The organism is Pseudomonas sp. PGPR40 (assembly GCF_022014505.1).
Lineage (GTDB): Bacteria > Pseudomonadota > Gammaproteobacteria > Pseudomonadales > Pseudomonadaceae > Aquipseudomonas.
This window is the reverse complement of the sequence record NZ_JAKLSP010000004.1, coordinates 172,372-230,042: the sequence shown is the minus strand read 5'-3', so window position 1 is coordinate 230,042 and position 57,671 is coordinate 172,372. Positions and strand designations below refer to the sequence as shown.

Below are 57,671 nucleotides of genomic sequence, written 5' to 3'. Positions count from 1 at the left end.
GCGCGCACCAGGCTTTTTTCGATGGCTTCAAGGGTCGCGATCCAGCGCGGATCCTTGGCGCTGACGAAGCGCACCAGCGGCATCAGCAGCATCGAGCCGTCGAGGCCGGTGCCGCCGATGTGCTGGACGAAATGCCCGCGTTCTTCGTTCCAGAAGTTGCTCCAGATATCGGTGTAGATCGCTTGACGGGTCTGGTCCCAGCGGGCGAACGGGGCGGGTAGCGAGCGTTTGGAGGCCAGCCGGATGGCCCGGTCCACGGCCACCCAGCACATCAGTCGCGAGTGCAGGAAATGATACTGCTCGCCGCGCATTTCCCAGATGCCGACGTCTTTTTGCTGCCAGGTTTCGCAGATCTGATCGACCACTTCCACGGTGTGTTTCCAGCCTTCATGGGAAATCGCTTCACCGTGCTTGTTAACCAGGTACACCGCGTCCAACAGCTCGCCGAAAATGTCGAGCTGGATTTGATCCCAGGCCTGATTACCGATGCGTACCGGTGTCGCGCCGCCATGACCGGACAAGTGCGAGAGTTCGGTTTCCGGCAGTTCCTGACGGCCATCGATGGCGTAGAGGATGTTGAGTTTCATGGTCTTGCCGTGACAATCCCTGACCCGACCGCGCAACCAGCGCGTGTAGGCGTTGGCTTCTTCGACGAAGCCCAGGCGCATGAAGGCATAGACGGTGAACGAGGCATCGCGGATCCAGGTGTAGCGATAGTCCCAGTTGCGTTCGCCACCGGGAACCTCCGGCAGGCCAAAGGTAGCGGCGGCGAGGATGGCGCCGTGCTTGCGCGAGGTCAGCAGCTTCAGAGCCAGGGCCGAGCGATTGACCATTTCCCGCCAGCGACCGCGATAACTGGACTGGCCGATCCAGTCGCGCCAGAACTTCAGGGTGCGCTCCAGGCACAATGCGGCGGCGCCTTCCTTGAAGCGCGCATCGTCAACGCCGCCGAGGAGGAACTCGGCGCTCTGGTCCTGTTCGAGAATGAATTCGGCGACGGCCGCATGGCCCTCGACGCGCAAGGACTGATCCGAACACAGCTGCATGGCTGGCTGGCCGGTGGCCTCGAAATACACATTCCGATCGCGTGCCCGAGCCTTGATGGGAGCCCGGGCATAGTCATGACGCACGGCGCAGCGCATGCGGATCGTCGCTTGACCGCTGACCACTCGCACCCGACGCATCAACATAGGCAAATCATCCTCGCTGTCGCCGATGGGCAGCAGGTCGGTGACTTCGACCACCGCATGATCGCTGAGCCATCGGGTTTGCAGGACGTTGGTGTCGGGCAGGTAAATCTGTTCGCGGCGGGCATCGGGCAAGTCCGGAGCAAGCTGGAAGATGCCGGCTTCGGGGCCGTCCAGCAGTGAACAGAAAATCGATGGACTGTCGAATTCCGGCCAGCAGAAAAAGTCCACGCTGCCCTTGTCGTTGACCAGCGCTGCGCTGCGCATGTCGCCAATGATACCGTGGGCGTCGATGGCACTTTGTCGTTCGGAAGGATCAGCCATTGCCGCAGAGCTCCGGGATCTGAGGGCCTAACTAGCTGACCGGTTTGGGCCGCAGAGAGTTCATTTGCCAGCAAACCGCCGTTCACACTCAACCAACAATTCGACGCTTTCCCCGGGGCAGACGTTTGTGGCAAGTTGCAGGCCCTTGTTGAGGCCGGATCCCATGGCAAACCCCTACCGCGAGCTGTTTCACGCCCCAGGTGCACGCGCCTTTGTGCTGGCCGGCATGATCGCGCGCATGCCGATTTCCATGACCGGCATCGGCCTGATCACCATGCTCTCGCAATTGAAGGGCGGTTACGGCCTGGCCGGCTCCATCGCCGCGATCTTTGCCTTGGCCACGGCGTTTTGTGCGCCGCAGGTCTCAAGGCTGGTGGACCGTTTTGGGCAAAGCCGGATCTTGCCGGTATCGGCACTGGTCGGTGGCGGGGCGTTGTTGATGCTGTTGCTCTGTACCCGGTTGCAGGCGCCGCACTGGACGTTGTTTGCGTTTGCCGCGCTGGCCGGTTGCATGCCGAGTATGTCGGCGATGGTGCGGGCGCGTTGGACCGAGTTGTATCGCGGCCGCCCTGAGTTGCAAACCGCTTATGCGCTGGAATCGGTGCTGGACGAACTCTGCTTTATTGTCGGGCCGCCGCTGTCGGTGGGGTTGTGCGTGGTGGCGTTCCCGGAGGCGGGGCCATTGGCGGCGTTGCTGATGCTGGCGATCGGGGTCACGGCGTTTGTGTTGCAACGTGGGACCGAACCGCCGGTGCATCCTCATGAAGAGCATCATCAGGGCTCGATCATCCGTTCAAGCGAGATCCAGTTGCTGATGTTGTTGATGGTCGCCATGGGCACCATCGTCGGCGTGGTGGATGTGGTCAGCGTTGCGTTCGCCGAGCAACAGGGGCAACCGGCGGCGGCGAGCATTGTGCTGTCGGTATATGCCATTGGCTCGTGCCTGGCCGGATTGGCGTTCGGTGCATTGCGCTCGAAACTGCCGCTGCCTCTACTGTTCCTCTGCGGCGGGGTGGCGACGGCGGTGACCACGTTGCCGTTGCTGTTGGCGGCCAATATTTTCGGGCTGTCGCTGGCGGTGTTCGTCGCCGGGTTGTTCTTTGCACCGACCCTGATTGTGGCCATGGCGTTGGTGGAGCGCATCGTGCCGCCGGCCAGGCTCACCGAAGGCCTGACCTGGCTGGTCACCGGTTTGAGCATCGGCGTGGCGATCGGTGCGGCCAGTTCGGGCTGGCTGGTGGATGCGTTCGGTGCGCGCAGCGGGTTCTGGGTGGCGATTGCCGCCGGTGCCGTGGTGTTGGGTTCGGCGGTGCAGAGTTTTCGCCATTTAACCGTCGGGTTACCAGCCTCTTCCTGAGTCACCCAGAAATTCACCGAACGTGGTTTTGGTCCGAACTGGTTTTAATCTGAACAGGAACGAGCACCTATAGGGGAAATTTAACCGACGCTGACTAATTTGCGCCGCTTGCGGACCGTCCTCCCTTACAGACGACTTTTTGAGGTAAAACGTGGTGACCGAGCTGACCCTGCTGTGCCTGCCGTATTCTGGCGCCAGTGCCATGGTCTACAGCCGCTGGCGACGCAAGTTGCCGCAATGGCTGCAGTTGCAGCCGGTAGAGCTGCCGGGGCGGGGCGCACGGTTCGGCGAACCGCTGCACACCGACATGCGCGCACTGGCGATGCAATTGGCCAGGGAACTGCGTTCGACACTCAAGGCGCCCTATGCCTTGTTTGGTCATAGCCTGGGCGCCTTGCTGGCGTGCGAGATGGCCCACGCCTTTCGTGCGCTGGGCTGCCCGGCGCCGGTGGCCCTGTTTGCCTCGGGAACGGCGGCGCCAACGATGCGCGCCGACTACGACCGCGGCTTTGCCGAGCCGAAAACCGATGCGCAGTTGATCGAACAGCTACGAACGCTCAATGGCACCAGCGAAGAGGTGCTGGCCAATGAAGAGCTGATGAGCCTGACACTGCCGATCCTGCGCGCGGACTTTCTGTTGTGCGGACGCTTTCAGCCGGTGCAGCGGCCATTGCTCGAATGCCCGGTGCACGTGCTGGGGGGCGCGTCCGACAAGGCCACCACCGAGCAGTTGATCGGCTGGAGCAAGGAAACCCATGGCAGCTTTTCGGTGGACATGCTGGCCGGTGGGCACTTCTTCATCCATGAGCACGAAGCCAAGGTGCTACGGGTGATCAAGGATCAGCTGGATGTTCATCATCGGCGGCATGCCTTGGTTGCCACGGCCTGAATATCCACCCGGTTTCCCCCTGTGGGAGCGAGCCAGTGTGGCGAGGGGGCTTGCCTCAATACCTGTCAGTTAAGCGAAATTTCTGTAGGAGCGAGGCTTGCCCGCGAAGAATGCACCGCGGTTTTTCAAGTATTACGCGTCATCGTTCTTCGCGGGCAAGCCTCGCTCCTACAGATTCCGCCTTAACTGACAGGCATTAGGGCTTGCCCCCTCGCCACACTGGCTCGCTCCCACAAGGGTTATGGCCATCTGTATTTCCTCGCATTACCTCCCTTCCTGATACTTGTTCTCAAACGCTAATTTTTCCGGTCTGCATTCGTTTTATTGGGACGACGTGCCTTTGTGCTTCCTGCCTACTGATCCGGATGCTAAGAAATGAATGCTGAAGACTCCTTGAAACTTGCTCGCCGGTTTATCGGGTTGCCCCTGGAAAAGCGCCAGATGTTCCTTGCGGCCTTGCACAAGGAGGGCGTGGACTTCGCCCGTTTTCCGATTCCGCAAGGGGTCGAGGCCGAGGACCGGCAAGCGCTGTCCTATGCTCAGCAGCGCATGTGGTTTCTCTGGCAGCTGGACCCGCACAGCGGCGCCTACAACTTGCCGGGCGCGGTGCGCCTGACCGGGCGATTGAACCTGCCGGCCCTGGAGCAAGCGTTCGCCAGCCTGATGGCGCGTCATGAAACCCTGCGCACGGTGTTTAAGCGTCAGGCCGACGAGACCCTGCAACAAGTGCCAGCCAGTGCACCGTTGCTGATCGAGCAGGTCGATTTCAGCGGGTTGCCGGCCCTTGAGCGCGAGCAGGCCGTGGCCGAGGCCGCCCAACAGCAATCGCTGCTGCCGTTCGACCTCGCGGTCGGGCCGCTGCTGCGGGTCAAGCTGCTCAAGCTCGCCGAGCAGGAGCACGTGCTGTTGCTGACCCTGCACCACATCGTTTCTGATGGCTGGTCGATGAATGTGTTGATCGATGAGTTCATCCGCTGCTACGACGCCCACGATGCAGGCACGCAACCGCAGCTCGCACCGCTGCCGATTCAGTACAGCGACTATGCGTTGTGGCAACGCCGCTGGCTGGAAGCCGGCGAGCAGGCGCGGCAACTGGACTACTGGCAAGCCCAATTGGGCTTTGATCATCCGGTGCTGGAGCTGCCCACCGATCACCCACGCCCGGCAATGCCCAGCTATCGCGGCACGCGTTATGAATTCGGCGTCGATGGTCAACTGGCCGAGCAATTGCGTGCCACCGCGCAGAAACACAACATCACCTTGTTCATGCTGTTGCTCGGCGCTTTCAACGCGTTGCTGCACCGTTACACCGGGCAGACCGACATTCGCGTCGGCGTGCCAATCGCCAACCGCAACCGCGGTGAAATCGAAGGCCTGATCGGCTTCTTCGTCAACACCCAAGTGCTGCGCACCCGGCTCGACGGCCAGACCCGCGTGGCGGATTTGCTCAGTGACATCAGGGAAACCGCCCTCGGCGCCCAGGCCCATCAGGATTTGCCGTTCGAGCGGCTGGCGGAAGCGTTGAAGCTGGAGCGCAGCCTCAGTCACACGCCGTTGTTCCAGGTGATGTACAACCACCAGCCACAGGTCGCGGACATTTCCACGGTGACCACCGCGTCGGGCCTGGAGCTGGGCGTGATCGAATGGGAAGGGCGTACCACTCAGTTCGACCTGAGCCTGGACACCTATGAAAAGGCCGGCAAACTGCACGCCGCGCTGACCTACGCCAATGACCTGTTCGACGCCCCGACGATCGCCCGCATGGCACGGCACTGGACCCATCTGCTGCACGGCATGGTCAGCGACAGCCAGCAGCGCATCAGCGATTTGCCGTTGCTTGAAGCGGCGGAATACCAGCGCATCGTCCATGACTGGAACCGCGCTGACCAAGGTTTCGCCGACAGCCTGTGCATCCATGAGCTGATCGCCAGGCAAGTCGCGGCCATGCCGGACGCGCTGGCGGTGACCTTCGCCGCGAAACAGCTGACTTACGCCGAACTCGACGCTCAGGCCAACCGTCTGGCGCATAAATTGATCGGGTTGGGCGTGGGCCCGGAAGTGCGGGTCGGCGTAGCGATGCAGCGCTCGGACAGCCTGTTGGTCACGCTCCTTGCGGTGCTCAAGGCCGGTGGTGCCTACGTGCCGTTGGACCCGGATTACCCGGCCGATCGCGTGGCCTACATGCTCGAAGACAGTCGCGCACTGGTTTTGCTGACCGAGCAGGCTGTTGCTGCAACCTTGAACGTGACGGCGGGCACCCAAGTGCTGCTGATGGACGCCGCCGAGCCATGGCTGGCCGCTTATCCGAGCAGCGCGCCGGTATCCCGCGTCACACCGGATAATCTCGCGTACGTGATCTACACCTCCGGTTCTACCGGCAAACCCAAAGGCGTGGCCATCGCTCATCGCAATGTGCTGGCGCTGATCGACTGGTCGCAGTCGGTGTACAGCCGCGACGATATTCAGGGGGTATTGGCGTCGACGTCGGTGTGTTTCGACCTGTCGGTGTGGGAGCTGTTTGTCACCCTGGCCAACGGCGGTTCGGTGATCATCGCGCGCAATGCCCTGGAGTTGCCGTTGTTGCCGGCCCGGGATCAGGTGCGCCTGATCAATACCGTGCCGTCGGCGATCAATGCCTTGCAGCGCGACGGGCAGATCCCGCCGAGCGTGCGCATCATCAACCTGGCCGGTGAGCAGCTGAAGCAGAGTCTGGTGGAGGCGCTGTATCAGCAACCGACCGTGGAGCATGTCTACGATCTTTACGGTCCATCGGAAGACACCACCTATTCCACCTGGACTCGGCGCGAAGCCGGCGGCACCGCCAACATTGGTCGGCCACTCAAACACACCGCCAGCTATTTGCTGGACGCCGATCTGCAACCGGTACCTCAGGGCGTATCGGCCGAGCTGTACCTGGCCGGCGCCGGCATCGCCCGCGGTTATCTGGGCCGGCCGGGCATGACGGCCGAGAAGTACCTGCCGAACCCGTTCGCCGGCAACGGTGAGCTCCTGTATCGCACCGGTGACCTGACCCGTTATCAGGTCGATGGGGCACTGCAATACGTCGGTCGAATCGACCATCAGGTCAAGGTTCGTGGTTTTCGCATCGAACTCGGTGAGATCGAAGCGCGGCTGTTGCAGCAGGACGCGGTACGCGAACTGGCGGTGCTGGCTCAAGACGGCGCCAGTGGTCAGCAACTGGTCGCCTATATCGTGCCGACCGATGCCGCCGTGCTGGCGGACGATGCCGATGCTCACGCGAGCCTGCGTGAAACCCTGAAAGCCGTCCTGCGCCAACATTTGCCGGACTACATGGTGCCGGCTTATCTGTTATTCCTCGAACAATTGCCGTTGACGCCCAACGGCAAACTCGACCGCAAAGCCTTGCCTGCGGTCGACGGCACTCAGCAGCAACGCGAACACGTGGCGCCACGCACGGTGCTGGAAAAGTCGCTGGCAGCGATCTGGCAGGACGTTCTGGCCATCGACAACGTCGGCCTGGAAGACAACTTCTTCGAGCTGGGCGGTGACTCCATTGTGTCGATGCAAGTGGTCAGCCGCGCGCGTCAGGCGGGCATCGTGTTGAGCCCCAAAGACCTGTTCCAGCACCAGACCATCCGCAGCCTGGCGCAAGTGGCCCGCAGCGGCGAGCAGAACCTGATTGATCAAGGTCCAGCCGTTGGTTCGGTGGCCCTGGCGCCGGTGCAGCATTGGTTCTTCGAGCAAGCCATTGCGCAGCGTCAACACTGGAACCAGTCGCTGCTGCTGGTACCGCGCGAAACGCTGGATGCGGGGGCGCTGGATCAAGCATTGACGCAGTTGCTCACACATCACGACGGTTTGCGTCTGCGCTATGAAATGACTGGTGCCGGTTGGCAGCAAGCCTATGGCGCGGCGTCCAGCGAGTCGGTGTTGTGGCAACGCTCGGCGCAATCGGTCGAAGCGTTGAATGCCTTGTGCGACGAAGCCCAGCGCAGTCTTGATCTGAGTCACGGCCCATTGCTGCGAGCGCTGTTGGTGGACATGGCCGACGGCACGCAACGGCTGCTGTTGGCTATTCATCACCTGGTGGTTGACGGGGTTTCGTGGCGGGTGTTGCTGGAGGATCTTCAGCAGTTCTACAGTCAGGCACGCGACGGCTCGACGCTGACGGCGGCGGCGAAAACCAGTTCCTACCAACGTTGGGTGGCGCGTCTGCAAAGCCACCTGCCAACGTTCCAGAACACTGTCGATTATTGGCAGACGCAACTGCGCGATGCGCCGCAAAACGACTTGCCGTGCGACCGCCCTGACGGCGCACTGCAAAACCGTTTCGAGCAGAAAGTCGAACTGACCTTCGACGCCGAGCAAACCCGCAAACTGCTGCAACAGGCACCGGCGGCGTATCGCACGCAGGTTAACGATCTGCTGCTGACCGCGCTGACGCGGGCCGTGTGCCGCTGGACCGGGCAGGGCAGCACGCTGATCCAGCTCGAAGGGCATGGCCGCGAAGACCTGTTCGACGACATCGATTTGACCCGCACCGTCGGCTGGTTCACCAGTTTGTTCCCGGTCAACCTGATCCCGGCCGACGATCTCGGCGCCTCGATCAAAACCGTCAAGGAGCAGCTGCGCGCGGTGCCGGACAAAGGTCTGGGTTACGGTGTGCTGCGCTACCTGGCCGATCCGCAAACGAGCACGGTACTGGCGGCCCTGCCGCAACCGCGCATCACCTTCAATTACCTCGGGCAATTCGACCGCCAGTTCGACGAGGCAGCGCTATTTGTGCCGTCCAGCGAAGACAGCGGCGCCGCCCAGGATCCGTCGGCACCGTTGGCCAACTGGCTGACGGTCGAAGGTCAGGTGTACGGCGGTGAGCTGTCGATGTGCTGGTGCTTCAGCCGCGAGATGTTCGACACGGCGACCATCCAATCGCTGGTTGATCAATACGCTGTCGAACTCAACGCGTTGATCGAGCATTGCTGCACCCTTGAGGCCCCACAGGCCACGCCGTCGGACTTCCCGCTGGCGCGCATCACCCAGGCGCAACTCGATGCACTGCCGGTGGCCGCCGGACAACTCGACGACCTCTATCCGCTGTCGCCGATGCAGCAGGGGTTGTTGTTCCACACCCTTTACGAGCAGGCGGCGGGCGAGTACATCAACCAGCTGCGGGTCGATGTTCAAGGCATCGACCCCGAGCGTTTCCGCGCGGCCTGGCAGGCCACTGTCGACGCTCAGGGCATTCTGCGCACAGGCTTTGTCTGGCAGGGTGAACTGGAGCAACCGGTGCAGATCGTCCACAAACAGGTTGAGTTGCCGTTCACTGTGCTGGACTGGCGTGAGCGTGGCGATCAGGTTCAGGCCTTGCGTGAACGGGCCGATGCCGAACGCCAGCAAGGCTTCGACCTGAGCCAGGCGCCATTGCTGCGACTGGTGCTGGTGCAAACCGCGACCGATAGCTGGCATCTGATTTATACCCATCACCACATCCTGATGGACGGCTGGAGCAATTCGCAGTTGCTTGGCGAAGTCTTGCAGCGTTACAGCGGCCGGGCGCCGGCGTCCTCTGTCGGGTGCTATCGCGATTACATCGGTTGGCTGCAATGTCAGGATGGGCAATTGAGCCAGGACTTCTGGCGCGAGCCGTTGGCCGCTTTGCAAGAGCCGACCCGACTGGCCCTGGTGGTGTCCGGCAACGAAACCCTGAGCGGGCACGGCGATCACTTCCAGACCCTGGAAGTCAGTCATACCCAAGGTTTTGAAGCTTTTGCCCGGCAACAGAAAGTCACCCTCAACACTTTGGTGCAAGCTGCGTGGCTGCTGTTGTTGCAACGCTACACCGGTCACGAAGCGGTGGCCTTCGGCGCTACGGTAGCCGGGCGCCCGGCAGACTTGCCCGGTATCGAGCAGCAGGTCGGTCTGTTCATCAATACCTTGCCGGTAATCGGCGCGCCGCGTTCGGACCAGAGCGTCGGCAACTGGTTGCAAGCCGTACAGGCGCAAAACCTCAACTTGCGCGAGTTTGAACACACGCCGCTGGCGGATATTCAACGCTGGGCCGAGCAGGGTGGCGAAGCCCTGTTCGACAACATTCTGGTGTTCGAGAACTACCCGATTGCCCAGGCGCTGCAGCAGGGCGCGGAGCAAGGCGTGGTGTTCGGCAAAGTCGCCAACCTTGAGCAAACCCACTATCCGTTGAGCGTGGCCGTGACGCTGGGCCAGACGTTGGCGCTGCATTACAGCTTCGACCGGGCGCATTTTTCCACGTCGGCGATCGAGCGCATCAGTGCGCACCTGCTGCAACTGCTGGAGCAGTTCGCCGAGTCGGCGGAACGCAACCTCGGCGAAATCGCCCTGGCCAATGCCGCCGAGCTGGCGCAGCAACAGGCCAATAATCAGTCACAGCCGTATCCGGTGAGCATCGCCGTTCACCAGCGCATCGCCGAACTCGCCGCCCAGAGCCCGGAGCGCACGGCGGTGATCTTCGCCGGTCAGCGTTTCAGCTATGGCGATATCGATCAGCGCGCCAACCAGTTGGCCCACGCGTTGATCGCGCGGGGTGTCGGCCCGGAAAGCCGGGTCGGCGTGGCCTTGCCGCGCAGCGAAAGGGTGATCGTCGCATTGCTGGCGGTGCTCAAGGCCGGCGGTGCCTATGTGCCGCTGGACACCAGCTACCCTCGTGAGCGTCTGGCCTATCTGATTGAGGATTCGGGTCTGGCATTGTTGCTGACCGATTCTTGTGTTTCTGCGCAGTTGCCGGTGGAGGATTCGGTCCCGATGCTGGAGCTCGACCGCCTCGATCTGCGCAGCCAATCCCTCCATGCGCCCAAGGTGCAGCTCGATCCGCAGAACCTTGCTTACGTCATCTACACCTCCGGCTCCACCGGTAATCCCAAAGGCGTGAGCGTCGCCCATGGCCCGCTGGCGATGCACTGCCAGGCCATCGGCGAACGCTATGAAATGCGGGACAACGATTGCGAATTCCACTTCATGTCCTTCGCGTTCGATGGTGCCCACGAACGTTGGCTGACCAGCCTGACCCACGGTGCCTCATTGCTGATTCGCGACGACAGCCTCTGGACCCCGGAACAGACTTACAACGCCATGCGTGAACACGGCGTGACGGTGGTGGCGTTCCCGCCGGTTTATCTGCAACAACTGGCCGAACATGCCGAGCGTGAAGGCAACCCACCGAAGGTGCGGATCTACTGCTTTGGCGGCGATGCCGTGCCCAACGCCAGTTTCGAGCGGGTCAAGCGTGCGCTCGATCCGGACTACATCATCAACGGTTACGGTCCGACCGAAACCGTGGTCACGCCGCTGATCTGGAAGGCCGGGCGCGATGTGCAGTGCGGCGCGGCCTATGCGCCGATCGGCAGTCGCATCGGTGACCGCAGCGCTTACGTGCTGGACGCCGACCTGAACCTGCTGCCCCAAGGCATGGCCGGTGAGTTGTACCTGGGCGGCACCGGCCTGGCCCGGGGTTATCTGAACCGTCCCGGGCTGACGGCGGAACGGTTTGTCGCCGATCCGTTCAGCGCTGTCGGTGGCCTGCTGTACCGCACCGGCGATCTGGTGCGTCAGCGTGTCGACGGCACTTTCGATTACCTGGATCGCATCGACCATCAGGTGAAAATTCGCGGTTTCCGTATCGAGTTGGGGGAGATCGAAGCGCACCTGCAAAACCTCGAAGGTGTGCGCGAAGCCGTGGTGGTCGCCCAGGAAGGCACTGCCGGCAGCGGCAAGCGCCTAGTGGCTTATGTGGTCGCCGATGCGCTCAATGCCGATCGCGCCGATTTCGCCGAAAGCCTGCGCGAACAACTTAAAACCGCGCTGCCGACGCACATGGTCCCGGCTTATTTGCTGCTGCTTGAGCGCCTGCCGCTGACCCCCAACGGCAAACTCGACCGCAAGAATCTGCCAAAACCTGAGGTCAGTCAGTTGCAGCAAGCCTACGTGGCCCCGCAAAGCGCACTGGAGCAGCAACTGGCGACGATCTGGCAGGACGTGCTGAAACTCGATCAGGTCGGTTTGAGCGACAACTTCTTCGAGCTGGGCGGCGATTCGATCATCTCGATTCAAGTGGTCAGCCGCGCCCGTCAGGCCGGTATCCGCTTCACCCCCAAAGACCTGTTCCAGCACCAGACCATTCAGGCGCTGGCCACGGTGGCGCGTCTCGGTGAGCAGTCCCAGATCATTGATCAAGGGCCGGTGACGGGCGAACTGGCGTTGTTGCCGGTGCAACAGATGTTCTTCGAACAGGCCATCCCCGAGCGCCAGCACTGGAACCAGGCGGTGATGCTCAAACCGACGCAAACCCTGAATGCCAATGTGCTGGAGCAGGCGTTGAGCGCACTGGTTGCGCACCACGATGGCTTGCGTTTGAGCTTCGCCGAACAGGCCGAGGGCTGGCGGGCGCAGTACCGCGCGCTGGACAGCCAGACCGAGGCGATGGTCTGGGCGGTCGATGTCGTCGACGCCACGGCACTGGAAGCGGTGGCCAACGAAGCGCAACGCAGCCTGAACCTGCAACACGGGCCGCTGCTGCGCGCGGTGCTGGCTAACCTCGATGATGGCAGTCAGCGACTGTTGCTGGCGATCCACCATTTGGTGGTGGACGGCGTGTCATGGCGGATTCTGTTTGACGATCTGCAAACCGCCTACCGTCAACTGTTGACCGGCGAACCCCTGCAATTGCCAGCCAAAACTAGCGCAGCCAAGGTCTGGGCCAAGCACCTGCAAACCTACGCCCGCAGTGCTGATCTACGCGCCGAACTGGCCTGGTGGCAACAGCAGTTGCAAGGCGTCGAAGTGGCTTTGCCGACGGATAATCCTCAGGGCGGGCAACAAAACCGACACGCCCTGACGGTGCGCACGCAACTGAACAAGGAACTGACCTGCCAATTGCTGCAAGACGCCCCGGCGGCCTATCGCACCCAAGTCAACGACCTGCTGCTGACCGCACTGGCCCGCGTCATGGTGCGCTGGACCGGCGCCGACAGCGCGTTGATCCAGCTCGAAGGCCATGGCCGTGAAGAGCTGTTCGACGGTGTTGACCTGACCCGCACGGTCGGCTGGTTCACCAGTCTGTACCCGGCGAAACTGACGCCGGTCGCTGACCTGGGGGGCTCGCTGAAACAGATCAAGGAACAGCTGCGAGCGATCCCGAACAAGGGCATCGGTTTTGGTGCGCTGGCCCATCTGGGTGACGACGTTGCACGTAAAACTTTCAGCCAATTGCCGATCCCGTGCCTGACCTTCAACTACCTGGGCCAGTTCGACGGCAGCTTCACCGAAGCCGACGGCGCATTGTTCGTACCGTCCAGTGAAGCGGCCGGTGATGAACTGGACGCCCGTGCGCCATTGGCTAACCAACTGGCCCTCAACGGTCAGGTGTATGGCGGTGAACTGAACCTGGGCTGGACCTTCAGTCGCGAACGGTTCAATGAGGCGACCATCCAGGGTCTGGCCGACGATTACGCACTGGAACTGCAAGCACTGATCGCCCATTGCTGCCAGACCGGAAATCACGGCGTCACCCCGTCGGACTTCCCGCTGGCGCGCTTGAGCCAGGCACAACTGGACGGCTTGCCGCTGGCGTCGCAGTCGATCGAAGACCTGTATCCATTGTCGCCGATGCAACAGGGCATGTTGTTCCATGCAGTGTACGAAGAGACCACCGGCGATTACATCAACCAGATACGCCTGGACGTCGAAGGGCTCGACCCCGAGCGTTTCCATCAGGCCTGGCAAGCGGCCGTGGACGCCCACGACATTCTGCGTACGCGATTCGTCTGGCAGGGCGAACTGGAAAACCCGATACAAGTGGTCAGCAAACACGCGCAGATGCCTTATAGCCTGCATGATTTGCGCGTGCATCCGCAGCGCGATCAAGCCTTGCAGACGCTCGCCGACACTGAGCGCCAAAACCTGAACTTGAGCGCGTCGACCTTGTTGCGTTTGGTGATTGCGCGCATCGACGACAACCGTCATCACCTGATCTACACCAACCATCACATCCTGATGGATGGTTGGAGCAACTCACAGTTGCTCGGTGAAGTGCTGCAGCGTTACAGCGGTCAGTTCAACGCCATTCACAGCGGGCGTTATCGCGATTACATCGCCTGGCTGCAACGCCAGGACATGGCAGCCAGTGAAGCGTTCTGGACCCCGGCGCTGCACGCGCTGGACGAGCCGACGCGCCTTGCTCACACCGTCGCGCGCCCATCGGCGGCTGATAACGTTCTGGGCTACGGCGATCATTACCAAGTGCTGGATGTCGAACAGACCCGGCGTCTGGGCGAGTTTGCCCGGGCCTCGAAAGTCACCGTCAACACGCTGGTGCAGGCGGCCTGGTTACTGCTGCTGCAACGCTACACCGGTAAAAACACCGTGGCCTTCGGCGCGACGGTCGCCGGTCGTCCGGCGGACTTGCCGGGTGTCGAGCAACAGATCGGTCTGTTCATCAACACCTTGCCAGTGATCGCCAGCCCTCGGGCCGAGCAATCGCTCAACAGCTGGTTGCAAGCGGTGCAGGCGCAAAACCTGGCATTGCGCGAGTTCGAACACACCGCGCTGTTCGATATTCAACGCTGGGCCGGGCAGGGCGGTGACGCACTGTTCGACAACATTCTGGTGTTCGAGAACTACCCGATTGCCCAGGCTCTGGAGCAGGGCGCCCCGCAAGGGCTGCGCTTTGGTCCGGTGGCAAGTCATGAGCAGACCAACTATCCGTTGACCCTGCTGGTGAGCCTCGAAACGCAACTGTCGGTGCACTTCAGTTTTCAGCGCGGCAGTTTTGCGTCGGCGACTGTGGCGCAACTGGCGGCTCATTTGCAGCACCTGTTGAACCAGATGGTCGACGCCGATGAACGTTGTCTCGGTGAGTTGGCCCTGCTCGACGAAACCGAGCAACGGCAAGTGCTGGTCGACTGGAACCGTAGCGCCGCCGAATACCCGACCGACCGTTGCATCCATCAACTGATCGAAGCCCAGGCGCTGCGCACACCAGAGGCCACGGCACTGGTGTTCGCCGGGCAATCTCTGAGTTATGCCCAACTCAATCGCCAGGCCAACCAACTGGCGCATCGACTGATCGAGCTGGGCGTCGGCCCGGATCAATTGGTCGGTATCGCCATCGACCGCAGCCTGGAAATGCTGATCGGTCTGTTGGCGATTCTCAAGGCCGGCGGTGCCTACGTGCCGCTGGACCCGCAGTACCCTGAAGACCGTCTGGCGCACATGATCGAAGACAGCGGTCTGCAACTGCTGCTGACCCAGGCACATTTACTCGGGCAACTGCCGATTCCGGCTGGTGTGCAGACCCTGTTGCTCGACCCGCAAGGCGAGCATGCTCGCGGTTACAGCGAAGCCGATCCGCAGGTATCGATCAGCGCTGAACACCTGGCGTATGCGATCTACACCTCCGGTTCCACCGGCAAGCCCAAAGGGGTGATGGTGCGCCATCAGGCGCTGGTGAATTTCGTGGTGAGCATGGTCAAGGAACCGGGCATCGATGCCCGGGACCGCATGCTGTCATTGACCACGTTTTCGTTCGATATTTTCGGCCTGGAAATTTACGGGCCGCTGCTCAGCGGTGCCCGTGTGGTGCTGGTGGACAAGCAAACCGCCCAGGACCCGCAAGCGCTGCTGGAGATGATCCGGCAACAGGCAGTCACGGTGGTGCAAGCCACGCCGTCGACCTGGCGCATGTTGCTCGACCACGAACAGGCTTCCATCCTTCAGGGCTGTAAATTCCTCTGCGGCGGCGAAGCGCTGGCCGATGATCTGGCCCAGCGCATGCTGGGCCTGGCGGGGCAGGTCTGGAACCTTTATGGCCCGACTGAAACCACCATCTGGTCGGCGGCCTGGCAGCTGACCCGCGAACAGCGTCAGCCGTACCTCGGCAAACCGATTGCCAACACCACGCTGTACATCTTGGGCGATGATCTGGCGCCGAACCCGGCGGGCTCGATTGGCGAACTGCTGATCGGTGGCGACGGCCTGGCCCGGGGTTATCACGACCGGGCGGCGATGACGGCGGAGCGCTTCCTGCCCGACCCGTTCGGCAACGGCGCGAGGCTGTACCGCACCGGTGACCTGGCGCGCCATCGTCACGACGGCGTGCTCGAATACATCGGGCGCATCGACCATCAAGTGAAGATCCGCGGTTTCCGCATCGAACTGGGTGAAATCGAAGCGCGGTTGCTGGAGCAACCGGCAGTCCGCGAAGTCGAGGTGCTGGCGCAGGAAGCCCTGGGCAGCCAGCAACTGGTGGCCTACGTCGTTGCACCGCAACTGAACCTTGATGCCGCCGACGATCAACTGCGCTTGCGCGATGAACTCAAGGCGCGGCTCAAGGAATGCCTGCCGGAGTTCATGGTCCCGGTGCACCTGCTATTCCTCGCCAGCCTGCCACTGACGCCCAATGGCAAGCTCGACCGCAAGGCGTTGCCGACGGTGGAGACCAGCCAGTTGCAGGCGCGTTATCTCGCCCCGCAGAGCGAGCGGGAGCAGCAGGTCGCGGCGATCTGGCAGCACGTACTGCAAATCGAGCGGGTTGGCTTGCTGGATAACTTTTTCGAACTGGGCGGCCACTCGTTGTTGGCCGTCAATGTGGTTTCACGCCTGCAACTGGAACTGGGCCTGAAACTGACCCCGCAACTGATTTTTCAACACCCCGTACTCTCGGATTTCGTCAGCAGTCTGGCAACCGCAGGTGAGCAGGTCGATACGTTGAAACTGAGCAAGCTGGACGCCCTGCTTGACGAAATGGAGGAAGCTTGATGGATACCAATGTCGCTTTGAAGATCGCCCGGCGCTTCATTACTTTGCCGCTCGACAAGCGCAGGGTCTATCTGCAGAAGATGCTCGAGGAGGGTGTTTCGCCGGCGAACCTGCCGATTCCCGAAACCCAGTCGCAGTTCGATCCGGTGCCGCTGTCCTTTGCTCAGGAGCGCCAGTGGTTTCTCTGGCAGATGGACCCCGACAGCGCCGCCTATAACATTCCCAGCGCGATGCAGTTGCACGGCGAGCTTGACGTGTCGGCGCTCGAGCGCGGTTTCAATACACTGATTGCGCGGCATCAAAGCCTGCGCACCACGTTCCAGCAGCAGGATGAGCGGACGGTGCAGGTGATTCATCCGCAGATGAGCCTGACCGTCGCCGTGCATGAACTGGATAAAACCCCCGATGCCCTGTCGCCAGAGGCGCAGATTCAAGCGTTCGTCGCCGAACAGACCGGGCAGCCTTTCGATCTGGTCAACGGGCCGTTGTTGCGCGTCAGCCTGTTGCGCGTTGGTGCACAGGAGCACGTGCTGACCCTGACCCAGCACCACATCGCCTCGGATGGCGCATCGATGCGGGTCATGGTCGACGAGCTGTTGCAACTGTACGGCGCTTACCGCCAGGGCCACGAACTCGCTTTGCCGGAGTTGTCGATCCAGTACGCCGACTATGGCATCTGGCAACGGCACTGGATGGAAGCCGGCGAGCGTGAACGGCAACTGGGCTACTGGCAGGCGCACTTGGGCAGCGAGCATCCGGTGCTGGAATTGCCCACCGATTACCCGCGTCCGGCGGTGCAGAGCCTGCGTGGGGCCCGTCATGAACTGGCGTTGCCGCCGGCGCTGGGCGAGCGCCTCAGAGCCTTGGCCAAAAGCGAAAACGTCACGTTGTTCATGCTGTTGCTGGCGTCCTTCCAGACCTTGCTGCATCGCTACAGTGGCCAGGCCGATATTCGCGTCGGCGTGCCGACCGCTAACCGCAACCGGGTCGAGACCGAGCGGCTGATCGGCTTCTTCGTCAACACTCAGGTGCTCAAGACCGAATTCGATGCACAGGCCACGTTCAGCGCGTTATTGGCCCAGGTCAAGAACACCGCGATGGCCGCCCAGGCGCATCAGGACCTGCCTTTCGAACAGCTGGTCGAGGCCTTGCAGCCAGAACGCAGCCTGAGTTACAGCCCGCTGTTTCAGGTCATGTACAACCACCAGAGCACTGGCGCAACCCAAAGCCGGCAGGGCGCAGGCGATTTAGCGTTGACGATCCGCCACTTGCATCAGCCATCGCGCACCGCGCAATTCGACCTGACCCTGGAAACGTTTGACGGCCCCGAAGGCCTCGGCGCACAGCTGACCTACGCCACCGACCTGTTTGACGGCGCGACCATCGAGCGTCTGGCTCGGCATTGGCAAAACCTGCTGGGCAGCATCGTTGCCGATCCGCAGCAGCGGGTGGGCGAACTGGCCCTGCTCGACGAGGCCGAACAACAGCAGGTATTGGTCGACTGGAACTGTAGCGCCGCCGAGTACCCGACCGACCGCTGCATCCATCAATTGATCGAAGCCCAGGCTCTGCGCACCCCGCAAGCCACGGCACTGGTGTTCGCCGGGCAATCTCTGAGTTATGCGCAACTCAATCGCCAGGCCAATCAGTTGGCCCATCGACTGATCGAACTGGGTGTCGGCCCGGATCAATTGGTCGGTATCGCCATCGACCGCAGCCTGGAAATGCTGATCGGTCTGTTGGCGATTCTCAAGGCCGGCGGTACCTACGTGCCACTGGACCCGCAATACCCCGAAGATCGTCTGGCGCACATGATCGAAGACAGCGGTCTGCAACTGCTGCTGACCCAGGCACATTTGCTCGGGCAGTTGCCGATTCCGGCCGGTGTGCAGACCCTGTTGCTCGACCAGGGCGAGCATGCTCGCGGTTACAGCGAAGCCGATCCGCAGGTATCGATCAGCGCTGAAAACCTGGCATATGCGATCTACACCTCCGGTTCCACCGGCAAACCCAAAGGGGTGATGGTGCGCCATCAGGCGCTGGTGAATTTCGTGGTGAGCATGGTCAAGGAACCGGGCATCGATGCCCAGGACCGCATGCTGTCACTGACCACGTTTTCGTTCGATATTTTCGGCCTGGAAATTTACGGGCCGCTGCTCAGCGGTGCCCGTGTGGTGCTGGTGGACAAGCAGACCGCCCAGGACCCGCAAGCGCTGCTGGAGATGATCCGGCAACAGGCAGTCACGGTGGTGCAAGCCACGCCGTCGACCTGGCGCATGTTGCTCGACCACGAACAGGCGCCCATCCTTCAGGGCTGTAAATTCCTCTGCGGCGGCGAAGCGCTGGCCGATGATCTGGCCCAGCGCATGCTGGGTCTGGCGGGACAGGTCTGGAACCTTTATGGCCCGACCGAAACCACCATCTGGTCGGCGGCCTGGCAGCTGACCCGCGAGCAGCGCCAGCCGTACCTCGGCAAACCGATTGCCAACACCACGCTGTACATCTTGGGCGATGATCTGGCGCCGAACCCGGCGGGCTCCATTGGCGAACTGCTGATTGGTGGCGACGGCCTGGCCCGGGGTTATCACGACCGGGCGGCGATGACGGCCGAGCGTTTCCTGCCCGACCCGTTCGGCAACGGTGCGCGGCTGTATCGCACCGGTGACCTGGCGCGCCATCGTCACGACGGCGTGCTCGAATACATCGGGCGCATCGACCATCAAGTGAAGATCCGCGGTTTCCGCATCGAACTGGGTGAAATCGAAGCGCGTTTGCTGGAGCAACCGGCAGTCCGCGAAGTCGCGGTGCTGGCGCAGGAAGCCCTGGGCAGCCAGCAACTGGTGGCCTACGTCGTTGCACCGCAACTGAACCTCGATGCCGCCGACGATCAACTGCGCCTGCGCGATGAACTCAAGGCGCGGCTCAAGGAATGTCTGCCGGAATTCATGGTCCCGGTGCACATGCTATTCCTCGCCAGCCTGCCACTGACGCCCAATGGCAAGCTCGACCGCAAGGCGTTGCCGACGGTGGAGACCAGCCAGTTGCAGGGGCGTTATCTCGCCCCGCAGAGCGAACGGCAACAGCAAATCGCCGCGATCTGGCAGGACGTGCTGAAGCTGGACCGCGTGGGCCTGACCGACAACTTCTTCGAGCTGGGCGGGCACTCCCTGCTGGTCACCCAAGTGGTGTCACGAGTACGTCGGGTGCTGGACATTCAGGTGCCGTTGCGCAGTCTGTTCGAACACAGCACCTTGCAGGATTTCGTCCAGGCACTGGGCGCTGAACAAGACGAACAGCCACCGGCGATGACCAGGGTCGACCGTGATCAACCGCTGGCATTGTCCTTTGCCCAGGAGCGTCAATGGTTCCTGTGGAAAATGGACCCCGACAGCGCCGCCTACAACATTCCGACCGCGCTGCGAATGCGCGGCGAGCTGGACAAAAACGCGCTGCAGCTGAGCTTCCAGGCACTGGTGGAGCGCCACGAAAGCCTGCGCACGGCGTTCATCGAGGAAGACGGCCGGACCTGGCAAGTGATTCGCCCGCAAGGGCGCGTGAGCTTTGTCGAACAGCGTCTGGCCGCCAGCGATGAGGCGAGCATCAAGGCCTTCGTCGAACAGGAGACGCAACGCCCGTTCGATGTGCTCGACGGTTCATTGGTGCGTTTCCTCCTGCTGCAGGTCGGCGAGCAGGATCACGTGCTGGTGCTGACCCTGCACCACATCGTCTCTGACGCCTGGTCGTTGCAGGTGATGATCGATGATCTGATGGGCCTGTATTCGGCGATCAGCCAGGGCCGGCCGGCGGAACTGCCGGCGCTGCCAGTACAGTACGCCGACTACGCCGTCTGGCAGCGTCAATGGATGGCTGCCGGCGAACGGGATCGGCAATTGGCCTACTGGACCGAAAAGCTGGGCAGCGAGCAACCGCTGCTGGAGCTGCCACTGGATCATCCGCGTCCGGCGCAGCAAAGTTTCCGTGGGGCGCGTTTGCCGATCGCTCTCGACGAATCCCTGAGCAATGCCCTGAAGGCCTTGGCCCGGCGTGAAAACGTCACGCTGTTCATGCTGTTGCTCGGCTCGTTCCAGACCTTGCTGCATCGCTACAGTGGTCAGGCCGATATCCGCGTCGGGGTGCCGATTGCCAACCGCAACCGCCTGGAAACCGAGCGTCTGATCGGTTTCTTCGTCAACACTCAGGTGCTGCGTGCCGAGTTCGACGGTCAGATGACGGGCGCTCAATTGCTGCAACAGGTGAAGCAGACGGCCATGGCGGCGCAGATGCATCAGGACTTGCCGTTCGAGCAACTGGTCGATGCCTTGCAACCGCAACGTAACCTGAGTCACAGCCCGCTGTTCCAGGCGATGTTCAACCACCGCAGTGAAGCGGCGTCAACGCTGGCCGAATCGTTGCCGGGCATCGATCTGGAAAATCTCAGTTGGGAACACCGTACCGCGCAGTTCGACCTGACCCTGGACACCAGTGATAACCCGCAAGGCCTGCACGCCTCGCTGACCTACGCCACCGATGTGTTCGAGCCATCGACCATCGAGCGCATGGGCCGGCACTGGCTGAATCTGTTGCGGGGGCTGGTCGAGGATATCAACCGGCCGGTCGGGCAATTGGCATTGCTCGATGACCAGGAGCGGCAACTGACGGTCGTCGACTGGAACGCCACCGCTGTCGACTACCCGTTGCACCGCAGCGTGCATGACCTGATCGAAGAACAGGTCGGTCAAACCCCGGATGCCTGTGCGCTGGTGTTTGCCGAACAACGCTTGAGCTACGCCGAACTCAATGGCCGAGCCAACCAACTGGCTCACGTGCTGATCGAACAGGGCGTCGGCCCGGATGTGTTGGTGGGCATCGCGGTCGAGCGGTCCGTGGAAATGGTCGTGGGCCTGTTGGCGATTCTCAAGGCGGGCGGTGCCTATTTGCCGCTGGACCCGGAATACCCCCAGGAACGTCTGGCCTACATGTTTGAAGACAGCGGCATTCAGCTGTTGCTGACCCAGAGCCACTTGCTTGAGCAATTGCCGATCCCGGCCGGTATTCGCAGCCTGGTGCTGGACCAGGACGGCGACTGGCTGGAAGGGCGCAGCGACGCCAACCCAGACGTCGACCTTGACGGTGAAAACCTCGCTTACGTGATCTACACCTCGGGCTCCACCGGCAAACCGAAAGGGGCGGGCAACCGTCATGCGGCGCTGGTCAATCGCCTGTGCTGGATGCAACAGGCCTATCGACTCGACGCCACGGACAGCGTGCTGCAAAAGACCCCGTTCAGTTTCGACGTCTCCGTCTGGGAATTCTTTTGGCCGCTGTTGACCGGCTCGACATTGGTAGTGGCCGCGCCGGGTATTCATCGTGATCCGGCGCAGTTGATCGGGCTGATCACCGCGCAACGCATCACCACGCTGCACTTCGTGCCGTCGATGTTGCAGGCCTTCCTGCAGGATCCTTCGGTGGGCGAGTGCACCAGCCTGACCCGCATGGTGTGCAGTGGCGAAGCCCTGCAAGTGGATGCGCAGCAGCAAGTGTTTGCCAAGCTGCCCAACGCCGGGCTGTACAACCTCTACGGCCCGACCGAGGCGGCCATCGACGTCACGCACTGGACGTGCATCGAGGAAGGTCGCGACAGCGTGCCGATCGGCCAACCGATCGCCAACCTGGGCACTTACATTCTCGATCACGAGTTGTCGCCGGTAGCGGTGGGCGTGATCGGCGAGTTGTACCTGGGCGGCGAAGGCCTGGCCCGTGGTTATCACCGTCGTGCTGCGCTGACCGCCGAGCGCTTTGTCACCAGTGTCTTCGGTGACGGCCAGCGTCTGTACCGCACCGGTGACCTGGCGCGTTATCGTGCCGACGGGGTGATCGAATACGCCGGGCGCATGGACCATCAGGTGAAAATCCGTGGCCTGCGCATCGAGTTGGGTGAGATCGAAGCGCGTTTGGCCGAACACGACGAAGTCCGTGAAACCGTGGTGACCGCCCAGGACGGCACGCTGTTGGTCGCGTATGTGGTGCCGGCCCGCGACGTACTGCTGCACGCCGACGATGATGTGCGCAACGCCTTGCAGCGCCACCTCAAGGAACACTTGAGCCAGACATTGCCGGACTACATGGTCCCGCAGCACTGGCTGTGGCTGGAAAAAATGCCGGTCAGCCCCAACGGCAAACTGGAACGCAAGGCGTTGCCAAAAGCCGACACGACGGCCAGCAGCAAGGCGTACACCGGCCCGACCAGCGCCACCGAACAGGCACTGGTGCAGATCTGGCAAAGCGTACTGGGTCGGCCGCAGGTGGGTATCAGCGACAACTTTTTCGAACTGGGCGGCGATTCGATTATCTCGATTCAGGTGGTCAGCCGAGCGCGTCAGGCAGGGATTCATTTCAGCCCCAAAGACCTGTTCCTGCACCAGAACGTACAAAGCCTCGCAGCGGTGGCGACCATCGGCAACAGCGGGTTGAGCATCGACCAGGGCCCGGTGACCGGCGACACGCCATTGCTGCCATTCCAGCAGTTGTTCTTTGAGCGTGAGATGGCCGAGCCGCACCACTGGAACCAGTCGGTGCTGCTCAAGTCCGCCAAACCTTTGCACGCCCAACACCTGGAGCGCGCGTTGCAGGTACTGGTCGCGCATCACGACGCGTTGCGTCTGGCCTTCACCCGTCAGGGCGACCGCTGGACTGCGCAGCATCGCTCCCTGGCCGAGCAACAGGCGCTCTGGCAACAGTCGCCGCTGCTCTGGACTGCCGAGATTGCGGATGCGCCGGCGCTCGAGCAGTTGGGCGAGCAGGCCCAGCGCAGCCTCGAACTGGCAAGCGGTAATCTGCTGCGCGCCGTGCTGGCGAACATGGCCGATGGCAGTCAGCGTCTGTTGCTGGTAATCCATCACCTGGTCGTCGACGGCGTGTCCTGGCGCATTCTGTTCGAAGACCTGCAACAGGCCTACGAGCAGTTGCAGGCTGGCGCGACGCTCAAATTGCAGGCCAAGACCAGCGCCACCCAGGCCTGGGCGCGACGCTTGCAACAGCATGCCGACAGCGCCGCGATGCAGGCTCAGCTGACGTTCTGGCAAGGGCAATTACAGGATTCGCGCAATGACTTGCCCTGCGATCGACCGCAGGGCGAGTTGCACAACCGTCACGCCTTGCACGCGCAGACCCGTCTGGACCAGGAGCAGACCCGCCAACTGTTGCAGGAGGCGCCGACGGCTTATCGCACGCAAGTCAACGACCTGTTATTGACGGCCCTGGCGCGGGTGATCACTGAGTGGACGGGCGACGCATCGACCCTGATCCAGCTCGAGGGCCACGGCCGCGAGGAGTTGTTCGAAGAGTTCGACTTGAGCCGCAGCGTAGGCTGGTTCACCAGTCTGTTTCCGGTCAAGTTGACACCGGCGTCCACGCCGCAGGATTCGATCAAGGCGATCAAAGAGCAACTGCGGGCGATCCCCGATAAAGGCCTGGGTTTTGGCGCGCTGCGCTATCTGGGTAACGACAGTACCCGGCAGGCGCTGCAAGCCTTGCCCGTGCCGCGCATTACCTTCAACTACCTGGGCCAGTTCGATGCCGGGTTCGGCGACGAGGCAGCTGCATTGTTCACTCCGGCCAGTGAATCGGCGGGTGCCGAGCAAAGTCCGTTGGTGCCTCTGGACAATTGGCTGACCCTCAATGGTCGGGTGTATGGCGGCGAACTGAGTATCGGCTGGACGTTCAGCGGACAGATGTTCGATCAGTCGACCATCGCGCAGTTGGCGGAGGCTTATGCCCGGGAATTGGGGATCTTGATCGAGCACTGCTGTCAGGCTCGGCATCAGGGGCTGACACCGTCGGACTTCCCACTGGCCGGGTTGACGCAACGCCAGCTCGATGCGTTGCCCGTGACGCCACGCCAGGTCGAAGACATTTACCCGTTGTCACCGATGCAGCAAGGCATGCTGTTCCACACCCTCTACGAGCAGCAGGCCGGCGATTACATCAATCAGCTGTGCGTGGACGTAGAAGGTTTGCAGGTCGAGCGTTTCCGCGAGGCCTGGCAGGCGGCACTGGATGCCCACGATGTGCTGCGCAGCAGTTTTGTCTGGGACGGCGAATTGCAGCGACCACAGCAAGTGATCCACAAGCGCTTGCCGGTACCGTTCACCTTCCATGATTGGCGTGGGCAAAACGATCTGCCACAGGCGCTCGAAGCGCTGGCCAATGCACAACGGCAACAGGGTTTCGACCTGCACGAGGCGCCCTTGCTGCGCCTGATGGTGGTACAAGTCGCCGCCGAACGCTTTCAGCTGATTTACACCAGCCACCACATTCTGATGGATGGCTGGAGCAACTCGCAGCTGCTGGGCGAAGTGCTGCAACGCTACAGCGGCCAGGTACCGGCGATCGCGGCGGGTCGTTATCGGGATTACATCCAGTGGTTGGCGCAACAGGACACGCAGGTCGCCGAGCACTTCTGGAAAGGCCAACTGGCGAACGTCGACGCGCCGACCCGTCTGGCCGACGCGCTCGTTTACCGGGGCGACGACGCTGCCATCGATACCCAGGGCGAGCATTTCCTGACCCTGGACGCCGCTGTCACCGATCACCTCAACACCTTTGCCCGGGGGCAGAAAGTCACCGTCAACACGCTGATTCAGGCCGCCTGGCTGCTGTTGTTGCAACGCTACACCGGGCAAGACACTGTCAGTTTCGGCGCCACGGTTTCTGGTCGTCCGGCGCAGCTGAGTGGGGTCGAACAGCAGATCGGTCTGTTCATCAACACCTTGCCGGTCATCGCCAGCCCCCGTGCCGAACAACCGTTGGCGCAGTGGTTGCAGCAGGTGCAGGCACAGAATCTGTTGCTGCGTGAGCAGGAACATTCGCCGCTGTTCGACATTCAGCGCTGGGCCGGGCAGGGCGGTGAAGCCCTGTTCGACAACATTCTGGTGTTCGAGAACTACCCGATTTCCCAGGCGCTGGAGAAAGGCGCGCCGCAAGACCTGCGTTTCGGCGAGGTGGCCAGGCATGAACAAACCAATTACCCGTTGACGCTGGCGGTGAGCCTGGACAGCCGGTTGACGGTGCATTTCAGCTATCAGCACAGCCGTTTTGCCGCGGCCACCGTGGCGACACTGGCCGCGCAGTTGCAGCACCTATTGATCCACATGAGCGCCAGCGCCGAGCGTTGTCTCGGTGAGTTGGAGTTGCTGGACGAAGCCGAACAGCAACGTGTACTGCGCGACTGGAATCGCACTGAAGCCAGTGGCGTCGAGGATCTGTGCATTCATCAAATGATCGACCGTCAGGTCGCCCTCCAGCCGCAAGCGCTGGCCGTGACCTTCGGCAACCGGCAGCTGACTTACGCTGACATCGATGCGCGAGCCAATTGTCTGGCGCACAAGCTGATCGAGTGCGGTGTCGGCCCGGAAGTCCGCGTTGGCGTGGCGATGCAGCGTTCCGACCACTTGCTGGTGGCATTGCTCGCAGTGCTCAAGGCCGGTGGCGCCTATGTGCCGCTGGACCCGGATTATCCGGCCGATCGCGTGGCCTACATGCTGGAGGACAGCCGTGCCCTGGTGCTGCTGACCGAACAAGCGGTGGCGACGACGCTGGCCACAGGCGCCGACACCCAGGTGCTGCTGCTCGATCAGCTCGACGCGGCACTGGCGGCTTATCCGCACCACGCGCCGGTGACGACGGTGACCCCGGACAACCTGGCCTACGTGATCTACACCTCCGGTTCCACCGGCAAGCCCAAAGGCGTAGCCATTACCCACCGCAATGTATTGGCACTGATGGACTGGTCGCAGTCGGTGTACAGCCGCGACGACATTCAAGGGGTATTAGCTTCGACGTCGGTGTGTTTCGACCTGTCGGTGTGGGAACTGTTTGTCACCCTGGCCAATGGCGGCTCGCTGATCATCGCCCGCAATGCGCTGGAACTGCCGCACTTGCCGGCGCGGGAGCAAGTGCGGCTGATCAACACGGTACCGTCGGCCATTGCCGCCTTGCAGGATGCCGGGCAGATTCCATCGGGCGTGCGGATCATCAACCTGGCCGGTGAGCCATTGAAGCAGAGCCTCGTGGAGACGCTGTACCAACAGGCGAACATCGAACAGGTCTACGACCTGTATGGCCCGTCGGAAGACACCACTTACTCCACCTGGAGTCGCCGCGAAGCCGGCGGCATGGCGAACATTGGTCGGCCGCTCAACGGCACCGCCAGCTACCTGTTGGGCGCGGATCTGCAACCGGCGCCGCTGGGTGCATCCGCCGAGTTGTACCTGGCCGGTGCGGGCATTACGCGCGGTTATCTGGGGCGGCCGGCGATGACCGCCGAGAAGTTCGTACCGAACCCGTTTGCCAGCAACGGCGAACGCCTGTACCGCACCGGTGACCTGACCCGTTATCAGGCCGACGGCACCTTGCAATACGTCGGGCGTATCGACCATCAAGTGAAAGTGCGTGGGTTCCGTATCGAGCTGGGTGAAATCGAAGCGCGCCTGCTTCAGGCGCCGAACGTGCTCCAGACGCTGGTCGTGGCGCATCCGGGCGCGTTGGGCCAGCAGTTGGTCGCCTATGTGGTGTTTGATGACCCGGCGCTGGCGCTTGGCGATGCCGCGACACAGGCCGTACTGCGCGAAGAACTCAAAGCACGACTTAAGGAAAGTCTGCCGGATTACATGGTGCCGGCGCATGTGCTGTTCCTCGAAAGCCTGCCACTGACACCCAACGGCAAGATCGATCGCAAGGCATTGCCGAGCATTGATGCCAGCGCTTCGTCTCGGGACTTTGTCGCCCCGGTCGGCGAACTCGAAGAACAGATTGCGACGGTCTGGCAGAACGTGCTGGAACTCGACCGGGTCGGTCGCGAGGCTCATTTCTTCGAGTTGGGCGGGCACTCCCTGCTGGCGACTCAGGCGGTTTCGCGCCTGCGCAAACTCACGGCACAGCCGCTGAGCCTGCGTGACCTGTTCAACCATCCGCGGCTCAAGAACCTGGCGGCCTGGATGCGCCAGCAACTGGGCGCGCCAACGATGGGTGCAGGCGCTGGTGCCGTGGCGCTCAAGGCCTATGGCGTCAAGCACAGCGCTCCGTTGTCGCTGGTGCAACGCCGCTTGTGGATCGCCGAACAATTGTCCGGCGGCGGCTCCGCCTATGGCATGCCGATGGCCCTGCGTTTGCGCGGTGACCTGTCGGTCGAGCGACTGTTGAGTAGCTTCGCCGAAGTGATGCGCCGCCACGAAGTATTGCGCACTGCTTATACGCAAGATGACGAGGGCGACCCGATTGCGCTGGTCGCCGAACAGGTCGAGCTGGATTTCCCGCTGATCGACTTGTCCGGTCTGTCGCGCAGTGCTCAGGAAGAACAGGTAGCGCAAGCGGTGCTGGAGAACGCACGCACACCGATCGACCTGGAACAGGCGCCGCTGTTGCGTGGACGCATTCTGCACCTGGGACCGACCGAACATGTGATGTTGTACGCCATGCACCACATCATTTCCGACGGTTGGTCGATGGGGGTTTTGATTAATGAATTGGTGCAAATTTACGACAGCTACGACCGTGCCCAGGACGGCGACCTGACGCCACTGCCGGCGCTGGAGGTGCAATATTCCGACTTCGCACTGTGGCAACAGGCGCTCGAGCAGCAAGGAGTTCTGGGGCAACAGGCCGAATACTGGAAAGACCGACTCGCCGGTTACAGCGGGCAATTGACGCTGCCACTGGATAACCCGCGCGGCCTGATGCCGTCCTTTGCGGGCGACGCGGTGCAGTTCCGGCTCACCAGCGGTTTGACGGGCGCACTGCGCAAGCTGTCCATGGACGCGGGCGTCACGTTGTACAGCACGCTGCTGGCATCGTTCCAGGTGCTGCTGCACCAGGTCAGTGGCGGCGCCGATGTGCTGGTCGGCGCTGATGTCGCCGGACGCGAGCAGCCGGAGCTTGAGCGGCTGATCGGTTTCTTCGTCAACGTTCTGCCGCTACGTTCGCGGTTCGAGGCCGGCGCCGCGTTCTCCAACTTCCTTGCGCAGACCCAGGAAACCCTGCTCAGCGCCCTGGAACATCAGGACCTGCCGTTCGACATGATCGTCGACGCCTCGGGCGTGCCGCGACACAAGGGCATGAACCCGTTGGTGCAGGTGTTGTTCGTGATGAACAACCTGCCGGGACGCGTGCAGGCCATGGGCGGTTTGAGCGTGGAAGCGCTGCCGGCGCTCGAGACCCATTCTAAATTCGACATGGCGTTGTTCGTTGACGATGAAGAAGGGCAATTGCTGGGTACTTGGCAATTCGCCACAACCTTGTTCGGACACGAGCGCATTCAGTACCTGGTCAAGGCCTGGATAGCCCTGTTGGAACAGATCGTCGCTGATCAGGACATTCAATTGGGAGCTATCAGCATGCCAGTCGACAACTGCGCGGTGGCCGCCATGCCCGCCGCTGTTCCGGGACCCAAGGCCGACAAGCTCGGCAAATTCCTCAAGCGTTCCCAGGCCCCGGTCGCCAAGGTCCGGCCTTTGCCGGTGCGTGAATCCCTGCTGGCCGCGCCGCAGCGGTTTCCGTTGCTGCTGGAGCCGAACGAGCCGCAGCTGGACCTGATCGAGTGGATCAACCACAACCGGCCATTGATCGAACAGAAACTGGCCGAGCACGCCGGCATTCTGTTCCGCGGCTTCGAGCTGGACGGCATTCAGGGCTTTGAAGCCTTTGCCGAAGCGATCCAGCCGGGGCTCTATGGCCAGTATGGCGACCTGCCGAAGAAGGAGGGTGGCAAGAACACCTACCGCTCCACGCCGTACCCGGAACGCAAGATGATCCTGTTCCACAACGAGAGTTCTCATCAGGACCGCTGGCCGCGCAAGCAGATGTTCTATTGCGAGCAGGCGGCGCCCGTGGGCGGTGCGACACCGGTGGTCGATTGCCGGTTGATGTACGAAAAACTGCCGGCGGACCTGCGTGAAAAGTTCGAAGACAAGGGCTTGCTCTACGTGCGCACGTTCACCGACAAACTCGATGTGTCTTGGCAGCATTTCTTCAAGACCGAAGATCGCGCCGAGGTCGAGGCCCGCTGCCGGGCCGGTGGTATCGAATGGCGCTGGCTCGATAACGATGAGTTGCAAACCCGTACGCCGGGGCCGGCGATCATCCGTCACCCGGTCACCGGCGAGAAGTCGTTCTTCAATCAGGTGCAGCTGCACCACATCTATTGGCTGGAGCCGGATGTGCGTGAAGACCTGCTGTCGATGTTCAGCCTGGAACGCATGCCGCGTCATGTCTATTACGGCGATGGCACGCCGATCGAAGACGAGGTGATGCAGCGCATCGGTGAGTTGTACGAGGAATGTGCGGTGCGTTTCGATTGGCAAAAAGGCGATGCAATCCTGCTGGACAACATGCTCGTGGCTCACGCCCGTGACCCGTTCGAAGGCCCGCGCAAGATCGTCGTGGCCATGGGGGACATGTTCGACCGCAGCGCCCTTGAAAGCGCACAGACCGCCCAAGGCGCAATGAACACTGAGGAAACCGGAGCATGAACGAGGTATCGATGGACGCGCAGGACCTGGGTTTCGCCTTGACCCCCGAGCAGCAAGGGGTGCTGGAGAAGCTGCCCAAGTCTCCGGTCTGCGGTGATGCGCTGCATTGGCTGGAAGTGGGCATTGCCGGTGCGCTTGACCCGCAGCGTCTGCAAACGGCGCTGGATGCGCTGTTGGCGCAGCAACCCATGCTGATCCCGCGTTTGGCCAAGGCGCCGGGCTTCCATGGCCTGCGCCAGTTCGCCGGAGGCGCCGAGCACTTCCCGTTGACGGTGCAGACACGCCTGGAAACGGCGGCCGGCATCCAGGCTCAAGTCGCCGAATGGGCGGCACGCTCGTTTGTCGTCGGTGAGTCGGAAAACGTTCAGGCAGTGCTGTATCGCCTGGCGGACAATCACTGGCAACTGGTGCTGGGCATTGCCCGGCATTGCGTCGATGGAAGTGGCTTGCGGCTGATTTATCAGCAACTGTTGCGGGCGTATGAGCAGGGGCTGACCGAGGCTGATGACGAGACCGGGGAGTTCACCCGGTACCTGGAATGGCGCAGTGAAGTGGTGCTCGACGAGGATGCGGCAACTGCCCGGACTTACTGGCAGCAGCACCTGCAAGGCGCGGATGTCGACCTGTCCACTCCATGGCTGGGCTATCGGGCTGCAACCGCCCAGACTTCTTCCGCGACAGCGCGATTGACGAACACGCTTGAGCCCTCGCTGCACAATGCGCTGCAACAGTTGGCCGACTCGCTGGCGCAACCCTTGAGCGTGGTGATGCAAGCGGCCTGGTGGCTGCTGCTGGGGCGCCTTGGCGGAAGCGAACAGATGCTGGTCGGGGTGCGGCACGACAGTCGCGACGACTACGAGTATTTCGCCGACGCCGTGGGCGTTTTCGAGAGAACCCTGCCGTTGCATGTGTCGCTGGCGGCGAGTACTTCGTTCAACGCCTGGGTCAGTGAACTGGCGGCGCACCTGAATGAGCATCGCACCTGGCAGGAATATTGGTCGCCAGAACTCGAACCCGCAGCAGCCAGACCGGCCTATGGTTTCGCACTCTGGCACGCGCCACTGCCTCAGACTTCGAGCACGCTGCAGTGGACGCCCGTCCAGCGCCCCATCGCTCGGGACGCTCAATTTGAATTGCTGCTACAGCTCGAATCGGGCGAATCGGGCCGCCTGCATCTTCATTACGCGACGCAGCGTTATTCGACTCAAGCAGTCGAAGGTCTGATGGCGCAGTTCAGCGTATTGCTGGCGAGCATCGTGGCCAATCCTCAGGCCGAGCCGGGTCAGCTGGCATTGCTCGGCCCCGCCGAGCAACAGCGTTTGCTGGCAATCAACCCGCCACTCCGGCCGCTGGTGGATGGCCGATACCTGCCGCAGCGCATTGCTGATCGGGCTCATGCCACACCGGACACCGTCGCGCTGACCGACGCGCAACAACACTTGAGCTACGGGCAATTGCAGGCGAACGTCGACGTGTTGGCCAGGGCCTTGAAAGCCCGGGGCCTGGCCCGTGGTTCGATTGTCGCGTTGGCATTGCCGCGCTCAGCCGATCTGGTGGTGACAATGCTGGCGGCCTGGCGGGTCGGGGCGGCTTATCTGCCGCTGGACCCGCAATGGCCAATGGCGCGTCAGGTGTTGATGCTGGAACAGGCCGGGGCCGATTTGCTGCTGGTGGATGCCGCGCAAATCGATCAGTGGCACGGTCATTCGCTGAGCATCTGCACCCTGAATCAATTGCGCCAATCGGCGGACCTGTCGGCACCGGCCATCGAACCCGATACACAGGGCAGCGATGCGGCCTATGTGCTGTTCACTTCAGGCTCCACCGGCGTGCCCAAAGGTGTGGTGATCGAGCATCGACAATTGCTCAATTACACGGCTCATGCCAGTCAGGCCCTGGGGCTTGATCAATGCAAACACATTGGCTTCACCTCCACCGTAGCGGCGGACCTGGGTAACACCGCGCTGTTTGGCGCCTTGTTCAACGGTGCGACGCTGCATGTGGCCAGTGACGAACAGATGCAGGACGGCCGGTTGTTCGCTGACTACCTGAAACAGGAGGCGATCGATTGTCTGAAGATCGTCCCGTCGCACCTCGCCGCACTGCTCGACAGCGACAGCTCGCAACTGCCCTCTACGCTGATTCTCGGCGGCGAACCGATCGCCCCTGCGCTGCTTGAGCGCATCGCTCGGTTACGCAGCGATTGCCGGGTGTTCAATCACTATGGCCCGACGGAGGCGACGGTTGGGGTGTTGGTCCATCCGCTGGTGCTGGACGGTGGAACTCACGAGATTGCCGCCCTCAGTCAGGTGCTGGATAACAATCAGGTGTATGTCCTTGACGACCATCTGCAACTGGCGCCGGTCGGGATGCTGGGCGAACTGTACCTGGGCGGCGCGCAATTATGCCGTGGTTACCTCAATGCCGAGGCCGATGCGCAGGTGTTCATTCAGCACCCGTTCAATCCGCAGGAGCGCCTGTATCGCACCGGAGATCTGGCGCGCTATCGCCCGGATCTGGCGATTCAGCTACACGGTCGGCGCGATCAGCAAATCAAGGTGCGTGGGTTCCGTATCGAACTGGCAGAGATCGAGGCCCAATTGCTGAGCCTGCCTCAGGTCGCTGAAGTGCTGGTGTTGCCAGGGTCTTCGGCTGAGCGGGGGATGCAGGCATTCGTCGTGCCGCATCAGCCACCTTCGTCGGCCTTGCTTGAAGCCGTTCGCAGCGAAATGGCCCATCGTCTGCCCGCCGTGATGCTGCCGCAGCACGTGCAGTTCATCGAGCGTTTTCCACGGCTGGCCAACGGCAAGATCGACCGCAAGGCGTTGCAGCAACTCAGCGCAAGCCTGGTTGACGATGGGGGCCTGGCGCCACGCGATGCGCTCGAACAATTGCTCGCGGTACGCATGGCGCAATTGCTGGGCGTTGAGCGCCTGGGCATTGATCGGGATTTCTTCGCCGCCGGTGGTCATTCGTTGTTGGTGATCAAACTGGTGGCCGGTATTCGCAAGTTGTTGCAGTGCGAAATCCATCCCGGTGTGGTGTTTGATCATCCGACCGTGGCCGGCCTGGCATTGGCGTTGCGATCGCGGGAGAGCAGCCCCGGTCAACTGGAGAAACTGGCCCATGCGCGGTTGCGCCTGGACACCATGAGCCCGGAAGAAAAGGCCTTGTTGACGGAAAAAGCCCGGCAACTGCAAAACGCCAAGGCTGCACAGAACAGCTGAGAAACCCGGAAATAGACAGGCCGACGCCCAAAGCGTCGGCCTTTTTTTTAAATGTGTCGTTAATGATAAATAAACTCATTCCGGTTTATGCGTGGTGCCACGTCTTACTAAGGTATGCAGACAATTCGGGTCGGGCAGGGTAGCCCCAAGGTTCGGATTTGTAGGGCAGAACACGATTTTGCCGTTGTCCAGACAGATGACCTGTGCCCGGGGAGGGGCCGGGTCGACCGCCCGCTGACGTGCTGCCCCTGAGGTGGCCGACAGAGCGGTTTACGTGTCCGGGCAGCGTCGGGCCCTCGGTGGCCCATCGGTCTTATCCACTTCTAACGAATAATAGAGAGCACGATGTCAGCAATTCATGAGTTGAAACCTCTGTTCAAGGCTTTGGTCATTTCCCGAACGCTTCGCTCGCGTCACTCGCTGACCGGTCTGGGCATGGTCTGTCTGATGCCGTTCAGCGCGCAGGTCTGCGCCGAAGAAATCGCCGTCAACATTGCCGCGCAGCCCTTGCCGCAGGCGTTGCAAGCGTTCGGCGAGCAAACCAACCGGCAGGTGATCTATAACGCCGCCGACATGGCCAACCTGCGCAGCAATCGCGTCAGCGGCAAACTGAGCGCCGAAGCGGCCATTGCCGAACTGCTCAAGGGCACCGGCGTGCGCTACAGCTTTGAAGGCAACACGTTGATGCTGGTGCGCGGTTCCGCCACTGAAGGCCTTGAGCTGGGCGCGACCACCGTCAATGCACAGCAGCTGGATGCGACGATCGAAGGCAGCCACTCATACACCAGTAACGCCGTGACCATCGGCAAGGGTACCCACACCCTCAAGGAAATTCCCCAGTCGATCACCGTGATGACGCGTAAGCAGATGGATGACCAGAACCTGGTCGATCTCAAGGACGCCGTCAACCAGACCACCGGCATCGTCGGCCTGCAGGGCGTCGGCGAAGGCATGATTCTATCGTCGCGCGGTTTCCAGATCGACGACTGGCAGTACGACGGTGTGCCGATCCCGCGTAACACCTATTCGCTGGGCAACTGGGCGACCCAGGACCTGATCTTCTATGACCGCCTGGAAATCCTGCGCGGCGCCTCCGGCCTGCTGCAAGGCACCGGCAGCCCCGGTGGCGCCATCAACCTGGTGCGCAAGCGTGGCCAAAACGCACCGACTGTGACCCTGACCGGCAAGGCCGGCTCTTGGGATCACTACGGTCTTCAAGTGGACGCCGGCGGCCCGCTGAACCAGGCCGGCAACATCCGCGGCCGCATCGTCGTCGACGAAGACCAGAGCAACTCATTCATCGACCACGCATGGAGCAAGACCCACTCGCTGTACGGCGCCCTGGACATCGACCTGCGCGAAGACACCACCCTGGGCTTCGCGGTCAGCCAATCCAACGGCGAATCGCGCGGCAACATCCGTGGCCTGCCACTCTACGCCGACGGGTCGATGCCGGACGTTTCGCGTTCGACCTACACCGGTGCGCGCTGGAACCGTTCCGAAATCGACGTCACCACCCTCTACGCCGATCTCGAGCACCGCTTCAACGACGATTGGGCCCTCAAGGTCGGCACCGTGTACATGACCGAAGACAATCAGTCGAAAAACCAGCGAACCCAAAGTCCTGGCGGTCTCTTGCCGGATGGCAGTCGCGTGCAATATGCCGACTTCGTGACCGATTTCCAGTCCACGAAGGCCGGTCTGGACATGAACCTGACCGGCAAGTTCGAAGCCTTGTCGATGCAGCAGGAAGTCATGCTGGGCGGCAACTTTTCTCAGCTGGAGACGGATGATCGCTTCGCCCGTACCTTCAACAACAGCAGCGACACCATCTTCGACCTCGACAATGACCGTCCGGACATCAGCTACAACAGCCTGCTTGCCGCGGGCGGCCAGGGCACCCTCAGCAAATACGATATCCGCCAGAAAGGCCTGTACGGCACCTGGCGCGTCAAGCCGGTTGACGACCTGACGCTGGTACTGGGTTCCCGGGTTAGCTGGTACGACTTCAGCTATAAGTCGAAAACCGAAAGAACAACCGGTATCACGCCCAACGAGCCAAGCACTGGAACTGAAACCGGAGAGGTCACGCCCTACGCCGGTATCGTCTATGACCTGAGCCGCGAGTGGGCGGTATACGCCAGCTACACCGACGTGTTCCAGCCGCAAACCAACCGTGATTCCAACGGTACGGTGCTCAAACCCATCATCGGCACCAACTACGAAATCGGCCTCAAGGGTGAGTTGATGGACGGTCGGGTCAATACCTCCTTGGCCATCTTCCGTTACGACCAGGAAAACCGTGCCGTCAACGACATCGCCGGTGGTATGGAGTGTAATGGCTGGTACTGCTCGGCAGCCTCGGGGAAAGTTCGTAGCCAGGGTGTCGACGCGGAAATCAGTGGTGAAGTGACGGACAATCTGCAGTTATTTGCGGGCTATACCTACAACACCACCAAATACCTGGAAGACCCGACCAACGAAGGCAGCGTCTATAGTACCTGGACGCCAAAACACATGCTGCGCGTGTGGGGCAACTACCAGTTCACCGGCGACTGGAGCCGTGTCAGCACCGGTCTGGGCTTCACCACCCAAAGCCACACACTGGTTTACGATCTTAATAAAGATGTACCGGGTTACACCGTGTGGAATGCCCGCATCGGCTACCAGCTGACGCCGGAGATCGGTTTGGCGGTCAACGCCAACAACCTGTTCGACAAGACGTACGTTTCGCCCGCTTACAACCAGCTCAATGGCAACAATAACTTTGGCGACCCGCGCAACCTGATGTTCAGCGTGACGTACAAACCACAGTTCTGATTGCAAGCGACACCTAAGCCCCGCCCGCACTTTGCGGGCCGGGCTTTTTTATTTGCCTGCGATTGGGTGGGCGGTCACACACACCTGTAGGAGCGGGCTTGCCCGCGAAGGCGGTATGTCAGGCGACATCAATATTGACTGCGCTTCCGCTTTCGCGAGCAAGCTCGCTCCTACAGGCATTGGGGCTTGCCCGCTAGCGGGTTGCTGCCGCATAAGTAGATGTCCGCAAACCCTATAGGATGTAGTGACAGGCAGCTTTCTACCCAACGATGCCTTGGAGGTGTCAGTGAATAACGCTTCAAGCGTCCAGGCAATCATTTCAGCAGACCCCGTTCGATGGCGTCTACTCCAGCTTGTTCATTCCCTGGGATTACTGGATTGTTGGATCGGGGCAGGTTTTGTCCGGAACGCGGTTTGGGATTACTTGCACGGACGTTTCCCATCCCCGGTCTCGACCGACGTCGATGTAATTTGGTTTGATCCATGTCGCTGCACACCCACGGATGACAGGGCATTAGAAGCAGCGCTGCGAGATTTGGACTCTACGGTCCTCTGGTCAGTAAAAAATCAGGCGAGAATGCATGTTCAGAACGGCGATAAGCCTTACATTTCCACGACTGATGCAATGCGTTACTGGCCGGAGACGGCAACGGCTATAGCCGTCAGATGGCGAGAAGGAAATACCTGTGAGGTATCTGCGCCGTTGGGGCTTGATGATCTTTTTAACCTTATTGTCAGACCCACCGGGAGATTTGCAGTAGAGAAAAAAGCGACATACCAGGAGCGCTTGAAGTCCAAGGAGTGGGCGGTAGCATGGCCTTTACTCAGGCAGGAGTCTGGACTGCTGACAGACTCATTCGAATTTGGAAGATGACTGAACCAGATGCCCGCACTTTGCGGCGGACACGTCTTTGTGGAAGCGGGCTTGTCCGCGATGGCCATGGGTATCTAAACATCTCTTGAGCCACAGAGATGGGAATACATATCCATTTCTGCGGTAACGGCCGCTTAGGGTTCCGCCCTGACGGCGGGTCACTTTTGGCAAACGCCCCAAAAGTAACCAAAAGGTCTTGCCCCACCATTCGGTGCCTCGCTTAGGCTCGGCATGCCCTCCCTCCGGCATTGCTCCGGGGGCCCGCCGCGATCGGCCATCCATGGCCGTGCGCGGCTACCGCGGCATCCCTGCCGCGGTGCCCCCTGCGCAATACCTGCGTTCGGCCTCTGGGAAAAGGGGCAAGCAGATCAGGATCAAAAGCCAAAGCAACGGCAACGGCAAGATCAACAGCTTCGCGAGCAAGCCCGCTCCCACAGTTGGACGGGGTACATTCGGGGAAGATCCGTCGGCTGACAGGCCGCCATCGCAGCGATGCAGCGACCCGACAAGCCAGCCCCCACAAAGCGCACATCCAAAATCAGCGCCCATCCACTCTGCTTTTCACCACTCAACAGGCCGAGCGTTAGCTCGCCTGCAGCTGTTGATCTTGATGCACCGCGCCCTCGAGAGGCCGAGTGGAGGTTCTGCGCAGTGGGCAACCCGGCATGGATGCCGGGTTAGCCGCGCACGGCCATGGATGGCCGATCGCGGCGGGCCCACGGAGCAGGACCGGAGCGAGGGCATGCCGAGCCTGGGCGAGGCACCGAACGACAGGGGCAGAAGCGCTTTGGTTACTTTCGCGCTTTTCGAAAGTGACTCGCTGTAAAAGCGAAACCGCCAGCGGCCGTTACCGCAGAACCGGATATGTACACCATCAAACTCGGAAAGATATGCCGCGATAGCAGTGTCTCAGGCAGCACTGAAGTCGACTGACACACCGCTTTCGCCGGCAAGCCTGGCTCCTACAAAAAGCGGTTCATTCGCTTATCCGACTGACATCAAAGACAACCCGCCGATATCTTCCAGCAGGTTGCGATGGAGCGGGAGATCAGCGAGGGGCAGTGGTGGCCAGGAAGGCGTCGATCAGTGAGTCGATCAGGGCGCCATCAAAGATCATGCTGCGGTGCAACAACGGTGAATGCACCGAACATTTCAACTCGCCCGACGGGCTGTAACGCCGGATCAATGCCTCGCAGAACGCCAGCTCTTGCTCGGTTTTTTCCGGTACGGCCCACCAGCAACTGGGCTGGACCCGCACAGGTTTGAAGGTAAAGGCCTTGAAAGCCTCCAGCAGACGGTCATGCACCGAGAACGCCTGGGCATTCATCACTTCGCTCTTGACGCTTTGCACAATCGACAACAAATCACCCTGGCCCGGTTCGACCAGGCTCGCTGCCCAGTCATAAAACTGCTTGACCGAGCTGTGTGGCGAGTCTTTCAAATACGCCGCCGTACGGTCTGTGAGAGTCGGGAACAACAGATCAAAATAGTGAATGGCATCGAGGATTTCTTCCGAGGCCTCGCGGCTCTGTTCAGCGCTGGACAAGCGTCGATAGCGGGGCAAGTTCTCGGGGTACAGGTGTTCCGGGATGGTGCTGTCCACCAGGCCGAGAAAGGCCACCTGATGGCCCAGGCCTTCCAGTGTGGCGGCGATATCCAGCGCAATCGCTCCCCCCAGCGACCAGCCCATCAAGTGGTAGGGGCCGTGGGGTTGTGCCTTGACGATTTCGTGGCTGTAATCGGCCACCATCTCGTCCCAGCTTTGGCTGCCATCGCTGAAACCGCGATGCATGACGCCACGAACCGAGGCATGGGCCTTGAGCTTTTTCGCCAGCGGCTGGTAACAGAACACGATTCCGCCACTGGGGTGCAGACAGAACAAGGTCGGTGCGCTGGCCGGGGCGGCATTCAACTCGACCACGCACTGAGTCTGTTCCCGATGTTTGCGCGAAATAAATGCCGCCAGTTCGCCGATGCTCGGATAGGCCAGTAACTCTTGCAGGCGCAGTTCGATGTTCAGACGGGTCTTGAGTGTGGAAATGAACTGAATGGCCAGAATCGAATGCCCGCCCAATTCAAAGAAGTTGTCGGTCACCCCCACACGCTCGATGCCCAGCGATTGCTGCCAGAGCTGAGCGAGTGCCTCTTCCAGTGCGTTGCCCGGCGCAACGTAGGCTTGTTGCCACAGACTGACATCCAGCTCGGGCAGGGCCTTGCGATCGAGCTTACCGTTGGCGTTGAGCGGGAAGTGATCGATAAACAGCAGGTGGCTGGGCACCATGTAGTCTGGCAACTGCGCCTTGAGGGCGTTCAGTAGCTGTTCGCGCAGCTCGGTGCTGGCCGGTTCGCTGGCGATCACATAACCGACCAGTTGCAGACCGCTCGGGCACTCATGGGTCAGGACCACGCAGTCCTGCACGGCTGGCAGGCTCTGCAGACGTGCCTGGATTTCCCCCGGTTCGATGCGGAAACCACGAATTTTTACCTGATGGTCGATGCGTCCGACGTACTCGATGCTGCCATCGACGCCGTAACGCGCCAGATCGCCGGTGCGATACAGGCGCCCGCCCGGTAGCGGGTCGAACGGATCGGGAACGAAGCGAGTGGCGGTCAGGTCGGTGCGTTTCAGATACCCACGTGCCAGGCCGGCGCGGCCGACATACAACTCACCGATGCAACCTTTGGCCACCGGGTTGAGATGAGGGTCGAGCAGGTACCACGACAGGTCGACGATCGGCTCGCCGAGGGGGCTGGCCGCTTCCGAGTGCAGATCGTTCAGTGACAACGGCCGGTAGGTCACGTGCACGGTGGTTTCGGTGATGCCATACATGTTGATCAGTTGTGGCGCGCGATCGCCGAAGCGTTCGAACCAGGGGCGCAGGCTTTGTACATCGATTGCTTCACCGCCAAAAACCACATAACGCAGCTGTTGCGTCAGCGACTGCCCGGGTTCGCAGGCGACCTGCATCAGCTGTTTGAACGCCGACGGCGTCTGGTTGAGCACGCTGACTTTTTCCTCGCAAAGCAGCGCATAGACATCCTGTGGCGAGCGGCTGACCGCGTGCGGCACGATCACCAGTCGGCCGCCGTGCAACAGGGCGCCGAAGATTTCCCACACGGAGAAATCGAACGCATACGAGTGAAACAGACTCCAGACATCGTCCTGGCTGAAGTTGAACCAATCGGCAGTCGCCTGAAACAACCGCATCACGTTGTGGTGCGGCAGCAGCGCGCCTTTGGGCTTGCCGGTCGAGCCCGAGGTGTAAATCACATACGCCAGGTTATCCGGGTGCACCGCCACTTCGGGATTGCGCTCATCCAGCGAGTGACTGGACGGTATCTGCTCGAGTAACAGGCAGCGAACCTCGGCCGGCAGCGGCAACTGTTCATGCAGGTGCTTCTGCGTCAGCACCAGGGCGACGGCGCTGTCCTCGATCATGTAGGCCAGGCGTTCGGTCGGGTAGGCCGGGTCCAGCGGCACATAGGCGCCCCCGGCCTTGAGGATCGCCAATACACCGATGATCATGTCTGGCGTACGCTCGACGGCGATGCCCACCAGCACATCCAGGCCGACACCCTCGCTGATCAGTCGATGGGCCAACCGATTGGCCTGGCGATTGAGCTCGGCGTAGCTCATGTGCTGTTCGCCAAAACTCAGGGCGATGGCCTCACCGGCTCTGCTGGCGTGGGCTTCGATCAAATGATGCAGGCAGTGTTCGCGTGGGAGTCGGGTGGGTTGACGATTCCAGTCGGCCAGGGTCTGTTGATGCTCGTCCGGGGCCAGTAGTTGCAGCTCGCCGAGGGCACGATCGGGGGACTCGATGAGGCGCTGCAACAGGTTCTGCCAATGCCCGGCCATGCGCTCGATGGTCGCTGGATTGTAGAGGTCGCGGCTGTACTCGAAGGTGGCGACAAGGCCTTGATGCGAGTAGTCGATGTCCAGCGAGAGATCGAATTTTGCCTGTCTTTCTCCGGAGTCGAGAAACTCCAGTGCCAGCCCGCCCCAGTCCATCGCGGGTGGCTCGGCCGTGCCGGTGCGCCAGTTGAACAACACCTGAAACAACGGATTGGACGTCTGGCCGCCCGGTCGTTGCAGTTGATCGAACATCAGTTCCAGCGGGTAATCGGCATGCTCCAGAGCCGCCAGGGATTGCCCGCGCAGGTCGTGCAAAAAATCCACGGCGGTGCGGGTCGAATCGATCCGCGCCCGGTACACCTGAGTGCCGACGAAAAAGCCCACCAGTTCCTGGGTTTCACCTCGGTTGCGGTTGGCATTGGGCACGCCGACGGTGAAGTCGTGCTGGTTGCTGTAGCGGCCGAGCAGCAATTGCCAGGCGCCCAAGGCCAGCACAAACGGCGTCAGCCCCTGGCGCTGGCAGAAGGCGTTGAGCGCTTGGGACACAGTGGTGGGAATACTCAATGAAAGGCGCCCGGCGAGGTGTTGTTGACCGGTTGCGCGGGCAAAATCCAGGGGCAGTTCGAGCACGGGCAGCTCGCTGCCCAGGTACTGGCGCCAGTAGTCGCCGCTGCGGGCGCAGGCGGCGCTGTCGAGGTATTCACCGCGTTGCCAGGTGGCATGGTCGGCGTATTGCATCGCCAGTGGCGGCAGTTGCGCGGTGTCGCCGAGGCGGGCCTGGCCGTAGGCGCGGGACAGGTCCTGCATGAGAATCGCATTGGACCAGGCATCGGAGACGATGTGGTGCATGTTCAGCAGCAACACATGCTCGTGGGTGTCGAGCTTGAGCAGCATGGCGCGGATCAGCGGCGCCCGGCTCAGGTCGAACGGGCGCAGCGCCTGGTTCTGGATACGCTGCGCCAGCTCATCGGCGCGGGCCTGGCTGTCGAGCACCGAGAGATCTTGCTTGTGCAGGGTCAGACGGGCGTGACGCTCAACGACCTGGAGGGGTACACCGTCGATTTCCTTGAACGCGCTACGCAAAATGTCGTGTCGATCAACGACCCGATCCAGCGCCACTTCCAGTGCCCGGGAATCCAGTTCGCCGGTCAGTCGCAAGGCACGTGGCAGGTTGTAGGCCGAGCTGGTCGGCGCCAATTGCTGCTCCAGCCACAAGCGCTGTTGGGCAAACGACAGCGGGGCTCGATCCAGGCGGCTGCGGGTCGACAAGGCGTGTACATCGTCTGCGGCATCGGCCAGCAGCAGCGCCAGCAGATCATCATCAAGAAGTTCGTTCATGGGGGTTCTCGCAAAAGGCGGCAATACGTCGGGCAGGGCTCAAACCGTGGCGGCCGGGGCTTTTTCACTGATGACCTGACCCGCTTCCATCCGCACCAGTTGGTCGGCGACATCGAAGTAACGGTCATCGTGGGAAATGACGATGATGGTCTTGCCCAGGTACTTCAGTTCCGGCAACAGTTCGGTGTAGAAAATTCGCCGGAACACCGGATCCTGATCGGCCGCCCACTCGTCGAACACCAGCACCGGGCGTTCCTCCAGCCAGGCGTTCAACAGGGCCAGGCGCTTGCGCTGGCCGGTGGACAGATCCGTGGTGCTGAATGCGCCATCGCGGATGCTGACTTTGTGGGCGATTTCCAGGCGTTCCAGGTAACGGTTGGCGTCTTCGGGAACCTGCTGGTCGCCTTGCACCAGTTCGTCGAACAGGTAGTAGTCGGCAAAAATCGTGGTGAACAACTGGCGATAATCATCGCGATTGCTGGCCAGTACCGGCGCGCCGTTGAGGATGATTTCACCACCCTGTGGCGCGTAGAGGCCCAGCAGCAACTTGATCAACGTGGTCTTGCCGCCGCCGTTCTCGCCGACGATAAAGACGATTTCGCCCTGGGTGATGGAAAGGTTGACCGGGCCGAGGCTGAAGGGTTTGCTGCCGTCCACCGGAGGGAAGGCGTAATGCACGTCGCGCAGTTCGAGGTGTTCGACCACCGTTTTGGCGGTGTTCTTGTCGCTGAGCAACAAGTGCGGCTCGGGCGATGAAAACTGTTCGGCAAGGTCGGCAATCCGCTTGAAGGCGATGTTGGCGCGGCTGATGATTGGCAGGGTGATGACCAGGTATTCCAGCGGGCCTTTCATGTACAGCAACACCAGCACGAAACCGCTGAGCACCGCTTTATCGGTGCCCAGCCAGAACGATTGCAGCGCCAGTGCCAGACCGATCACCACGAAAAACAGCATCGAACCGAAGGTCTTGGCCACCACGAAGGTGTTGATTGAACGGATGTGGGTAGTGCAGATGTAGTCGGCGGTGCCTTCGATGCGCTGGCTGAACATGCGTTGGCGGCGCGGGCGATGGATGCGCAGTTCCTTGGCGCCGGCCGCAATCGCGCTGTAGTGTTTTTGCAGTTCGTCTTCAGCCTCGCGAGCGGCTTCGAAGCCCTTGATGCCCTTGGCCCGGGCCACATATTGCACCACGGTGCCGATCACCAGCGCCACCAGCAACAGGGCAAACATCGGCAGCGACAGATACGCCAGGTAGCCCAGACAGCCAAGGGTCACGGTGAAGGCAATGGCCAGCGGCGCAAAGGAAAAGGCGAAGCTGCTGACGGTATTGACATCGTGGGTCAGGACCGGAATGAGCCGATGGCTGCGATACCGCTCGATCTGTTCGATCGGGGCCAACAGGACTTTCTCGCCCAGGGATTTACGTAGCGCGGCAATGATGTGCTGCCCGACATGATTGGTACCGATATCCGACAGAATCGACGTCAGCAGGGCCAGCGCGCACAAGCCGACAAACATCATCAGCACACGGGTGGGTGGGCTGCCTTCGGCGTTCAGGGCGTCGTTGATGGTCGCAAGCAGCGCGGTAATGCTGAGGCCACCCAGCATGCCGAGCATGATCGACAGCACCACGACGACCCGGAAAGGCTTGAGCAGGCTGAGGACTTCACTGATGGCTCCGCGGGAATTCGAGGTCATGGGGGGTTCCGCTTCAAGTGCCGTTAAAAAGGGCAAAGGTTCAAGGGTTGAGCTGTGCGTGGGCGTGCATCACAGATCCCGCGTGACGCGAAAGCCGATCCAGTCGCCACGGGTTTCGGGGTAGGTGGCGTTACGGTTGCCCGAACGCGAGAACACCGGTGCTTCACCCCAGTCATTGCCTCGAATGCGCCGGGCCTTGCAGTCGCCGGTCAACCACGCGCTGCCATCGCTCGGCGCACCGACGTAGTTCTCGTTGTAACAATCGGCGGTCCACTCATAGACGTTGCCGTGCATGTCATACACGCCGAAGGCGTTGGCCGGGAAAGTGCCCGCCGGTGAGGTGAAGTTGTAACCATCAGCGGCGCCGTAGATGTTGGCGTGTTTGGCGATGCTGTATTCCTTGCCTTCATCGAACGGGAAGGGGAACGGGCCGCTGCTGCCCGCGCGAGCGGCATACTCACGCAGCGATTCGCTGACCAGTCGATAGTGCTTGCCGGTCTTCTTCGAGAGCCAGGCCACATAGGCGTTGACCTCAGGGAAGTCCATGCACACCGCCGGATGCCTGGCCGTGCGTTCATAGCGCGGCACGCCGGCCTTGCACTCGCGGCCCGGCCGGGTGTCGCCGTCGGGCATGACGTAACCGCTGTCGCGCAAGTACGCGTCCCACTCGCCGGCCAACACCTGGAAGCGGCTGATGGCCAGCGGTTTGGCGAAGGTCACCGGGTGCAACGGGCCTTCATCGGGCTCGCGGCCCACCTCATTGTCCGGGGTACCCATGGTGAAGGTCCCGGTGGGCAGCACGACCATCTCCGGGCAGTCCTTGCAGTCCTTGAAGACTTTCCCGGGCGGGGCGGGTGCGGCGGCCTGAGCGGCGCCCGGCATCAGGCTGGCAACCACGGCGGCGAAGGCCAGTGCGGGGAGCGTCTTCAAGGAAAAACTACGCAGCTCACTGTTCATCATTGCTCTCGATAAAAAGTTAAAGGGAATCAGGGGGGCTGATGCCAGTCAGTTCAGGTGCGCAACCTGTGGGAGCGGGCTTGCTCGCGAAGGCGGTGTGTCAGGCGACATCAACGTTGACTGTGGCGCCGCCTTCGCGAGCAAGCCCGCTCCCACATGGATTGCGCTATTAACCATTGGGGCTGTCGATCAGAGCTGTTGGCCGAGCAACGCCATGAAGCGGTCGACTTCGGCTTCAGTGTTGAGCAGCCCCGGCGCCGTGCGGACCACCGGGCCCACGTCGCGCTCCACGGCATCGGTGATCACGCGGTTTTGCATCAGCCAGGCGGCGACTTTGTCGCTGCTCTGACCCTCGACCCGGAAGAAGCTGAAGCCGGAAGACAGCTCGGGGCTCAGGGGCGTGACCAGTTCGATCCGAGGGTGCGCTTGCAGGCGTTTTTTCATGTAGCTGTTCAGGGCATGGATACGCGCCTGAACCTCGGCCTTACCCAATTGCAAATGCAGTTTGAAGGCTTCGTTCAGTGCCCAGCGGTACTCGAACGAGTGGTAGCCACCCGGCGTCATGGTGGTGGAGAACGCCGTGGCTTCGGAGAAGGTCGGGATGATCGGCGTGACGTATTTGACCTCTTCACTGCGGCTGCAAACGATGCCCGTACCACGGGGGCCGAACATCCATTTGTGCGTGCCGGCGATGAAAAAATCGCAGTTCATGGCCGGGAAACTCAAATCCTCGACACCAAAACCATGCACGCCGTCGACCAGGTAAATGATGCGGTCCTGCTCGTTGCGGTGGCGGTTGTGCTTGTCCACCAGGGCGCCGATTTGCGCGATCGGCAGTTTCACGCCGCTGCCGGAGGGCACCCAGGTCATGCCCAGTACGCGGGTTTCGGGTTTGATGTTCTGGTCGATCGACGCAAGGATTTCGGCTTTGGAGGCCGTCTGCGGATCCTTGAACAGCCTGATCTTGCGCACCCGGGTGCCGTCCCGTTGGGTGCGCAGATTGAGGATTGTGTGGGTCGCGTAATGCTCGTGGGCGGTGGTGAGGATTTCCTGGTCCGGGCGCACATGCACGCCGCCGTAAATCATCGCCAGGCCTTCGGTGGTGCTGCCGGTCAGCGCGATCTGTCTGGCATTGGCTTGCAGGTAACGACCTGCCCAGACGCGCACCTCTTCTTCGCGCTGCTCGATGACACCCAAGTCCCAGTCCATGGCCAGCCCAGGGTTTTTATCGAGGGCGGCACGGTGCATCTCGATCGCTTCGCGCACCGGTTTGGGGTGCGAGGTGATCAGGAAGTTGGAGAAGTGCAGGTAATCCGGATCCTGGTCGAACAATTGCCGCAATTGCGCCCATTTATCCTGCGGCAGCGAGGGCAGGGGCGTGGCGCTGGCGACGTTGTGCAGGCCGGCAGTCAGGGGCAGGCCGGCGGCGAGTATCCCGGCCTGTTTCAGAAAAGTGCGACGATCGCTCATGGTTTGCTCGTGCCTTGATGTGAAATCATCGCCGGCTTGGCGGCTTTCTGTACCTGATCCCAGACCCGCAGGAAGTTGCCGCCCCAGAGCTTGGCGATGTCTGCTTCGGAGTAGCCGCGCGAGATCAGTTCCGCCGTGACGTTGCGAATTTCACCGACGTTGTTCCAACCCTTGACGCCGCCACCTTCGTTGAAGTCGGAGCTGATGCCGACATGATCAATGCCGATTTTTCGCACCGTGTAATCGATGGCGTCACCGAGGTCCTTGAGGGTGGCTTTGGGTTCTTCTTCAAGAATCGCGTAGAGACGGCTGGCGTACTGGCCGAATTTTTTCTCGGACCAGGCGGCGATGACCGGATCACCCGGCATCAACGCCATGGCGAGGTTCGGCAGCGGCGGCAGGTCGAACTGTTGGCGCAGTTCGTTGAGTTTGTCCTGGGTGGTCTGGGTCAGCGGTCGCAGGTATTGGGAGAACCCGACCACCTGCACCACGCCGCCGCTGTTCTTGATCAGCTGCAATTCCTTGTCGCTGAGATTGCGCGGGATATCGACCATCGCCCGTGGCGCCGAGTGCGAAGCGACCATCGGCGTGCGACTCAATTGCGCGACTTGTTCCAGGGCTTTGGTCGACATTTGCGACACGTCGATGATCACGCCCAGGTCATTCAAGCGATGCACCGCTTGCTTGCCCAGGTCCGAGAGGCCGTCGAGGGCATCTGGCGAATCGTTGAAAAACGGCAAGGGGCGCGAAGAGTCGGCCCAGTCGTTATTGCCGATGTAGCTGAAGCCGAACATGCGCATGCCGCGCGCCGTCCACAGGTCCAGCAGCTTCAGGTCATGGCCCAGCGGGTAGGCATTGAGCATGCTGATGAAAATCGCGAACTTGCCTTCACCGTGCAATCGACGGAAATCGTCGGGGGTGTAGGCAATCGCGACCTGGTTGGGAAAGTCGCGGACCATGCCGACAATAATCTTGTAGCGGATTTCCTGCTGGTTGCGTGCCTCTTCGACGAAACCGGCGGTGGGCCGGTGCGGCGCGTTGGCGCCATTCCACAGTTCGGGCCAGCCGAAAATCGTCAGGGCCGCGCCGGACAGGTGCCCACGGTTAGCCTTGATCAGGTCGAACTGGCCCTTGCCATCCTTGTCGGCTTCGTTGCCCCGCGTGCCGAAGTTCTGCATCAGGCTGATGTGGCTGTCGAAGGAGAGCATGCGCTCGTGCAACTCGTCGGCCTGTTTGATCACCTTGATCGGGTAACCGAGGTTGTCCTTGAACCCGTAATACCAGACCGCAAAGCCTGCGCTGGCGATGATTGCCAAGGCCAGCGGCAGGCCGATGTAAAGAGCCTTTTTCGAACGTGGTTTTGTCATTGCCATCTCAGTCAGGTTCGCCGCCCCGGTGCGGGCGCAGGGGCCTTTGCTATCTGGGAGGAACGAGTGGCTGGCCGGGAAATTTAGGTGAGCTTGAGGGCCTCTTCGCGGGCAAGTCGGATCGCCGCACCGCTCGCTCCTACAGGAATGTCGCCGATATCCTGACCGGCGCGAATCTGTAGGAGCGAGGCTTGCCCGCGAAGCTCTTAAATTTGTGCGCGCAACAAACGTTCTAGCTTGGATAAAGCCTGCTTCATGGCTGACACAGGTAGGGCAATGACGATTTCTCGACGATGGTTCATGGCAGGCCTGGCGCTGACCGGCGCTGCTGTGCCTGCGGCTTTTTATGGGCATCGCGAATGGACGAAGCCAGACCCGACGATCACCCCGGGTGAAGCGACCGTCGACCTGGCGGACACCGCGGGTCAGCAGTTGGCCAACTCGCTGCGAGGCATCTGGGATATCCGCTTCGAAGGTTCCCGTGCGGGCCTCGACGGTTTACCGCAGAACGGGCTGGAACTGTTTCTCGACATCGCTCAGCGCGGCCGCGGCCTGCGTGGTTGCCTCGATACGGCGCAGCAACTACGTGGCGAAGCCGAGCCGCGTTACCGGGTGATCGGCGATCTGGTTTCGCCAGACGCCAGTCAGCTGTACTGGCGTCTGGTCGATACACGATCGGCCAACGGCGCACCGGCCTATGAACTGGCGGTCACGCTCGATGAGGTCTGGGCTGATTTCGGCAATGCCGGCAGTGGCACGCTCAGCGGGCGGATTCTGCGTCTGGATCGCCCGCTCGGCTTGCCGGAACTGGACAATCGATTTATCGCGCGCAAGCGGCTGTTTCCCGAAGCCCGCGAGCGTGTCGGTCTGAATCCGCCGTTGCTGGCGTGGCTGATTTCCCCCGAACACCGCTTGTTCCACCAGCTCTGGCACGCCACGCGGGACAAATGGCACAAACTCTCCGAAGACCAGCGCGGCGCCTTGCGTGGTATCGGTTGGCAGCCGGGCCCGCGGGGCGAGGAGCGCGATGCCCGTGGGCCGCGCAAAGACCGGAATGGCTCGGGGGTGGATTTTTTCTTCATGCATCGACACATGCTCGGCACTGCGCGTTCGATGCAGGACCTGCCGTCCTGGCCGAGCTTCCCGATGCCGCAGCCGGAACTTGAGCGCGACCGCCAGGGCTTTGCCCGCTATTTCGACAATCACGATGGCACGGCGCTGCCGCCCACCTGGCTGGCCGCCGAAGACACCGAGTACACCCGGTGGGTCAGCGACATCAAGACGGCCGAGACCTATCACAGTAATTTCCAGGTTTGGGAATCGCGCTACAGCGATCCGCGTTATCTGTCGAAGCTGACCCTGGGGCAGTTCGGTTCCGAGATCGAGCTAGGCCTGCACGACTGGCTGCACATGCGCTGGGCCTCGGTGCCACGCGATCCCTCCAATGGTCAGCCGGTGCCTTTTGCCCGGGATCCGGCGGACTTTTCCGCGCGTTGGTATGCGCCGGAGAACGACTTCCTCGGTGACCCGTTTTCCTCTCATGTGAACCCGGTGTTCTGGCACTTCCACGGCTGGATCGACGATCGTCTGGAAGACTGGTATCGCGCCCACGAACGTTTCCATCCGGGGGAAGTCAGTCGGCTTGAGGTCAATGGCGTGCCCTGGTTCGCCCCCGGTCGCTGGGTTGAAGTCGATGATCCGTGGCTCGGCCCGAGCACCCACGGTTGCAGCACCACGCCGGGATTACAGATCGGCAAGTCGGTGGAAATGGACCCGGAAACCATGAAGCTGGCGCTGCGCATTACCTTTGGCACGGACGAAAAGAAACTGACGGATTTGTTCCGTCGCGTGCCGCAACGGCCGTGGTATGCGCGGAATCTGAAGGTCAAGCCGCTGTCGAGTTAAGCCGGGGGGACCGAGTTATCGTTCATTCGCGAGCAAGCCCGCTCCCACAGGTTATGTGTCGTGCCCCGATCATGCGGTACACATAGAACCCTGTGGGAGCGGGCTTGCTCGCGAAAGCGGTTTAACAGTCACTACTATTACATCGCCTGCCACCCCCCACCCAACGCCTTGTACAAGGCAATACTCGCCTGCAACCTCGACAACCGCAGTTGCACATTCGAATCCTGCGCCGCATACAACGTGCGCTGCGTTTCCAGCACCGTCAGCAAATCCTCGGCACCGGCCTGATAACGACTTTGCGCAATGTTGAACGCGGTCTGCGCCTGGTTCAATTCTTCGCGTTGCCACTCCCGCTGTTCCTCCAGGCCGCGAATGCTGTTGAGGGCTTTTTCGACGTCGGCAAAACCGTTGATGATCGCGCCTCGATAGGTTTCCAGCAGTGCTTGTTGACGGGCCGTGGCCTTGTCGCGCTCAGCGCCGAGGCGGCCGTTATTGAAGATCGGCGCGACCAGCCCGGCGGTCAGGTTGTAGAACGGGTTGCGCAGAATATCGTTGGCTGTGTTGGCGCCCGAACCGATGTTGGCGCTCAGGGTCACGGCGGGCAGCATCGCGGCGCGAGCGACAGTGACGTCGGCCTGGGCGGCGGCCAGTTGCGCTTCGGCGCGGGCGATGTCTGGGCGGCGGCTGAGCAGTTCGCTGGGCAGCCCGGCCCCGATGGCAGGCCACTGCAGTTGATCGAAGGACTCCTGGCTGGGCGGCAGTTGCTGAACCGGCCGGCCAAGGAGGGCGGCGAGGCTGATCAGGGCCTCCTCGGCTTGCTGGCGAATCAGCGGCAGTTGCCGTTGTTGCGCCGCCACCAGACTTTTCTGTTGCGCCAGTTCCAGTGCGGTGGCCGAGCCTGAGTCGAAACGGGTCTGCACCAGTTTCAGGACGTTCTGTGCGTTGGCCAGGTTCAGCTCGGCAATGCGACTTTGTTCCCCCAGCGCCAAGGTTTGCGCGTAGCGGTCGGCAACCCCGCTGAGCAGGGTCAACTCAACCGTAGCCTGATCGAACTCGCTGGCGCGCAGCCCGAACTGCGCACTGTCTCGGGACGCGCGTTTGCCGCCCCAAAAGTCAATTTCGTAACTGGCGCTGAGGCTGGCGTCAAAGTAGTCCACGGCTTTATCGCTGCTGCTGGCATCGAGTTGGCGGTAGCCGTTGCCGCGCAGCAGTCTCTGGTGGTTGGCGTTCATGCCGGCCGTGACCTCTGGTAACTGCGAGCCGCCGGCAATCACCGCGTCGGCCTGAGCCTGGCGCACCCGGGCGATGGCGGCGGCCAGATCATAGCTGCCGACGCGGGCCTGTTCGATCAGGCGATCGAGCTGCGGGCTGCCAAACTGCGTCCACCATTGCCGATTCGCTTGGGAAGCGCTTTCGCGGTGTGGCGATTGCCAGGCCGGCGGGGGTTTAATGCCGCTGTCCGGGCGCGGAGCGGGGTGGCTGCACGCGCCGAGTAACAGGCAAAGGGTCAACAGGCTCAGTTGCGGTTTCATAGATCGATCATTCACTGGTAAGGGCCGTGACCGGGTCGAGCCGGGCAGCTTTGCGGGCCGGCATGAAGCCGAAGACAACGCCGGTGATCAGTGCGCAGGCGAACGCGCCGGTGACGGCCGCCAGGGAAAAGGCCACCGCGACTTTGCTGAGCACCAATACGCCGCCGACGATCAGCGCCAAGGCGATGCCGGCGATCCCGCCGACCACCGAGAGCATCACTGCTTCGGTAAGGAACTGGCGCAGAATGTCGCGTTGACGGGCTCCAGTGGCCATACGGATGCCGATCTCCCGGGTCCGTTCGCGCACGGTCATGAGCATGATGTTCATCACCCCGATCCCGCCCACCAGCAACGAGATCGCTGCAATCGAACCGAGCATCAGCGACAGCGTATTCTGCGTGCGGGCTTCGGCCTGAATCATTGCGGCATTATTGGTGAGTTCGAAATCGTATTTGCCGTTGTGCAGGCGCAGCATCAACTGCTCGATGGCTTTTTCGGTTTCTTTGACCTTGCGCGCATCGGCCGCGGCAATGGTCACGTATTCGGGGTTTTGGCTGCCGAACAGCCGGACACTGGCCGCCGAGTAGGGCACGGCGATCCGGTTGTCGCTGTCGGAGTCGCCGGAACTGGCGCCTTTTTCGGCGAGCACGCCCACGACCTGAAAGGGCACGTTCTCGATCAGGATGTATTGACCGATGGGGTTGGTGACATCCTTGAGCAGCTTGGTGCGAACCTTATGGCCGATCACTGCGACCGCCGCCGCGTTGTGTTCATCGGCCTCGGTGAAGTAGCTGCCCTGGACCACCGGCCAGTTGAAGATCGTCGGAAAGTTCGTGTCATTGCCGCCGACATAACTCAAGTGGTCGAGGTTGCCGAAACGCACCCCGGCCTGCGCGCCATTGACCGGCATGATCCGCATGACCTGCGGCAGGCTGGCCAGCGCCGCGACGTCATCGAGGGTCACGATGCCCGACGATGTGCGCGGGTTGGGGGCGGAGCCGCTGAGGTAAATGAGGTTCGAGCCGAATGCCCCCATCTGCGCCATCACCTGACGCTTGCTGCCTTCGCCGACGGCCAGCATCACCACCACCGAAGCGACGCCGATGATGATCCCCAGCAGCGTCAGGGCGGTGCGGAAACGATTGATCCACATCACCCGCCAGGCCGCATGTACGGCATCGATCAGTTCACCTTTCCAGGCGCCGGTGGCCTCGGCGCCTTCGGTCAGCCGCTTGCGCAAATCCACCGCTTGCAAGGCGCCCGGGTTGGCGGACTGTAGCGGAGCTGCATCATTGGCGCTGTCACTGATGATCAGGCCGTCACGGATTTCGATGACGCGTTTGGCCCGTGCCGCCACATCGCGGTCGTGGGTGATGAGGATCACCACGTGGCCCTGACTCGCCAGTTCGTCGAGCAGCGCCATGACCTCGGCGCCGCTGTGGCTGTCGAGGGCGCCGGTGGGTTCGTCGGCGAGGATGATATGGCCGCCGTTCATCAAGGCGCGAGCGATGGACACCCGTTGCTGCTGCCCGCCGGAGAGCTGATGCGGACGGTTGCCGGTGCGTGACGCCAGGCCGAGACGATCGAGCAGGGCGGCGGCACGGGCATGGCGTTCGGTCGCCGGAGTGCCAGCATAGATCGCCGGCATCTCAACGTTTTCCTGGGCCGAGCCGGACGGAATCAGGTGATAACCCTGAAACACGAAACCGAATGCCTCGCGGCGTAGCCAGGCCAGTTCATCGCCGTCGAGTCGGGCGACGTTTTCTCCCGCGAACAGATACTCGCCGGACGTCGGCCGGTCGAGGCAGCCGAAGATGTTCATCAGCGTCGATTTGCCGGAACCGGAAGCGCCGACGATCGCCACAAACTCCCCGGCGTGGATCGACAGGTCGATGCCGCGCAATACGTGGACTTCAGGTGCGTCGCCGCCACCGTAGGATTTACGAATGTCTTGCAGGTCGATCAGAGGCGTTTGCATTCAGCCTCCGCTGCCGTCGACGGGGCCGATCAACAGGTGATCGCCGTCGTCCAGCCCGTCGAGGATCTGCACGTTCAGGCGATCGCTGATGCCGGTGCGCACAGTCCGTTGCTCGATGTCACCGTTTTGGGCGACGACCAGAGCCGTTTGACTGTCGGCCTGCGGGCCGCCCTGCAAGGCCGCAACCGGCGCGGTGAGGACGTTTTTTGCCTGGTGGGAGACAAAGAACACTTGGGTGGTCATTTCCGCCATCAGCGCGTTGTCGGTGTTGTCGACGTCCAGCAGCACCGTGTACAGCACCACGCGACCGGTGCCGCTCTTATTGGAACTGGCCGGGCTGCCGCCACCCCGGCTGGTCTGATCCAGTGGTTTGGGCGGTATCGGCAAGATCTGTCGGACCGTGCTGCTCCAGCGCCGATTGCCGCCGCTGAGTGTGGTGAACCAGGCGGTCATGCCGGGTTTGACGTGTCCGATATCTGCCTCCGAAACCTCGGCCCAGACTGTCATGGGCGACAGTTTGGCGATGCGCAGGATCAGCGGCGTTTGCTGTTGGGCGTTGAGGGTCTGGCCTTCACGGGCATCGAGGGCGACGACCGTTCCGCTCATCGGTGCGTAAATGCGCGTGTAGCCGAGCTCGGCCTGATCGCTGCGCAGGCTGGCCTGGGCCTGGCGGATTTGTGCCTCGAACATGTCGATGCGCGCCTGGGTTGTGCGCCGTTCGGCCAGGGCCGTTTGCACATCTTCGTCGCGTGTGGCGCCGCCGGCGGCGAGGTTCTGTTGGCGTTGATATTTCTGCCGGGCCAGGTCGTGTTGTGCCCGTTGCTCCTGAAGCTGCGCCTTGAGGTTGTCGATGGAAAAACGCCCGGCGTCGAGTCTGGCCTGCTGAGTGGAAGGGTCTATTTCCACCAGCAACTGGCCTTCCTTGACGACATCACCGACCTCCACATGAATCTTTTGAATCTGCCCTGAGGCCTGGGCGCCGACATCGACATACCGTCGCGGTTGCAGGGTCCCCAACGCCGTGACGCTGCTTTCAATGTCGCCGCGAGCGACCTGGACCGTGGCGAACCGGTCACGGCCGGGAGGCAGAACCTGCCAGGCCGCGACAGCGATAACGGGGATCAGACAAAGGGCTACAAGCAGGGCGCGTCGGGTGTGACGGGGACGTTTCATGCAGGGTTCCGGCCAATTAGATTCGGCCCGTCGCTCAGGTGACGCGCAAAATCTGGCGACAGCTGGACGCTGTCGGAAGGGCCGACAGACACGGGAAGCTGTCCTGTAAACGATGGAAGACGCGGGGAATTTAAGCGTGGACGCTTGGAAGGACAGGCAAGGGTTACAGGTCTAGGACAGCACTATTTACCAGGCAAATAGAAACAGCGCTTTAAATCTATATGAGAATTACTATAAATTACACGCTCGAACTGCCACCATCGTGCCACTGCCTACCCGGCGGTCGCGGATCTGGTTCAAGGATAGAAACCGCACCCTTTGCGGCCGGGAGTCATGTTGGAAAACTACTATCGCGAGCTGGTGTATTTCCTGAACGCCAAGCTAGGCAATCGTCAGGTGGCCGAAGATGTGGTGCATGACGCTTATCTGCGAGTGCTGGAGCGTTCCAGCGATACGCCGATCGAACAACCCCGGGCGTTTCTCTATCGCACCGCGCTCAATCTGGTAATCGACGACCACCGCCGCAATGCCTTGCGTCAGGTCGAATCCCTGGACGTGCTCGACAGCGAAGAACGCTACTTCACGCCATCCCCCCATAACAGTATCGATCACGGTCAACGCCTGGACATGCTCCAGCGCGCACTGGCGGAGCTGCCAAGGCTGTGTCGCGAGAGTTTTCTTTTGCGCAAGATCGACGGCTTGTCGCACCCGCAAATCGCCGAACACCTGGGCATTTCCCGAGCGCTGGTGGAAAAGCACATCGTCAATGCCATGAAGCATTGCCGGGTGCGCATGCGCCAGTGGGACGCCCATTGATCGGCACCGTTTAAGCCTGCCTCGTTAAATTTTTTTTCATTGTCCTCGTTCCTATTCAACAGACGATCTGCTGCCGCCAAAGGCCGGTCAGGTCACCCAGGCTTTATCCCCGCTGCTCCGGGGTTCATCCAGAGGACACTGGAAATGACACAGGCAATTGCATCGCCCATCGTTCACGACCTGATCGGCGTCGGTTTCGGCCCTTCGAACCTGGCGTTGGCCATCGCCCTGCAAGAGCGCGGACCGAGCCAGGGCGAGCTGGATGTACTGTTTCTCGACAAGCAGGCGGACTACCGCTGGCACGGCAACACCCTGGTCACCCAGAGCGAACTGCAGATTTCCTTCCTCAAGGATCTGGTGACGCTGCGTAATCCGACCAGCCCGTATTCCTTCGTCAACTACCTCAAGCATCACGGTCGTCTGGTGGACTTCATCAACCTCGGCACCTTTTACCCGTGTCGCATGGAATACAACGACTACCTGCGCTGGGTCGCCGGGCAATTTACCGAACAGAGTCGCTATGGTGAGGAAGTGCTGACCATTGAGCCGGTGCTGCATCACCAGCAGGTCGAAGCGCTGCGGGTGATCTCGCGCGATACCCAAGGCCAGCAACATGTGCGCACTACCCGTTCGGTGGTGGTCAGCACCGGCGGTACACCGCGCATTCCTGAAGCGTTCAAGGCGCTGAAGGATGACGGCCGGGTGTTCCACCACGCCCAGTACCTGGAGCGCATGGCCAGGCAGCCGTGCGTGAACAGCCAACCGATGAGCATCGCGATCATCGGCGGCGGGCAGAGTGCGGCGGAAGCCTTCATCGATTTGAACGACAGCTTCCCGTCAGTGCAGGTGGACATGATCCTGCGCGGCTCGGCCCTGAAACCGGCCGATGACAGCCCCTTCGTCAACGAAGTGTTCTCGCCGGAGTTCACCGACCTGGTGTTCCAGCAGGCCAGCAGCGAACGCGAGCGCCTGGTCAACGAATACCACAACACCAACTATTCGGTGGTGGACATCGACCTGATCGAACGCATCTACGGCATCTTCTACCGGCAGAAAGTCTCGGGCATCGCGCGCCACGCGTTCCATACCCTGACCACCCTCGAAAAAGCCGCCGCCACCGAGCAAGGTATCGAACTGGCGATGCGCAATAACGCCACCGGTGAACTCACGGTTCGCCATTACGACGCCGTGGTGCTGGCCACCGGTTACGAGCGCCAAATGCACCGCAAACTGCTGGCGCCACTGGAACAGTACCTGGGCGATTTCGAGGTTGATCGCCACTACAAATTGATCACCGACGAGCGTTGCAAGGCCGGCATCTACATGCAGGGTTTCTGCCAGGCCAGTCACGGCTTGAGTGACACCTTGCTGTCGATTCTGCCGATCCGCGCCGATGAAATTGCCGGATCGTTGTATGACCATGGCAAATCCCCTGGGCATGGCCGGTCGGTGATGGACGTGTTGTTGGCCACAGCGAGCTGATAGTGAGTCGCTCCTGAAAAGATCGCCGCCTGCCGCAACGCCTACTACAGGAGCGCGTCCGAAAGGGGGACGGCATTTCAGAAAAGTCCTACAGAAAGCCCGAGAGGTCTTCCGTAGCCTTGCGCCCTCACTAATCTGACACCCTTCAGGGGGGCGCCATTGTCGAACAAGTCCTTACGCATCCTGATCGCTGACAAACAACACTTTAACCGGCTGAGAATCGAGCGTTGTTTCAACCAGCTCGGTTATTACCGGGTAGCGCCGGTGCAAAGCCTGGAAGAGTTGCTGACCCTGGTGGAGTACGGTCGCGAACCCTTCGATCTGTTGGTCATCGATGCCGCGCTGGCGGGTGGGAATCTGGACTTGGTGGATTACTGCCTCGATAACCGGCAACTGGAGCGTGCGCTGATCTACGACGGCCAGCAGGCTTGGTTGTCACCGTTGCCGGCCAGGGGGCAACAGAAGATTCAGATCAGTCACGTCTTGCCTGACCTCGCCTCAATTCAACGTTTGATGGCGTTCGTTGATCCGCAGGACCGTTCGTCTGAACTATCATTTTTGTCAGGTAGTTCAGTCCGGTTTTCCATGTAAGTATCTATGCGCAGCTACTGCGTCGAATCCGGACCTTGCCCGCGGGCAGTGAGTGCTGATCGTCGTATTTTTGCCTAGGGAGTTACCATGAAGTCAGCGTTGATTGTGGACGATCATCCGGTGATTCGCAGCGCAGTCAAAATCGTACTCAAGCTTGAGGGATACAAACGCATCTACGAAGCCTCCAGTGGTAATGAGGTCTTGCCAATGATTCGCGAACACAAGCCCGAACTGGTGGTGCTGGATCTTAACATTCCGTCCCTCGACGGGCTGGATGTGCTGGCACGGATTCAGACTGGCGAGATGCGGTGTCGCATCGTGGTCTTCACGTCCCAGGAGCCGATGTTTTATCAGGAACGATGCATGCGCGCCGGTGCCGCGGCCTATGTCGCCAAGACCAATGATCTGCAGCATCTGCACAAAGCCGTGCACGCCGTGATGAGGGGATACACCTATTTCACGCAGCTGCCCTCGAGTTCAGTGTCATTGAGCATGTTGCAGCGCAGCGAAAAGCAGATGATCGACAATCTGTCGGACCG

At 61.5% G+C, this 57,671-nt stretch carries 21 protein-coding genes (2 of these 21 only partly in view); 12 read left to right on the top strand and 9 right to left on the bottom strand.

Annotated features, from left to right (window positions below):
• Positions 1 to 1,511, bottom strand: partial view of a glycoside hydrolase family 15 protein gene (locus MEB48_RS06000; RefSeq protein ID WP_237882782.1) — the 5' portion only. Its footprint begins 313 nt before the window's first position; the window shows 1,511 of its 1,824 coding nt (coding positions 1-1,511); the start codon lies at positions 1,509 to 1,511; the stop codon falls past the left edge of the window.
• 163 nt (positions 1,512 to 1,674) lie between these two features.
• Here MEB48_RS06000 and MEB48_RS05995 point away from each other — a divergent pair, with 163 nt between their 5' ends.
• From MEB48_RS05995 to MEB48_RS05965, 7 genes are all read left to right on the top strand, one after another.
• The gene (locus tag MEB48_RS05995; protein WP_237882780.1) at positions 1,675 to 2,868 is read left to right on the top strand and encodes an MFS transporter; all 1,194 of its coding nucleotides are present in this window, start codon (positions 1,675 to 1,677) and stop codon (positions 2,866 to 2,868) included.
• Between the two features lie 151 nt (positions 2,869 to 3,019).
• Positions 3,020 to 3,757 (top strand): thioesterase II family protein, encoded by a 738-nt coding sequence (locus MEB48_RS05990; protein WP_237882778.1) that lies wholly within the window; start codon positions 3,020 to 3,022, stop codon positions 3,755 to 3,757.
• 375 nt (positions 3,758 to 4,132) lie between these two features.
• The gene (locus MEB48_RS05985; protein ID WP_237882777.1) at positions 4,133 to 16,525 is read left to right on the top strand and encodes a non-ribosomal peptide synthase/polyketide synthase; all 12,393 of its coding nucleotides are present in this window, start codon (positions 4,133 to 4,135) and stop codon (positions 16,523 to 16,525) included.
• Entirely contained in the window at positions 16,525 to 30,048 is a 13,524-nt protein-coding gene (locus tag MEB48_RS05980) for a non-ribosomal peptide synthase/polyketide synthase (RefSeq protein WP_237882775.1), read from the top strand. Before MEB48_RS05985 ends, MEB48_RS05980 begins: the two co-directional genes overlap by 1 nt.
• On the top strand, positions 30,045 to 33,275 hold the full coding sequence (locus MEB48_RS05975; protein WP_237882773.1) for a non-ribosomal peptide synthetase: 3,231 nt from the start codon (positions 30,045 to 30,047) through the stop codon (positions 33,273 to 33,275). Before MEB48_RS05980 ends, MEB48_RS05975 begins: the two co-directional genes overlap by 4 nt.
• Positions 33,276 to 33,620: 345 nt before the next feature.
• Entirely contained in the window at positions 33,621 to 36,095 is a 2,475-nt protein-coding gene (locus MEB48_RS05970; protein ID WP_237882771.1) for a TonB-dependent siderophore receptor, read from the top strand.
• A gap of 286 nt (positions 36,096 to 36,381) precedes the next feature.
• Positions 36,382 to 36,969: a nucleotidyltransferase family protein gene (locus MEB48_RS05965; RefSeq protein ID WP_237882769.1), complete on the top strand. Its 588-nt coding sequence runs from the start codon at positions 36,382 to 36,384 to the stop codon at positions 36,967 to 36,969.
• A gap of 1,048 nt (positions 36,970 to 38,017) precedes the next feature.
• Here MEB48_RS05965 and MEB48_RS05960 read toward each other — a convergent pair.
• The 5 genes from MEB48_RS05960 to pvdM form a co-directional block, all read right to left on the bottom strand.
• Positions 38,018 to 42,163: an amino acid adenylation domain-containing protein gene (locus MEB48_RS05960; protein ID WP_237882767.1), complete on the bottom strand. Its 4,146-nt coding sequence runs from the start codon at positions 42,161 to 42,163 to the stop codon at positions 38,018 to 38,020.
• Positions 42,164 to 42,202: 39 nt separating this feature from the next.
• The gene (locus MEB48_RS05955; RefSeq protein WP_237882765.1) at positions 42,203 to 43,861 is read right to left on the bottom strand and encodes a cyclic peptide export ABC transporter; all 1,659 of its coding nucleotides are present in this window, start codon (positions 43,859 to 43,861) and stop codon (positions 42,203 to 42,205) included.
• 69 nt (positions 43,862 to 43,930) lie between these two features.
• Positions 43,931 to 44,818 (bottom strand): dihydropyoverdine dehydrogenase, encoded by an 888-nt coding sequence (gene pvdO, locus MEB48_RS05950; RefSeq protein WP_237882763.1) that lies wholly within the window; start codon positions 44,816 to 44,818, stop codon positions 43,931 to 43,933.
• Positions 44,819 to 45,007: 189 nt separating this feature from the next.
• Positions 45,008 to 46,288, bottom strand: coding sequence for a pyoverdine-tailoring periplasmic protein PvdN (gene pvdN, locus MEB48_RS05945; protein ID WP_237882761.1), 1,281 nt, complete (start codon positions 46,286 to 46,288; stop codon positions 45,008 to 45,010).
• Positions 46,285 to 47,655 (bottom strand): pyoverdine-tailoring dipeptidase-like protein PvdM, encoded by a 1,371-nt coding sequence (pvdM, locus tag MEB48_RS05940; protein ID WP_237882759.1) that lies wholly within the window; start codon positions 47,653 to 47,655, stop codon positions 46,285 to 46,287. The genes pvdN and pvdM overlap by 4 nt, the downstream gene beginning before the upstream one ends.
• A gap of 276 nt (positions 47,656 to 47,931) precedes the next feature.
• On the opposite strand from pvdM, the gene pvdP reads away from it, so the two are divergent.
• Positions 47,932 to 49,560 carry a pyoverdine maturation tyrosinase PvdP gene (gene pvdP, locus MEB48_RS05935; protein ID WP_237882757.1) on the top strand — a complete coding sequence of 543 codons (1,629 nt, stop codon included), beginning with the start codon at positions 47,932 to 47,934 and terminating at the stop codon, positions 49,558 to 49,560.
• Positions 49,561 to 49,697: 137 nt separating this feature from the next.
• Here pvdP and MEB48_RS05930 read toward each other — a convergent pair whose 3' ends face one another.
• From MEB48_RS05930 to MEB48_RS05920, 3 genes are read right to left on the bottom strand one after another with little or no spacing between them, the layout of a single operon-like run.
• Entirely contained in the window at positions 49,698 to 51,092 is a 1,395-nt protein-coding gene (locus tag MEB48_RS05930) for an efflux transporter outer membrane subunit (RefSeq protein WP_237882755.1), read from the bottom strand.
• Between the two features lie 7 nt (positions 51,093 to 51,099).
• Complete coding sequence (locus MEB48_RS05925; RefSeq protein WP_237882753.1) at positions 51,100 to 53,070, bottom strand: MacB family efflux pump subunit; 1,971 nt, start codon at positions 53,068 to 53,070, stop codon at positions 51,100 to 51,102.
• A complete protein-coding gene (locus MEB48_RS05920) occupies positions 53,071 to 54,243 on the bottom strand; it encodes an efflux RND transporter periplasmic adaptor subunit (RefSeq protein ID WP_237882751.1) in 1,173 nt (390 codons plus the stop codon). It lies immediately after the preceding gene.
• A gap of 333 nt (positions 54,244 to 54,576) precedes the next feature.
• On the opposite strand from MEB48_RS05920, the gene MEB48_RS05915 reads away from it, so the two are divergent.
• The 4 genes from MEB48_RS05915 to MEB48_RS05900 all read left to right on the top strand — a co-directional run.
• Positions 54,577 to 55,059, top strand: a complete 483-nt coding sequence (locus MEB48_RS05915; RefSeq protein WP_330932694.1) for a sigma-70 family RNA polymerase sigma factor — start codon at positions 54,577 to 54,579, stop codon at positions 55,057 to 55,059.
• A gap of 144 nt (positions 55,060 to 55,203) precedes the next feature.
• On the top strand, positions 55,204 to 56,541 hold the full coding sequence (locus tag MEB48_RS05910; protein ID WP_237882749.1) for a lysine N(6)-hydroxylase/L-ornithine N(5)-oxygenase family protein: 1,338 nt from the start codon (positions 55,204 to 55,206) through the stop codon (positions 56,539 to 56,541).
• 159 nt (positions 56,542 to 56,700) lie between these two features.
• Entirely contained in the window at positions 56,701 to 57,132 is a 432-nt protein-coding gene (locus tag MEB48_RS05905; RefSeq protein ID WP_237882747.1) for an FcoT family thioesterase, read from the top strand.
• An 87-nt stretch (positions 57,133 to 57,219) separates the two neighbouring features.
• A protein-coding gene (locus MEB48_RS05900; RefSeq protein ID WP_237882745.1) for a response regulator transcription factor crosses the window boundary here: on the top strand, positions 57,220 to 57,671 show its 5' portion. Its footprint extends 175 nt past the window's final position; 452 of the gene's 627 nt are visible here — the first part of the coding sequence; the start codon lies at positions 57,220 to 57,222; its stop codon lies beyond the right edge, outside the window.

Bases quoted from the DNA above. Each gene is read 5' to 3' on its own strand.
- pvdO (WP_237882763.1), bottom strand. From the start codon at position 44,818: ATGAACAGTGAGCTGCGTAGTTTTTCCTTGAAGACGCTCCCCGCACTG.
- MEB48_RS05970 (WP_237882771.1), top strand. From the start codon at position 33,621: ATGTCAGCAATTCATGAGTTGAAACCTCTGTTCAAGGCTTTGGTCATT.
- MEB48_RS05930 (WP_237882755.1), bottom strand. From the start codon at position 51,092: ATGAAACCGCAACTGAGCCTGTTGACCCTTTGCCTGTTACTCGGCGCG.
- MEB48_RS05980 (WP_237882775.1), top strand. From the start codon at position 16,525: ATGGATACCAATGTCGCTTTGAAGATCGCCCGGCGCTTCATTACTTTG.
- MEB48_RS05910 (WP_237882749.1), top strand. From the start codon at position 55,204: ATGACACAGGCAATTGCATCGCCCATCGTTCACGACCTGATCGGCGTC.
- MEB48_RS05995 (WP_237882780.1), top strand. From the start codon at position 1,675: ATGGCAAACCCCTACCGCGAGCTGTTTCACGCCCCAGGTGCACGCGCC.
- MEB48_RS05955 (WP_237882765.1), bottom strand. From the start codon at position 43,861: ATGACCTCGAATTCCCGCGGAGCCATCAGTGAAGTCCTCAGCCTGCTC.
- MEB48_RS05915 (WP_330932694.1), top strand. From the start codon at position 54,577: ATGTTGGAAAACTACTATCGCGAGCTGGTGTATTTCCTGAACGCCAAG.
- MEB48_RS05925 (WP_237882753.1), bottom strand. From the start codon at position 53,070: ATGCAAACGCCTCTGATCGACCTGCAAGACATTCGTAAATCCTACGGT.
- MEB48_RS05975 (WP_237882773.1), top strand. From the start codon at position 30,045: ATGAACGAGGTATCGATGGACGCGCAGGACCTGGGTTTCGCCTTGACC.
- MEB48_RS05985 (WP_237882777.1), top strand. From the start codon at position 4,133: ATGAATGCTGAAGACTCCTTGAAACTTGCTCGCCGGTTTATCGGGTTG.
- MEB48_RS05920 (WP_237882751.1), bottom strand. From the start codon at position 54,243: ATGAAACGTCCCCGTCACACCCGACGCGCCCTGCTTGTAGCCCTTTGT.
- MEB48_RS05960 (WP_237882767.1), bottom strand. From the start codon at position 42,163: ATGAACGAACTTCTTGATGATGATCTGCTGGCGCTGCTGCTGGCCGAT.
- pvdM (WP_237882759.1), bottom strand. From the start codon at position 47,655: ATGACAAAACCACGTTCGAAAAAGGCTCTTTACATCGGCCTGCCGCTG.
- pvdP (WP_237882757.1), top strand. From the start codon at position 47,932: ATGACGATTTCTCGACGATGGTTCATGGCAGGCCTGGCGCTGACCGGC.
- pvdN (WP_237882761.1), bottom strand. From the start codon at position 46,288: ATGAGCGATCGTCGCACTTTTCTGAAACAGGCCGGGATACTCGCCGCC.